Annotated in this window: 31 protein-coding genes and 9 pseudogenes; 6 read left to right on the forward strand and 34 right to left on the reverse strand. The window is 60.6% G+C overall.

What is annotated here, in order from left to right; translation table 11 throughout:
• Window positions 1-77: 77 nt before the first annotated feature.
• From WN73_RS15030 to ybgC, 5 genes and pseudogenes are all read right to left on the reverse strand, one after another.
• A complete protein-coding gene (locus WN73_RS15030) occupies window positions 78-926 on the reverse strand; it encodes a pantoate--beta-alanine ligase (protein ID WP_245570250.1) in 849 nt (282 codons plus the stop codon).
• A 100-nt stretch (window positions 927-1,026) separates the two neighbouring features.
• Window positions 1,027-2,130, reverse strand: coding sequence for a class I SAM-dependent methyltransferase (locus tag WN73_RS15035; RefSeq protein ID WP_097669846.1), 1,104 nt, complete (start codon window positions 2,128-2,130; stop codon window positions 1,027-1,029).
• Between the two features lie 29 nt (window positions 2,131-2,159).
• Window positions 2,160-3,647: a pentapeptide repeat-containing protein gene (locus WN73_RS15040; RefSeq protein ID WP_097669847.1), complete on the reverse strand. Its 1,488-nt coding sequence runs from the start codon at window positions 3,645-3,647 to the stop codon at window positions 2,160-2,162.
• Between the two features lie 418 nt (window positions 3,648-4,065).
• A pseudogene (locus WN73_RS15045) lies at window positions 4,066-4,185 on the reverse strand (DUF1419 domain-containing protein); the annotation flags it as partial.
• A 308-nt stretch (window positions 4,186-4,493) separates the two neighbouring features.
• Window positions 4,494-4,937 (reverse strand): tol-pal system-associated acyl-CoA thioesterase, encoded by a 444-nt coding sequence (gene ybgC / locus WN73_RS15050; RefSeq protein ID WP_097669849.1) that lies wholly within the window; start codon window positions 4,935-4,937, stop codon window positions 4,494-4,496.
• A gap of 572 nt (window positions 4,938-5,509) precedes the next feature.
• Between ybgC and WN73_RS15055 the strand changes: the two genes are divergently transcribed.
• Window positions 5,510-5,713 carry a hypothetical protein gene (locus WN73_RS15055; RefSeq protein ID WP_097669850.1) on the forward strand — a complete coding sequence of 68 codons (204 nt, stop codon included), beginning with the start codon at window positions 5,510-5,512 and terminating at the stop codon, window positions 5,711-5,713.
• Here WN73_RS15055 and WN73_RS15060 read toward each other — a convergent pair.
• From WN73_RS15060 to WN73_RS15075, 4 genes are all read right to left on the reverse strand, one after another.
• The gene (locus WN73_RS15060; RefSeq protein ID WP_271553524.1) at window positions 5,702-6,007 is read right to left on the reverse strand and encodes a hypothetical protein; all 306 of its coding nucleotides are present in this window, start codon (window positions 6,005-6,007) and stop codon (window positions 5,702-5,704) included. The genes WN73_RS15055 and WN73_RS15060 overlap by 12 nt on opposite strands.
• Window positions 6,008-6,111: 104 nt before the next feature.
• Window positions 6,112-7,329 carry a helix-turn-helix domain-containing protein gene (locus tag WN73_RS15065; RefSeq protein ID WP_097669851.1) on the reverse strand — a complete coding sequence of 406 codons (1,218 nt, stop codon included), beginning with the start codon at window positions 7,327-7,329 and terminating at the stop codon, window positions 6,112-6,114.
• A complete protein-coding gene (locus tag WN73_RS15070) occupies window positions 7,329-7,724 on the reverse strand; it encodes a hypothetical protein (protein WP_143279416.1) in 396 nt (131 codons plus the stop codon). Before WN73_RS15070 ends, WN73_RS15065 begins: the two co-directional genes overlap by 1 nt.
• 2 nt (window positions 7,725-7,726) lie before the next feature.
• Window positions 7,727-8,020, reverse strand: coding sequence for a hypothetical protein (locus WN73_RS15075; RefSeq protein WP_143279417.1), 294 nt, complete (start codon window positions 8,018-8,020; stop codon window positions 7,727-7,729).
• Window positions 8,021-8,380: 360 nt separating this feature from the next.
• On the opposite strand from WN73_RS15075, the pseudogene WN73_RS15080 reads away from it, so the two are divergent.
• A pseudogene (locus WN73_RS15080) lies at window positions 8,381-8,570 on the forward strand (type II toxin-antitoxin system HicA family toxin).
• 44 nt (window positions 8,571-8,614) lie between these two features.
• Window positions 8,615-9,007, forward strand: coding sequence for a type II toxin-antitoxin system HicB family antitoxin (locus WN73_RS15085; protein WP_097669854.1), 393 nt, complete (start codon window positions 8,615-8,617; stop codon window positions 9,005-9,007).
• A 542-nt stretch (window positions 9,008-9,549) separates the two neighbouring features.
• Here the strand turns inward: WN73_RS15085 and WN73_RS15090 are convergent.
• From WN73_RS15090 to WN73_RS15110, 5 genes and pseudogenes are all read right to left on the reverse strand, one after another.
• Window positions 9,550-10,652, reverse strand: a protein-coding gene (locus WN73_RS15090; protein WP_097669699.1) for an IS3 family transposase whose coding sequence is annotated in 2 segments (ribosomal slippage) — window positions 9,550-10,391 and window positions 10,391-10,652 — 1,104 coding nt in all. Because the reading frame shifts where the segments join, the coding sequence is not laid out codon by codon here.
• Window positions 10,653-10,725: 73 nt separating this feature from the next.
• A pseudogene (locus WN73_RS15095) lies at window positions 10,726-10,890 on the reverse strand (IS3 family transposase); the annotation flags it as partial.
• A gap of 278 nt (window positions 10,891-11,168) precedes the next feature.
• Window positions 11,169-12,473, reverse strand: a complete 1,305-nt coding sequence (locus WN73_RS15100) for an AAA family ATPase (protein WP_271553527.1) — start codon at window positions 12,471-12,473, stop codon at window positions 11,169-11,171.
• Between the two features lie 231 nt (window positions 12,474-12,704).
• Window positions 12,705-12,986: a DUF6894 family protein gene (locus tag WN73_RS15105; RefSeq protein ID WP_271553529.1), complete on the reverse strand. Its 282-nt coding sequence runs from the start codon at window positions 12,984-12,986 to the stop codon at window positions 12,705-12,707.
• A 1,385-nt stretch (window positions 12,987-14,371) separates the two neighbouring features.
• Window positions 14,372-16,366, reverse strand: coding sequence for a methyl-accepting chemotaxis protein (locus tag WN73_RS15110; RefSeq protein WP_097669431.1), 1,995 nt, complete (start codon window positions 16,364-16,366; stop codon window positions 14,372-14,374).
• A 1,038-nt stretch (window positions 16,367-17,404) separates the two neighbouring features.
• On the opposite strand from WN73_RS15110, the pseudogene WN73_RS15115 reads away from it, so the two are divergent.
• Window positions 17,405-17,476 (forward strand): annotated as a pseudogene (locus tag WN73_RS15115) (helix-turn-helix domain-containing protein); the annotation flags it as partial.
• A 69-nt stretch (window positions 17,477-17,545) separates the two neighbouring features.
• Here WN73_RS15115 and WN73_RS15120 read toward each other — a convergent pair.
• From WN73_RS15120 to bioB, 6 genes and pseudogenes are all read right to left on the reverse strand, one after another.
• Window positions 17,546-18,160, reverse strand: a complete 615-nt coding sequence (locus WN73_RS15120) for a hypothetical protein (protein WP_179880035.1) — start codon at window positions 18,158-18,160, stop codon at window positions 17,546-17,548.
• Window positions 18,161-19,365: 1,205 nt separating this feature from the next.
• Window positions 19,366-20,623 (reverse strand): annotated as a pseudogene (locus tag WN73_RS15125) (adenosylmethionine--8-amino-7-oxononanoate transaminase).
• Complete coding sequence (gene bioD, locus WN73_RS15130; RefSeq protein ID WP_271553531.1) at window positions 20,623-21,258, reverse strand: dethiobiotin synthase; 636 nt, start codon at window positions 21,256-21,258, stop codon at window positions 20,623-20,625. The pseudogene WN73_RS15125 and the gene bioD overlap by 1 nt, the downstream one beginning before the upstream one ends.
• The gene (locus WN73_RS15135; protein WP_161533319.1) at window positions 21,255-22,409 is read right to left on the reverse strand and encodes an 8-amino-7-oxononanoate synthase; all 1,155 of its coding nucleotides are present in this window, start codon (window positions 22,407-22,409) and stop codon (window positions 21,255-21,257) included. The genes bioD and WN73_RS15135 overlap by 4 nt, the downstream gene beginning before the upstream one ends.
• 62 nt (window positions 22,410-22,471) lie before the next feature.
• Window positions 22,472-22,690, reverse strand: coding sequence for an aspartate 1-decarboxylase (locus WN73_RS44655; protein WP_442870099.1), 219 nt, complete (start codon window positions 22,688-22,690; stop codon window positions 22,472-22,474).
• A 194-nt stretch (window positions 22,691-22,884) separates the two neighbouring features.
• Window positions 22,885-23,868, reverse strand: a complete 984-nt coding sequence (gene bioB, locus WN73_RS15145; RefSeq protein ID WP_271553532.1) for a biotin synthase BioB — start codon at window positions 23,866-23,868, stop codon at window positions 22,885-22,887.
• 267 nt (window positions 23,869-24,135) lie between these two features.
• On the opposite strand from bioB, the gene WN73_RS15150 reads away from it, so the two are divergent.
• The gene (locus WN73_RS15150; RefSeq protein ID WP_097669437.1) at window positions 24,136-24,609 is read left to right on the forward strand and encodes a Mu transposase C-terminal domain-containing protein; all 474 of its coding nucleotides are present in this window, start codon (window positions 24,136-24,138) and stop codon (window positions 24,607-24,609) included.
• A gap of 631 nt (window positions 24,610-25,240) precedes the next feature.
• Here the strand turns inward: WN73_RS15150 and WN73_RS15155 are convergent.
• The 9 genes and pseudogenes from WN73_RS15155 to WN73_RS15195 all read right to left on the reverse strand — a co-directional run.
• A pseudogene (locus tag WN73_RS15155) lies at window positions 25,241-25,727 on the reverse strand (type 2 isopentenyl-diphosphate Delta-isomerase); the annotation flags it as partial.
• Window positions 25,728-25,812: 85 nt separating this feature from the next.
• A complete protein-coding gene (locus tag WN73_RS15160; protein ID WP_271553533.1) occupies window positions 25,813-26,715 on the reverse strand; it encodes a terpene synthase family protein in 903 nt (300 codons plus the stop codon).
• Window positions 26,712-28,262 carry a hypothetical protein gene (locus WN73_RS15165; protein ID WP_161533315.1) on the reverse strand — a complete coding sequence of 517 codons (1,551 nt, stop codon included), beginning with the start codon at window positions 28,260-28,262 and terminating at the stop codon, window positions 26,712-26,714. The genes WN73_RS15160 and WN73_RS15165 overlap by 4 nt, the downstream gene beginning before the upstream one ends.
• Before the next feature lie 309 nt (window positions 28,263-28,571).
• Entirely contained in the window at window positions 28,572-29,570 is a 999-nt protein-coding gene (locus WN73_RS15170; RefSeq protein WP_271553546.1) for a polyprenyl synthetase family protein, read from the reverse strand.
• A 154-nt stretch (window positions 29,571-29,724) separates the two neighbouring features.
• Entirely contained in the window at window positions 29,725-31,068 is a 1,344-nt protein-coding gene (locus tag WN73_RS15175) for a cytochrome P450 (protein ID WP_271553535.1), read from the reverse strand.
• Window positions 31,068-31,913 carry an SDR family oxidoreductase gene (locus WN73_RS15180; protein WP_097669442.1) on the reverse strand — a complete coding sequence of 282 codons (846 nt, stop codon included), beginning with the start codon at window positions 31,911-31,913 and terminating at the stop codon, window positions 31,068-31,070. The genes WN73_RS15175 and WN73_RS15180 overlap by 1 nt, the downstream gene beginning before the upstream one ends.
• A complete protein-coding gene (locus WN73_RS15185; protein WP_097669443.1) occupies window positions 31,900-32,208 on the reverse strand; it encodes a ferredoxin in 309 nt (102 codons plus the stop codon). The genes WN73_RS15180 and WN73_RS15185 overlap by 14 nt, the downstream gene beginning before the upstream one ends.
• Before the next feature lies 1 nt (window position 32,209).
• Window positions 32,210-33,499: a cytochrome P450 gene (locus WN73_RS15190; protein WP_271553538.1), complete on the reverse strand. Its 1,290-nt coding sequence runs from the start codon at window positions 33,497-33,499 to the stop codon at window positions 32,210-32,212.
• Window positions 33,500-33,593: 94 nt separating this feature from the next.
• Window positions 33,594-34,796, reverse strand: coding sequence for a cytochrome P450 (locus WN73_RS15195; protein WP_161533312.1), 1,203 nt, complete (start codon window positions 34,794-34,796; stop codon window positions 33,594-33,596).
• A gap of 536 nt (window positions 34,797-35,332) precedes the next feature.
• Between WN73_RS15195 and WN73_RS15200 the strand changes: the two are divergent.
• Window positions 35,333-35,428 (forward strand): annotated as a pseudogene (locus WN73_RS15200) (phospholipase effector Tle1 domain-containing protein); the annotation flags it as partial.
• A gap of 369 nt (window positions 35,429-35,797) precedes the next feature.
• Here WN73_RS15200 and WN73_RS15205 read toward each other — a convergent pair.
• From WN73_RS15205 to WN73_RS15220, 5 genes and pseudogenes are all read right to left on the reverse strand, one after another.
• Window positions 35,798-36,302 (reverse strand): annotated as a pseudogene (locus WN73_RS15205) (transposase); the annotation flags it as partial.
• Between the two features lie 631 nt (window positions 36,303-36,933).
• A complete protein-coding gene (locus WN73_RS44660; protein ID WP_442870100.1) occupies window positions 36,934-37,284 on the reverse strand; it encodes a hypothetical protein in 351 nt (116 codons plus the stop codon).
• A 264-nt stretch (window positions 37,285-37,548) separates the two neighbouring features.
• Window positions 37,549-37,746: pseudogene (locus tag WN73_RS15210) on the reverse strand (integrase core domain-containing protein); the annotation flags it as partial.
• Window positions 37,747-38,214: 468 nt separating this feature from the next.
• Window positions 38,215-39,525, reverse strand: coding sequence for an HlyD family type I secretion periplasmic adaptor subunit (locus tag WN73_RS15215; RefSeq protein ID WP_271553541.1), 1,311 nt, complete (start codon window positions 39,523-39,525; stop codon window positions 38,215-38,217).
• On the reverse strand, window positions 39,522-41,264 hold the full coding sequence (locus tag WN73_RS15220) for a type I secretion system permease/ATPase (protein ID WP_271553542.1): 1,743 nt from the start codon (window positions 41,262-41,264) through the stop codon (window positions 39,522-39,524). Before WN73_RS15220 ends, WN73_RS15215 begins: the two co-directional genes overlap by 4 nt.
• Window positions 41,265-41,455 lie beyond the last annotated feature (191 nt).

Raw genomic sequence — 41,455 nt, forward strand, 5'->3', positions numbered from 1 at the left:
CCGCCGCAACCGGAAAACAGACTCCCAATCAAGTGCTTGGAGGCTTGTTCACGGACAACTGCATAGTCGTCAAACTCTCATCGTTCGGGCAGATCGACCCAGACGTCTGGAGGACCATCCAAGAGTGTTGCGCGATCTGGAACAAAGATGTTGTCAAAGACCCTGAGGCCATGAGCCCGCACCGCTCCGATAATTATGAAGGGGAGCTCAATCTTGTCTTGATCTTCAAAGCTGTCAGCGCCAACAATTCGAAGAAACTCCAGTTCAAACTGCCGGAGGGTGATCAGTGACTTTGCCGATTCTATCAGATCTTTGACGCAAGACGATCCTTGGGCGATCTCTTTCCTCAGATGGTTTAGCGCCGTGTAGAGGCACGACAGCTCATCAAGCTCAGAATGGTTGAAGCGTCGCAACCTCGATGAAATTGGCACTCCATTTTTGGATCTCACCGTCGGCACGAGTCGTACTTCGCAATCAAGAAGCAGGTCTGCGACGGCTCGCCTGACGAGTAGCGCCTGCCCGATATCCTTCAAACCAAAATAGCTGCGAGTTGGTCGCGTATAACAGATCCAACGGATGCATCCAGTGACCGCTTCTTTTAAGAACCCGTGAGGGCCGTCCAAACGAATTTGATAATCGCCTTGAGACACAAATGTTCGATATCCTGACGGAAACATCTCGGTGTCATTTGACGAAATCACGGCAGACGCACCAGCACGTAGTGCAAACGCAATATCTTCCTCTAAGTTGAAATCATAGTTGACGCCCGGCTTAAACTGGATCTTGTTCGGGTAGACAGTTACAATCGCCACGTCGTTCTCGATTGCGGCCCTCCTAATTAGTTCTGCGTGCCCCGCATGCAATGCGCCCATGGTTGGCACTGCGCCAATGCTTTTTCCTCGTCTCACCAAGTCCGTGATGAACATCTTGCCATCTGGCAGAGAAGATAGATGCATATTGCTTGCTCGCTCTGTTAACGCACAGGTCGCTTGACAATGACAACTGTGCATTGTTGCCCACGATCTGCTAGAATCGTTCTTGATGTGGAGCTCGATTGTCCTTCAACGTCCGACCGATTGTAGCGGAGTCACTCGGTATAAGCTGAAAGAAGTTGAAACGAGGACCCGCGTTAGGTCGGCAAAATACTTTCGAGCAGGACAGTTCAGATTGTCCGATTACGTCAAGCCAGCTTTCGCGATCGTGCGGAAACCCCTGGGCTGTAAAGATATGCACAAGATAAAGATCGGCATCATTCTTCACTAGATCGTAGCGGAGCTCCGGTTCCCCCAAGATGAAGGCCTTAAGTCCCTTTGCAAACAGCTTATTGTATTCGTTCAGAATTGAGATAACGGCATCCCGACCATCGCGGAAATGTTCGTGTAACACGCCAACTGCCGTCAGGACATCTGCTGAGGTGCATTCAGCAGGCCAACTATCGATGTCAAATGCGTCGCCTACAAGGAACTGAATTCGATCGGCCACTTTCAAGTCCGCTGCCGCCTCCTGCGCGCGCTTAATCGCAGGCGCAGAGATATCCAAGCCAATGCCCTTCAGCCGAGGAGAGCGAAGGCACGCGTCTATCAGGAATTGGCCAGCACCGCAGCCAACATCTAGAATCGTTGTGGCATCGATTTCGGTCAAGGCTCTGAGGACGGTGTCGGTATGGTACTCACCGAACAGTGTGGCACAATGCTCTCCTAGGGCGCCGCCATCTCGCAGCACGTCGAGCCCATACGTTGCCTTTCGTGTGATGAGAGCATCTAGCCGAGATACCACTGGGCCGTACGCTTCTACGTAGAAGCCAATCTGCGCGAGACTAACGTTCGAGAACAGTTCCTTTCCTCTGCTTGTGAGCTTATAGCCTTTATTGGACGCGACCAGTAGACCATGTATCGCGAAATATTGGAGGAGGTGCGAAAGCAGATGCGGATCACCTAACTGGCAGCCTGGGTCAATAGTTATCTCGATCGACTGGTGCTCAACGAGATATGACGTAAGACCGACGCGACGGGCAGCATCGACAGCATAACACAGGTTGAAGGCGGAAATTAGCGACAACGCGCCTGACCGTTCAGTCGCAGCCCATGACGCATCTTGCTGTTCTTCTTTCAGTTCAATCAACTGCGACATCGTTTTTCTCTCGGTTGGTCTTAGTCGGATCAAGTCGATCCCTTTCGGCCACGTCTCATCAACGATGAGAACTCAGCCAAATACTCTGAGGGTCCATTCTGCTGCTTTTCAGCTCTCTTCAATGCACCATCGAGCCCGGGACATCGGTCTGCAAAAAAGGGGGGCTCAAATGTCGTGACTTTTGCGCCCGAAAAGTCGGTCTTTACGAAGCTTGCCTGGAACGGTGACATCCCACTCAAGTTCGCATTGATGAGAGACGATTGATTCATCCGCACGTATGCGGCACGCGTCGCCTCCAGGTTGCTGTCGCTCATTCCTGCCGCTATATACGACTGGACGAGATTGGCCCCCTCGAGATTAACATGATTCAACGCCATTGATTGCGGGGGATCACCGGTAATCATCGATCGGTAGAGATAAGCCTGTGAAAAGTCTGAATTTGCCATGTCGCAGTCGCGTATAAATGCGCAGCGGGCACGAAATCCGTTGAACTTTGCGGATCGCAATGTACTCTCGGCGATGCAAATCGCTTCCGCTGACACACGAGACAGGTCGGCTTTATCAAGCTGACAAGAGCGAATAGACGCGCCGTTCAACACCGCGCCTACGAGGTTAGCGCTGTCTAAGTTGACGGATAGAAGTCGGGCCTCCGTTAAGTCTGCCTGTTCGAGCTCCGCCTTTGACAGATTTGAAAGGCTGAACTCAGCAAACGGAGCGCTTAGTCCTTTTGCAAGAATATGTCCGGCTACTTTGGAGAACCTCAGATAAGGAAGATGGGCGCTCTCTAGAACGAGGTCATTGACTGACGTGGGGCGCATAATCGATAGGCACTCTCCCCTTGACTGGAAGAAAGAGCATCCAGCCAGATGCGCTTTCGTCAACGTCACCTGGTTCAACTTAGCAAATCGAAAAGAAGCATGAGGGAGGAAGCATTCATTGATGCTCGTTCCTTGCAGTTCGGCGCCATCGAAGACAGCATGATCCGCATCGCACTGGTAGAAGAGAACGCCACTCAATAATGCGTTGTCGAAACGCGCTCTTCTCATGCTGCAGCCGTGAAAGAGGCTTCCAGTTGCATCGATAACATTGCACAAGCTTGCACCGTCGAAATTGCACACTTGCGCGGCAATTGCATGCATATACGCAAAGTCGAGATTGACGCTACGGAAGCTCGTCTTCTCTAGGCCTGGGCAGATAAGATTGGACTCGGACAGATCGGCTCCATCCAACTTCGCACCGTGGAGTTGCGCGCGGTTCAGAATACATCGTCGCAACGAGACTCCTGATAGATCGAGACCATTCAAGTTTTCGGAGGATAGCTGTAAGCCGACCCCTGTCTTCTTGATCGCCTCCTCGGTTCTCGTCTTAATCGCCGCTAATGCGGACGACCGATCGCTGGCTCGGCAGCAGTAGCGGAGAAAGTCACCGTCTGAAGAGGAGTTAGCTCTTGGAAAGAGCGCAGCCGCAGCTTCTTCCCGCACGCTGACGTCGCGATTGCCTTCGATAGCTTGCGACATTGTCGACCTTTCTATGCGTCCTGATTAAGAGCGGACTTTCTTAGCTCTTATTGATCGACGGCTTCTGATGAGGTCTTGAACTTGTTCGTTAGCACGACAACGAGCCGGTCAAATGGTGCGGAAGAGCGAAGCAGAAGCAGTCTTTGGCCACTCCACTTCAAGCAGCGGTTATCCGTGATCTGATCGCTTTGGCCGACTTGACGAGGCTACCCTCTACACAACATGCAATTTGTCTCAGTGAGGCCACGGAGCGCATGTGAGTCCCCGACCGAGTTCTTAATAGCAATGACCGTGCCAACTGCCTCGCTCCTGTTGAACGTCCTGAACAGTCTGGAAAAGATCGAAATGGGGCCACTGAGACAATTTTTTTTTGCAAATGACAGGATCTGTGTCGCTGTCAGAAAGTGAACAATAGGCGCAGAACGCTATCGTCGTTCTCGGAGCGGTTCGGCCGCTGCGCGTGGCGATCGAACATGCGGAACATCTGCCGACGGTCGGCGATGCCCTGATAGACCTTGCGGATCGGTGAGAGGGTCATGAGCGGGCTCCTTTCAGCCTCGTCGGGCTGGAAGCGCGGCTCATCCTTCCGATTTCGCCATCGTCTTCAGCCCTTCCTGACCCCTCCCCCGCGGCCGCCTCTCCGATCGGCCCCGGACATATCTTCGTGCGTGATCCATGACGGATCGAGTAATTCGCCCTTGACGTAGACGAGGCCGGTCGATGCGTCGGCCTGTCCGATGCGGTAAGCGGCTTCGGCGAACTCTGACTTGACGATGTCGCAACAGAAGACCAACGCATTGATTTCATTGGGTCGCTGGAGCGTCAAAGCGTGAACGAAAGGCGGGTTTATCTGTGCTCTTCCATAGCAAGCCTCAGAGCCTTCGGGATGCGCTGCGCTTTTCCGCCTGAGATAAACGCGACCCGTACGCGCGCCGAGACCAAAAGATCGTCCCCGCGCCTGCACTCCTGTAGCAAGCCAATTGAGGCGCCTCTCACCTCTTGCGGGACCGTGACAATGTCAAGGAGGTCGTCCAACACCGCCGGTTTTAGAAAATCGATTGTCATCGAACGGACAACGAAGGCGAAGCCCGGCGCATCGTTCCGCGTTTCCTCGAGCAGCGCTTGCTGATTGGTGCCGAGCAAGCGCAAGTAATTCGTTCTGCCACGTTCCATGAATCGCAAAAAATTCGCGTGATAAACAATCTGGCCGGAGTCGGTATCTTCAAAGTAGACGCGGACCTGCATGTAATGCCGTCCGTCGCGAATTTCGCCGTCAAGAGAGACTGTCACAGCGCGGTTCCTCTTATTGCGCGTACAGGGACCTATTGTCTTGCACAGAGGCGGTTTTCTGAGCAAGCGCCAAAATCCTGAGCTTGGCTCCTGCTGCCGGAAGCTGAGCCAACCGATGCGGCAGGCGCCGCGCTGCTGCCACCGACTTCGGACGAATATGTCGGAGATCTATCGTCAACGCGTAACCGCCGATCAAATAGTTGACGGTATAGAAGGGAATTCGACGCTGCATCTGCATCAGATGTAGCAGATCGATTTCTGGGACCCAGTCGTCTGGCTTAGACTGAAGAACATGACAGCATGCCTCAAAAAATTGTTCGCCGGTCGGGCACGGGTGAAGGTTGAATTCGAATCCGGGACCGCCAAACGGAAGGATCTCGAACGGGCGTCTTTCGGTTTGATCTTTCTCATAGCGCGACTTCCAAGCATCCAGGTCATCCAGCGCGATCGAAAAACTTCAGGCGCCTGGCGTTCATCGGACCATTCAATGACCCAGACATCCGCGACTGCCCAGAAACCCGGAGCACGAACCGAGTCGACGTGATCCTCGACAATGCTCCATCAGCGGGCTGGTGCCGATCCTCATCGCATCGAAGGACGAGAAGCTTTCGCGGATTGCCGAGAAGATGATCGGCTGCCAGCCGGCCATGCCAAGCGTCGTCACGGCACATTTCAATTACGGTATCGCGCGGCACTTATCGAAAAATCCGGCTACAGTGCCGTCCGGAAAATATGAAGCCGTGCCGACAGCCAGATGGATGCTGTCATGCTGCTGAAGCATGATCACGGAGCTTGCCGAGCTTTCCCAGTTGATGCGCTTCAATCAGGACTGCGCAGATGTCGGGAAGAATAGTCGCCTCGTACCCATCGGCAGGATTTCCGCCATGGGGCGGAATGAAGCGAATTGGATTATTTGCGCGCGCGATTAACCCTCTTATATCTCCCCCCTTTTCTGCCAAACTGGCCATCAATTCGGTGATTTTGCGCTCGCCGCCTTTTCCCGCCGCCTGCCGACAGACCGCCCCCCCCATAAAGGCCGCGCTGCGCCAGCACGCGTGTACCGTCTGCAAGCACGTAACAGGGGATTTCGATGTCGCTTAGCCGAAGCAGCAAGAGTTCTCTCGGTCCCGCGGGTCCGGTGACCTTCGATAATTGGTGCTCATCGGATGCGAGATTAGGAACGCTTTGTGGCGTGCGGAAACTCTATTACCTCGCCGCTTTCGACGTCGACTGCCTTCAAAGCCTGTCGCTTCGCCACCGCGAGACTGTGCACCTCTGCCGCAGGTCGAAAGAAGCCAGGCTCCAAGGCCGCGATCTGCTCGATCTCCTTCTCAGGCAAATTCAACGCAGCTTTAATTGCGGCCTTGCTCGTGCCGAGCTCAACGACAACCCGCATTCCACGGCGGATCATTCTCGGCCGCTCGATCGGCATCTCAGACGGACTGTCAAACGGCTCCTGCAATGGGCCACGCCAGCCTCGGCGCGTCAAATTACGATAGAGGACGCTCTTTTCCTGTTCATCGATCATGCCCAGGTCGAACGCTCGATAGATCATAGCGGCGATTGACAGCCCCCATCGCTTTTTAAGCGCGCAAAAGTAGTCCAGCGTCGGACGTGTCACCTCAAAACGAAATGCTTCTCTCGGAAACAGAAACGCACCCGCAAAACGATGAGCCTGCTGCTCAATCTGCTTGTTTAGCAACGGATCCCGCAGCTGCTGCGGCGTCACGAGGCGGTGCAGCGCGATATGACCGAGTTCGTGAGCCACGTCATATCGAGCTCGAGCGGCACTGATACGCAGCGTGTTGATGCCTACGAACGGACGTCCCAGCGCCTCCGAATGAAAGCAGAAACCATCTTGCTTTTCCGAAGTGATTTCGAGATTCACGACCGGGATGCCGGCGTTCTCCAGCGCCAAACACGCGTCCGGGATCGGCAAGTCGCGGAGCTTCCAATGCTTTCTCACCGCTTCGGCGGTCGCCTCGATCAATGCGGGCGTTAGAGCTCGAAAGTCCGGCAGCTTCAGATCCGGCAAATTAAGTACAGGGAAGTTCACATCCCGCTCAAGATAGGAAAATAGCTCGCACATCCAAACCATACGCTGCTCGGTCATGTCGCGCGCGTATTTCGTCTCCGCCGATCGCGAACGCCAATGGACTATTTGCGGCAGCTCTGGCCACTCTGGCTGGAGAAAGAACTCGAGAGGGAAATTCAAGTGCTTCGCGATCGCGACAGCCCTATCGTATTGAGGCTTGTCGATGTCATCCTCATAACGCGAGATCGCGGTGCCAGTAATACCCAGCATATCGCCGAGCGCATTCATATAGAGGCCTCGAGCGAGTCTCGCCTCACGAAGGCGCTTCCCTCTAAATGCTTGCATGCCAACGGGCATCAACCGAATTCCGCTCTATCGTTACGCCGCTTCGGCGTGACCACTACCTGATCTTCCTGGGTCGCCTGAATGTCTCGGTCGTCGGCATTTGGCAAGTCTCGTCCAAACATTGCGATCGCCTGAAGGTCCAATCGCCTGATCCAGTGGGAATACGCCGCGTCCGGAATTGCGAGCATCGCTCTGCCGAGCGATTTGTGTTCTCGGATGAACCTTGGACCTGCAGCTCCATGAAGCAGAACTGCGAGCACGCAGCCGGACCAATCACGGATGCGGTCGGGTTGATCTCCAAGATCAAGTTCGAGCTGTCGAACGAAGCCGTGCACATCCGATAGTTCGACCTTGTAATCAGCAACGGCCGGGTGATCATCGAGTGTCTGGATCGGTTCCTGGATCAAAATTACGCGCCAGCTTTCGCGAGAAGCTTATACTGACCGTTGCAAGCGAGCCGGCGGTATTCGAACGGAATTCCGTGTTGCTGACACGCCCGCGCTATCGCGCGCTTCGCGCAATCAGCTCTACGCCGGTTGAATTCCTCTTCTCGCGAATGATCGAACTGCGTGGGATCGGCCGCGAGTTCTTCATACAACCCATCATATTGCCAGCCCAACTCAACGGCGATCTTCTCGACAAAGTCAGGATCGAGGTCGCGCAGGACAGTGCTCAGCGCCCTCTCGTAAAACGGCTGGTTCAATGCCTGCCCCTTTCCAAGATCGACCACTGAAGTATAACGTCGTTTTGTCTGAAAAAATCAAGCTTAACATTCATTCCGTTTATTTTTATAAATAAATCAATCAGTTAGCGATGTCCGACCGCTTGAGTTGCCTAGGCTCTTGCCGCCCCTAGGTATTCCAAATGCGCGAATCGCCCTGCCGCACCGTTGACGAAGGCCCCGATCGCCCCCGCAGCCTGAGCCAATTGCGGAATTCAGCACCGCGTGGACCTTCAGCACTTGGCGCTAGTCCTTCTCGTACGGATCACGGAACGGAACGTTTGGGGTTAGTGTGTATTTATGTGTTGACTGGTCGTCGGACTTGTGTGTACAAATACACACATGAAATCGGCGGACATCCATCAACGCCCTTAAGGCCGATGGTTGGGAACAGGTCGCCCAGAAGGGCAGCCACACTCAGTTCAAGCACCCAACTAAGACGGGCCGCGTCACGGTCCCGCACCCCAAAAGGGATGTTCCGATCGGAACGCTCAAGAGCATCGAGAAGCAAGCCGATTTGAAGTTGAAATGACAGCATAGAGAGGGCCATCGGCCCACCCAAGGAGGGGAGCTTTCATGCGACACTACATTGCCCTGATCCATAAGGACGCGGACAGTGATTACGGCGTTTCTTTTCCTGATCTTCCCGGTGTGATCACCGCTGGTACGGATCTGGACGATGCGCGCGCTATGGCCGCTGAAGCCTTGGCCCTTCATCTGCAGGGACTGGCGGCGGACGGCGAAGCCGTACCGGAGCCCTCCTCTCTCGAGGAGATTATGGCCAACGCCGAGAACAGAGATGGCGTTGCCGTGCTCATTCCAGCACCTGCGGACGAGGTGAAGAGTGTGCGCGTGAACGTAACTCTTCCCGCCGACGTTCTAAGCGAGATCGACCACTATGCCGAACAGCACGGCTTCACTCGATCCGGTTTTCTTGCGCAAGCCGCGAAGAAAGCGATCGCTGCCTGACTAAAGCTGCATCCGGTCAGTTGAAGCTGCACCCATGAGTCGGCGCGGAACGTCTGGACTCATTTTCGAATAGACCAAAATGTCTCGCCGGATTCTGTAGCCTCCTTTAGGATCGCGTCGCCCAGTTCGGCTTGCCTTCACATATCCACGTCCAGCGGAGAGCAGAGCCCTTTCAGCTATCAGATAGCGCGTTTCAATGCCGTCACCCTTGCGGCGCAAGAGCGAATACAGCGATTTGACAGAATGGATGGACACCGCAGCAACGCCGCCCGGAGCCTAGCGTGCTTCGGAATAGAGCTTGAGAAGCGCTGCGTCTCAAAATATAGCAAAGCCCCATTGGTCTTCCGATTCGCTTGCTAAGTCTCGCAAACGGTACGTTTCGAACCCTCGGCGGAATTGCGCCGCACGAGGCATCCGCCACCTCAATTTCGTGATTGCCTGACCTGCCACTGAGTTTTCATCCGGTGGCGGTTAGAGTCTCGGGGTTTTGTGTAGCGAGACCGAACTTTGGACCAGCCAGAACTAGAGTTTTGCGCCTCTCATCACGTTGGCGGGCTGGTGGCGCCGGCGTGATTCTGCAGCAAAATCGGCGGCCGATTGCCGATCGCCCCGTGGGGCCGTTCCTCGTTATAGTATCTGCGCCAAGTCTCCACTTTTTCCTGGGCGTCTGCAAGGGACAGGAACCAATGGGCGTTGAGGCATTCGGCCCGGAAGCGGCCGTTGAACGCCTCGATAAAGGCGTTGTCGGTTGGCTTGCCCGGCCTTGAGAAGTCCAGCGTAACACCGCGCTGATAGGCCCACAGATCGAGCTCGCGCGACACGAACTCGCTGCCTTGATCGACACGGATCGTCGCCGGGAGCCCCACTTCATTGCAAAGCCTTTCCAGAACATCCACGACATCGGTGCCGCGGAAGGTGAGCCGCGGCGCCAACGCCGGCGAGAAGCGGGAGAAGATGTCGATGATCGTGAGGACCCGGAGCTTGCCGCCGGTGGCCAACTGGTCATGGACAAAGTCCATCGCCCAGATCTCGTTGGCCCGCGTTGCTGGCCTGCGGTCATCGCGCAGCTTGGCCTTGACCCGGCGCTTGGGCGATTTGTTACGCAATTGCAGACCCAATTCGCGATAGACGCGGCGCGTCTTGTTCTGGCCGTGGCGCCATCCTTCGCGGCGCAGCAGGACGTGGACGCGGCGATAGCCATAGCGAACGCGAACATGGCAGATCTCCTTGATCCGAGCTTCGAGGGCCGCCTGGCCGGAGCGACGGGATTTGTAGTGGTAGGTCGAGCGGTCGAACTCGAGGGCCGCACAGGCCTTACGGATCGACACCTGCCACTCACCACAAACCTCATCGACGAGCTTGCGCTTCCGACCAGGCTTCACAACTTTCGGCGGATCACGTCCTGCAGCATCTCCTTGTCGAGCGACAGATCTGCCACCAGCTTCTTCAGCTTGGCATTCTCGTCCTCAAGCTGCTTCAACCGGCGCATCTCGGTCGGCAGCAATCCGTCGTACTTCTTCTTCCAGTTGAAATAGGTTGCCTGACTGATCCCGGCCTTGCGGCAGATGTCCGCAACCGGGACCCCGTCGTTGCCTTGCTTCAGGATAAACGCCTTCTGGGCGTCCGAAAATTTCGAGGCCTTCATGTCATCCGCTCCTCCCAGCCGAGGGGATTTACGCAGCGCAGACTCTAGCCAAAAATGGTCCAGTTTGTCGGCCTCAGATCATTTGTACGCCAAGTGGCGCGGGTGGAGCAACGGACGATCGGCGGAGCTGGTCGGGGTTGCGCAGCCGGTCGTCCGTTGCGGTGAGGTGGGCGGCATAGGCCGCGGGGGTCAGGTATTTCAGCGACGAGTGAGGCCGCTGGAGATTGTAGTCGGCAACCCTATGAACTCCGTACCAATGGTGCTTGCGCGAGAAAATCAGTCAAGATGTCACGGACTAGCCGCCAACTTTCCGACGTGACGTCTCGCATTCCCCGAACAATTCGGGCCTTGAACGCGGCCTCTGACATTTTCAGTTCTGCGGCCTTATGCAAGTCGGACAGAAGTTGCTTTCCGTCACAAAGCTCATGCCACTTTGCTTCCCAAACATCTTGCAGTTCTTTCCGGCGCCTTTCGGCTCCGAGGGTAAACCGAGCGGACCAATCCTGCAGACTTTCATCAGGAATGGAGGCTCGTGCCCTCATAAAGCAGGCTTTCACCGACTGAAGTCCCAAGGCGGGCGAGCGCATCAGAGTACTCGTCAATAGCCCGCTTTCCTACCTTAGTAAGGTCTGTCGATGATTTGAGGTGCAAAAGAGTGCATTCCTCGTCAGCGAAGGCGCCTGAGAGAATTTCGGGCGAATGTGTGCACATTACAAACTGGATGTCGCGGGGCTTGGAGTAGCGCGTCATCACGAAACTAAGTAGCTCACGACTGACGGCCGGGTTGAGATAAAGCTCTGGCTCATCGAAGAGCGCGATCCCCCCTTCCGCAACTGATCGCGCCACAATAAGAAAAGTAAGCGCAATATTCTTCTCGCCACTACTCAAGCTGTCGAGCTCAATGAGACGCTTCGTGGCGATGTCCTCTGTCATGACAGACAGGAGCCCGTGTTCATTAATCCCAATAGACTTAATACGTCGTCCTTTCAGAAGACCCGTGAAGATGGTTTCGAAATCGTCGTGAATAGTCGTGTTGCCCTGCTGCTGCGCGACGAGCGATCCAACGATTAGGTGCTTCAAACGCTGATACTTAAGCTGGGGCTGAGAATTGTGGGACTCAAGCTGCTGTTGCGCATCTGGAGCCCCGAGTTGAAGATTGACCTCGCCCATTGGCAGCGCACGATCAGCCGGAAAATAAGAAAAAATTGCAGTGTCGGGCGGTAGCCGTTGATCCAAGTAGGAAATCAGAATGCTCGCGAGCGGATCGCTTGCGGAAATTTGACCCGACTTGGGGTCAAGCTGAAATCCGAGCAGGACCGTTCTATCGGTCTCCAGCTTGCCAAAGTACTTGGTGAGTTCGGCTTGAGCTACCCTCCGCGCCTCTTGCCCTTGCGGTGATTGCATAAAGGCGATCAACGTCGCAGGATTTGCGAACTGTTGGCCAACCTGCGACGACACAATACCCTGCACAAGGTCCGCAATCGACGCCTTGAGGATAGTGATTTCTTTGTCGGTCAGTGAGAACGTGCTGCGCACCTCAAGGGGTTTGGTGGCGTCCCTCAGCAAGCTCTCCGCAAACAAACGCTGCGGGAAATGCGGAGAGGAGGCGCCAAGCGACACGAGTACTTGTTGTGTCTCTTGATTTGTCCTTGGCGCGAGCAATGCCTTTGTCAAACGTATTGCTTGAAGAATTGTCGACTTTCCCACGGCATTCGGGCCAACGATTACGTCTATGCGAGGGCTCAACTCGCAATCGATGTCTTCTAAGGCGCGCAGATTTCGGATGGCGACGTGACGGACATACATGATCGGCCTTTGCATCGTTAGGACAACTCTTGGTTTGCCCCGGCGCTACGTTGCTCGCGCTCATCAGGGCCTATCGGCGCACTTCTGCTTGATGAGATCGACGCCAAGCTAAGATTCGTGCCTCGGATTACAGCCTGTTGGCTCTTCTCGTTCACATAGCCCCCAATCAGCTGATGTCCACTGTAGGTCTCTGTTGTATAAGGTTGGCCTGCTGCCCCAGGACGGCCGAAGCGCCCGATTTCTCTATCAATCAGCGTCCACTATTGCGTTTCCATCCCCAGCGAAGGCCTTCGAGGCGCGCGATGGCTTCATCGCGAAGCTAAAGCTCGCCTGCAAGATAGGGCCATGATCATCGCGAACTTCAACTGCCATGCGATGATGCGGCCTGTTCCTGACCCATTCGCGGGCCATCTCCGAGAGCGCAGTAGTCGCCTCTTCGCGCGCAGCCTCGACATGGGGTAGCTCTACGCCCTCATCGTCTCGGATGAACTGGCTGCCATCGCGGATATCGAAATAGTATCTTCTCATGGCCAAATCAAAAGCTTCTTCGACTTCAGACGATCTTGCTCCCGCCCTCTACGTGCTGCTTCATGGCCCCTACCTCAACTCGATCTCGCGAGGGGTGCTCTCGTTGTTCGAGGCAGTCCGCACACTTCTTGGAGCGCAGCACCGTCCGCTGCGAGTCGTACCTGATCAGGCACCACTTTCCGCCACAGACGGCGCCACTTGTCGCTTCTGGGCGAGACAAGCGTTGGTCGATAGGACACAACTCTGCCGCTTCCCTGGTTACAGGTTGAGGAAGTACCAGCTCTAAACCAAAACAAATGCGAGCAAGCTAGAGCAGAGAAGCACGATGCCGGCAGCGGTCAGGGTCAAGAGGCTCCCCGAAACAAGATCACAATTGCGCATGAAACGTCCTCGATTGCGCCAGAGACGATGCAGCCGCCGCTGCCTTGCTCCATTCGTACGATCGGCATTTTCGTTCAAATTCGATGCATAATTCCGTCCCTTGTCGCAAGAGAGTGCATGTTTTCGTCGCCGCCACCGCCGTGCTCGCCGTTTTGCGGCAAGACGAAAGGGATATCGATTGTGGGATTTGGTGAACGGACCCGTGGGTCTCATTGCGCTGCAGGTTCGCCGCGCCCCCTTCGCGCTCGTCGTCAAAGCATCGGATGTGAGCCGTTTCATAATTGCGATTCAGCTTTGAATAATCTTGTCGAATGCGCGGGATTTGTTGGCGGCTCGCGGTCAGCACCATACTGGGTTGGAGCCGCGCCCGACTGCACCCATGCCGCCGGTCAACGTGCCCTAGTTCAAGGATCTTTGACCGAGCAGCAATTTACTTGAGGCATTTCATCAATCCCGAGGAAAGCATAGTGACACCGCTTAGACTTATACTCCCGATCTGCACGGCAGCCTTCGTTGCCAACACGTCGTCCGCCCTGGCCTGGGGTCAACTAGGTCATTCAGTCATTGCAGAATTGGCGCAGCGGCATTTGACACCGCTGCCAACTGTCAAAGCCGGCGCGGATATCACAAAGGCGATGTTCCCACCACCTATAGCTGCTATCGAGCGAGCGCGGCCTCGTAAACGGCTGGGCTAGGATCGCGTGGAACGCCTTCGCCTATCGAAGGCGGGACGTCGGGACTGATGCTTCTGCCGGCGCAGGCCCTCAACACCAAAGCGACTTGTTTAGCACAGATTTCGGGAGCTCTGGAGCTGTTGCCTCCATCCCTTGCTGCGGTTCTGCAGGAGTCAGGGGCGCCTCCATGAGGCTGAGTACGGCTCGACCCTTTTTCGTGATGAGCCACCCACCGTCAACGCGCTCGATCAGTTGCTGAGAAAAGATGTCCAGGTTCGGAACACGAGCGCCCAACCTTTTGGTGCGCTCAGCCCAGTCCCGACCGCTCAGTTAGGCCGCTTGAACCCTCCCTAGGAAATCATCGAGCTCGCGCTTCAGCCGGGTACTTTCCTGCGATAGCAGCTCGGCAGACCTCAGTACGTGCATTGACGCCCCTTCAGTTTCTTTCGCGCGATGCGTGACTTCACCCGCGCTCGCCGCCACTTGAGTGGTCCTGGTCGCGGCTTCCTGCAGATTGAACGCCATACTCTTACTCGTAGTCTTCTGCTCACCGATGAAAGAGACGACAGTCATAGCAATGTCCGAGATGCGCGCGATGATTGCGCCCGTTTCAGAAATCGCGGCAACTGCTTCAGTCGTCGCTGACTGAATGCCCCCAATTTGTTCGCCAATCTCTACGGTCGCTTGCGCAGTTTGAGTAGCGAGAGTTTTCACCTCCTGGGCAACAACTGCGAACCCTTTGCCGCGGTCGCCGGCGCGCGCGGCTTCGATGGTCGCGTTCAGCGCGAGCAGATTTGTTTGCCGCGCGATCGCCGCGATCAGCTGAACAACGCTGCCGATCCGCTCCGTCGCGGCCGCCAAACTAACCATGCGTTGATCGCTGAGTTCCGTCTTGCGAACGGCTTCGAGCGCCATATCGGCCGCCTCCTCGACCCGTTGGCCGAGATCAGCGATCGTTGTCGCCATTTCGTTTGTCGAGGTTGCCACGTGCTGAACATTAGCCGACGCTTCTTCCGATGAGGAGGCGACTTCGAGCGAGAGTTCCCGGCTGTGATCAGCCGAACTGGTAAGGCTTCGTGCCGACGCTTCAAGTTGCGTCGAGGCAGCCGAGACTGTGTCAATCACCTGTCCCACGGTAGCCTCGAATTCGCCGGCGAGCCGCGCGATATCTGCCCTGCGCTGAACGGCAGCAGTCTGGTCTTGTTCCGCCCTGGCGTCGAGCTCTGCTTGGGCTCTCTCGTGCGCCCTCAGCTTGAACATTTCTACCGCTTCGGCCATTTCGCCAAGCTCATCTTTTCGGCCCAGCGCTGGTAGAACCACGTCGAACCTCCCTTCGCCAAGCTGGCGCATGGCCGAAGTCATTGCCGCGACTGTTTTAGCAATGCGCCTGCCAAACAGTAACGCGAGCAGGCCTACGAGCATTGTCGCAAACCCGATGACCCAGAGCAGATTTCGCCGAATTTCTTCCGCTCGGGTTTCGGCAGCCTCCGAATGCGCGTCCGCGGCAGCCATGATCTTCACGACTACCGGGCGAATGCGGTCGTAGATCTGACCGAGATCATCCACTTCGTCGTTCAGCGTCTCGCGCGTGACCATGAGCGATACAAAACTTGCCTTGTACGCACGGATGAGTTCGAGGACCTGAGATTTTGCTTCTGGAGCCAGGGTCGCTTGACCAAGCTCACTTTCGAAGTCTGCCTCACGCTGAGTCAGCTGATCACCGAATTTGTCTTCGCCCCGCAAGATGAAGTCCTTCTCGTGGCGACGCATCATGAGCATCAAGATCATAAGACGCGGCTGCTTCACCTGATCAAGTCGTTGCTCAACAGCGTGGACGGCATTACGCAATTTTCCTTGAAACCCGTCATCCTCATTGAAGCCGAGGTTGCGTTGCGCCGAGACAACGTTTTGAAAGCGTGTCGCATAGATATTGATGATCGGCCGGAGAGCGCCCGCCTGCCTCAACGGGCTCTCATCTGGCAAGGCCGTCACTAATGCTTCGACGCGACTTAGGTCTGCGAGCTGACGCTCGTGTTGATCGGCATGCTTTTTTATCAACACTTCGGTTGGCTTGCGAAGGAATTCGCTCGTGATCAGGCCTGACTCCAAAAAACTTTGTGACAAGGACATGACATGCGATTTCACTTCATCACTCGCGTTAGACTCGTGCTGAACAACGCTCGCGTAGTGGAGAGCGGTCGCGCAGATTGAACCTGTAACCAAGACACCGCAAACTCCGAGCAGGGCCATTTGCTCACGCAACCCGATTCGAATGCCGCGGCGGGTCGACGACTTACCACAAATGCTAAAAACAACGTTGCTCATTGCGTGCCTCGATTGATCCTACGTTGACGCCGTACTGCTGACGAACGCCGACCCAAAAGGAGCGGGTTGATGTTGAGTGAGATCGAAGCTGGCGCGCTTCACTCTGACGATGACAAGGCACTACCTAATCAGGATTGATTTCGAAATCCTGAACTGGCGCGTGAAAGACAGCGTATCCGCGCCAATTCTCGTTGCTGTTGCCTCGGATCAACTAGGACCAAGATCTGTAGTGCACTGTGATGCGCTCGGATCGAACGATAACTCTAATAGCTGCGTTTGAAGTGATTGTTGCGCACAAATCATGCACCCCACATGGAACCTCGCCGCCATTCAGCGCGCTGAAGCGGGTATATCAGAATTCAGCTTGCGCGGTTGCGCGACTGCGCTGGCTTGGAGTTCTAGATGAGTTCTACTCATCTAGATGCTCCCTTCAGCCGCCCTTTTGGGCGTTTCCTCGCTGACTTGGCCGTGCGAAATGCTCGCACGGCCATTTTTCACGAGCTTCGAATGTGAATGATACCGCCTAACAGCCGCGGCATTTGGCGTACGATGCAATGTGCATCGGTGATTTGAAGCTCATTGGACATTGTGAGTTTGCCGCCGATCTCGGCTGCTAGGCGGACCTCGTGGCGGTCGCAGAGGCTGTTGCGATGAGTTGGCTCATGCCTTCTGGACAAGATCGATGCACGGCACACCATTTATGTCCGCGTCACTAGATATTGAAGGCAATCTGTCGCCCAATTTTTTGGACGCTATGTGCTGCCCCCAAACGTCGGGTGTCTGAGGCACCGTGCGCAGACGTGTGATTGCCTTCAGCCAAACCGCGGAGCTTGGGTATCGCGCCCAGCACTCACTCTTGCCGTCTCACCCGTGTGTCGCGCGCCATGGAAAACTGCCCCCCCCAGCGTCACGAGGAATTGCCCCCTCCTCGGATAGCTGAGGAGAGAGTGAATGAAGCGGGAACGAATCACTGAAGGCTCGCCGTGGAATGATCCACGGGGGCAGGTGATGAAGACGCCGGATGACGTGGCGGAGATGATGCGCCTGAGGGCGTGCGGGTGGGGTGCGAAGCGGATTGCGCGGCAGCTGGGCTGCAGCCATCACACGGTGAAGGACTACGTGGCGGCGGGCGGGGTGAAGCCGTTCAAGTCGCCTGAGCGGCCGAAGCGTCTCGACGGCCTAGAGGGTTGGCTGCGCGAGAGGCTCATTCGGCATCGCGGCGATGCCGACGTGGTGCGCCAGGACCTGTTGGCCGAGAAAGGTGTGGCCGTCAGGCTGTGGCTCGGTCGCCGGCGCTGTCACCACCTCGACTTTCGTGCCCTTCAGCCAATCCGGCACATGCCTCGGTCCGGCAATCCACGACGCCGGGATGGTCCCCGCGAGCGCGATCAGGAGGGGCCGCCAGCACGGCGACATCTCGCTGTGGCCTTGGATTTCCAGAGCACCAATTACTGCCGGCGCATGCCCAATCCGTCGCAGAGCCATCTCGACCAGATCGCGCGGACGCTTCATCGATGCTGGCAAGCGCCGGACGACGGCCTGCTCAAGCGACGCCAATGCGCCGGTTCGCGGATGGCCGACGTCCGACAGATCAATTCCAGCGCGCCAGGCCTTGTCGAACGTGGCGGTGACGGCCGACGCCATTCCCGGCAGCCCCTTAATAGGCTCGAGCTCGCCCATCTCGACGTCCGGAAGCGTGGCGCTGACGGCTTCCTTGAGGACGTTGAGATCGACCGGCTGAAGAAGGCCGCCAGCAAGCCTCGCGGCAAGCTGGCCCATGGTCACGACCTGCACGCCGGCTTCGTTGCGGCGTGCGGCATGTACCCGAACCATGTGACCGGCGAGGATCGTATGAACGACCACCGTTCTGCGCACTTGCATCTGCTGACGAAAAGCCCCCGCCTTTGGTGCGCCTCGGGTTGACCGCCTTCTTTTGGCGCATCCCCATCCTTAAAAACGCGGAACCGTCTCACGGGCGGACCCGCTCGGCAACCTTAGCCGCCCGATAGGCGCCTGATTTCCACGACTTTCAAGGATTAGGCAGCACGATCGGGACAACTGTGTCGCTCGAAATCCGAGAAAGTCGGTCGATTTTACTATGGCTGCGGCTTGTTGCCGAGCTTTCTCCCATTTGATTCGTTCCTGCCACTCTTGAAACTGCCCCGCTTGGTTCGATGATTGTTGCAGAACTATTCTCCCGACACCTATCTGCCGAGAGCACGGTCGGCTGCAGCCAGTCGGATACCACGCATCAAGCTGTTCGCAACCAGCGAAGCCACTTGTGGTCGGTCTCCCGCCGCGCCTTGAAGCGGTCGACACATTTCCTGGAGCAAAGCGCCGTTTGCCAGCAGTAGTAGCGGATAAGCCCAAACCTTCCGCCACATACAGCGCAGCACCTAGCTGAACCGTGCTGGGAAGCATGATAGTCGTTGCGCATTGTCGCCTCCTGTCGGCGTTATGTGGATATCTTCATGCATTGTCCATTCCGCAGCACCGCGCTCGCACACGTCAAAGTGCGGCGTCGCCAATTCCGATTCTCGCGGCATGTACGGACTGCCAGGCGCCAGACTGTGACTCTGATGTACGCCTTCTTCGCGAAGCGCCGCACTCTATTCAAGCGCGCCCCCGCAGAGAATTTCTTACTGTAGGAGAGAATTTGATCTTGATTGATGCAATCAGCAGCACCTAAACGATTAAATCCTGCGTCTTTTGCCTATCTTTGACGATCTTCAACTGGCCAGGCGACGTCGATCGTTAGCGGCCCCGCCCGGTCTCGTGCAGCCGAATTGTCACCACGCTACGCGCGGAAACGTCCGGCGATCTCGTCATCGCGAGGAAGGAACGTCTCAGCCGATCCGGCCTTGTAAGGGGAGCACCTTTAGGTCGTGCTGGCCAACAGGTATGGGAGCGCGATTAGGGCGCGTGCGGTTGCGCGGTATGTCAGGTATTGTCTCAGATCTTTCGGGGAGCTGCCGGTGCGCGCCACCCAAATCGCCTCCTCAAGCGAGCGCATCGGCCGCATCACCAATCGCGGCATAGATTTCATCAAGATCGGCTGCCGTAACGCATTAGGGCGGCATCACATAGATCGTATTGCCGAGCGGGCGCAGTAACAGATTTCGGTCCCTGAAAAATGCCTGAAGCTTCGGACCGATGGCCGCGAGATAATCGTTTGTTTTGAGATCGAGCGCTGTGATGGTTCCGGTCCGGCGGACGTTTGCAAAACGCGGATCGGCGCGGAATGGCTGGATTGCCTGTTCTTGCATGGTGGCGACCGAGGCCAGGCGCTGGTAAGTTTCCTGATCCTGCCAGAGATCGAGATTGGCCTTTGCCGCGGCGCAGGCCACCGGATTGGCCGTATATGAACTCGAATGAAAGAAGGTCCGCGTACGATCTTTCGAATAGTATGCGTCGAAAATCTCCGCACGGCAGAGCGTCACCGCGAGCGGAAGCGCCCCTCCCGTGAGGCCTTTCGAATAGCGGGCGATATCGGGCGTGACCTCGGCCTGCTCGCAGGCAAACAGTGTTCCGGTGCGGCCCTAGCCTGTCATGACCTCGTCGGCAATGAACAGGACGTCTGAGGCCTCGCAGATTTGCTTCATCTTCTTGAGCATCCAGGCCGGGTACATCAGCATCCCGCCCGCGCCCAATATCAGAGGCTCCACAATGAAGGCGGCGGGCCTTTCGTTTCGACATGCACGCTCGAGCTCATCGAGCGTTGCCTGCTCACGGTCTCTCGCGGGAAACGGGATTGAGATAACTTCGAACAGCAGCGGCCCATACGCCGCGTTGAAGACGCCACGGGCGCCAACCGACATCGCCCCTATCGTATCACCGTGGTAGGAATGTTGCATCATGACGATGCGCGTTCGCTGCTCGCCGATATTGCGCCAGTAGCCGAGCGCCATCTTCAGAGCGACTTCCACGCTGGTCGAGCCCCTGTCAGAGAAGAAGACATGGTCAAGTCCATGGGGCGCAAGTTTCAGGAGCTGCCCCGCAACCTTTTCGGCCGAATCGTGGGTGTAGCCAGCGAAGATGACCTGATTTACCTTGCCTGCCTGTCCTGGATAGCGCGCTGACAATCCGGGGATGGCAATGCCCGTGGGTCACGACCCACCAGGACGAGATTGCATCCAGGATACGGCGACCGTCCGAGGTATGGAGATAAGCACCACTACCACGTACGACCTCGATCATCTCGTCTTGAAGCGCATGTTGCGTGAACGGATGCCAGATCGCCGATCTCTTCTTTGGCATCACAGGTTCAGGAAATTATTGCGGACAAACGCATCTTTGAAGACGGCGTGGAGCGTTTCTGGCGTGAGAGGGGAGAGCCAGGGCAATCGCCCCAACCAGCGCACTCGCCCGATGTCACAGATTGCGCTTTCAGTCTCAGGATTTCGTTCACCGATGAATGCAACCCCAAGAATACTGATGTGGCGCTTCCGCAGGGCCTCTACCGATAGCAGCGAATGATTAATGGTACCCAGTGCCGTCCTCGCGCATAGCACCACAGGAAGCTGCCATCGCTCGAAGACCTCAATGAGAAGTGCGCCTCGCGTCAGGGGCACCATCAGCCCGCCGACCCCCTCGATCACGAGCGGCCGCTCGCCGGTGTCCGGCAGATGAAGCGAATCCACATCAATACGCTTTTCGTCGAGTTCCGCGGAATGATGTGGCGAAGAGGGCGTTCGCAGACGGTAAAGCTCCGGGATCACCCGATCGCTTGATAGACCTCCCAGCCGTACGACGAGCTGGGTGTCGGTCTCACCTTCGAGGCCAGCCTGGATCGGTTTCCAGTAGTTTGCCCCGAGCAGATGAGCGAGGCCTGCGGAAAAGACCGTTTTTCCAATCCCGGTATCGGTACCGGTCACCACGATCCGCCGGCTCATCGAAGCCAGCCCTTCGTCTCCTCAGTGAGCGCATCTAGCATTGCACGCACGTCATCCTCCCCGACGTTGAGTGTCACTGAAATTCGCAAACGGGCCGTGCCCACCGGTACGGTTGGCGGCCGAATCCCGCGGATATCGAAGCCGCGAGCCTGCAATGCCGAGGCGAGCTGCATCGCGCGCGCATTGTCGCCAACAATATACGGCACGATCTGGGTGTCCGAAGGACTCCGAAGACCGCGCAAACCGATCTCCCGATGGGTAAACGCGACCAGGCTAGCCAAACGCTGCTGACGCTCGGGCTCTTCCTGCAGGATTGAAAGCGCCTCCCGCACAGCTACAGCCATCAATGGTGACGGTGCGGTGGCGAAGATGAACGGACGACAGCGATTGACCATGAAATCGCGCAGCGCACTGGCAGCCGTAACAATCGCGCCGACGGCCCCAAGCGCCTTGCCGCAAGTATGAACGGCCAACAGATTTCCGCGTCGCTCATAGGCCGCGGTGAGCCCGCGTCCCTGCTCGCCGTAGACGCCTGTTGCGTGAGCCTCGTCGACCATCAGGAACGCATCGTATCTGTCCGCAAGCGCGACCAGCTCTCCGAGGGGAGCAAAATCGCCATCCATGCTGTAGACACTTTCGACCACGATCCAGACGCGGCCCACTCCGCCGCTGGTTCGCCAGTCACGGATCGTGCTTTCGACCGACTGGGGATCATTGTGCTCGCTTATCCGAACGTCGGCCCGGCCGGCTCGCGCGCCTTCATGAATGCTTGCGTGCACGAGAGAATCGAGAACAAGCAGGTCGCCCCGCTGTGGCAGCGTTGTCAGGACGGCAAAATTTGCGACGTAACCGCTGCTGAAAAAAAGCGCTGCATCGGCGCTGAAGAATTGTGCCGCTTGTGCCTCGAGACGTTCGTGCTCCTCGCAATTGCCGCGCAGAAGCCTCGAACCGCCAGCTCCGATCGGCGTGCCGTCATGCAGGGCGGCCACGATAGCCTTCTTCATGCGCGGCGCGCTCGCGAGCGCCAGATAATCGTTTGAAGTGAAATCTATTCCCACGCGCGGCTTGAGGCCGCGCAGCCGGTGGTCATCCTTCAGTGCATGCAAGGCTGCGACATAGTTGCGAAATCTGGTCGCGTGCTTTGAATCCATTCGTCATTCTCAAGTAGCGATCCATCTCGCAAGAGGTTCTTGCGGCGCGATGGTCTGGGGCTTCAGCAACGGTCTTTTTGGCTGTTAACTTCGCAAGATGCGATTTTCCCGGTCGACCAGGACAACGCGTGTTTTGAGAGTTTAGCTTCCACCTGGTCGAAGCAGCATAAGCTTTTGTCTTCGGGCGTTGCGAGCCGCGCGGCCGCACCGTTCAAGTTTATTGTGCCAGATCCAGGAGGGGCTTCAACAAAAGAGGTGGCGAAGCGCGCTCCAGTTTTCATATCGTAGATCTCGACGCGCTCATTGATTAGAAACCCTGCGCATCGAGCAGCGCACGACCAATCCAAATCGAGGCTTCACCGAGCACATCAGTCTCCATCACCGACGCGCGATGAATTTTGCCGTTCATCACCGTAACTTGCATTCCCCACCTAAGCCGGGTTCTGCGGAGAGCGCGCTCGCAGCTCCGCTCCACTCAGGCAAGCCCGGATGTGATGCCGAGCCGCTCCAGCAAATTCTTGTCGCGGTCTCGCACCGGGTTTTTGGTCGTCAACAGCACATCGCCGATGAAGATCGAATTTGCGCCGGCCAGAAAGCAAAGTGCTTGCAGTTCGTCCGTCATATACTGCCGTCCGGCCGACAACCGCACCACGCTCTTCGGCATCATGATCCGGGCCGTCGCGACCAGGCGCACCAGCGCGATCGGGTCCGGGCGCTCGGCGGTTTCATTGACCGGCACGCCTTGGACCTCGTTCCAGAGATTGATCGGCACACTTTCCGGATGTCGGGGGAGATTGGCGAGAAGCACGAGCATGCCGAGGCGATCCTCGACGCGCTCGCCCATACCAACAATTCCACCGCAACAGACCTTGATGCCGGCCTCGCGCACATGCGCAAGCGTCTCGATGCGATCCTGCAAGGTCCGCGTTGTGATGATTTTTCCGTAGAATTCGGGCGAGGAGTCGATGTTGTGATTGTAGAAATCGAGCCCGGCATCAGCGAGCTGCGCGGCCAGCTTCGGCGTGAGCATGCCGAGCGTGACGCACGTCTCCATGCCAATCCCCTTAACTGCCGTGATCATGCTGCATATCTGATCAAGATCCCGGTCTTTCGGGCTGCGCCAGGCGGCAGCCATGCAGAAGCGAGCCGCGCCGGCATGCTTGGCGCGCTGTGCGGTGGCGACCACATCGGCTTGATTCATCAGACGAGTGGCCTTGAGGCCAGTGTCGTAATGCGCGCTTTGCGAGCAGTAGCCGCAGTCTTCCGGGCACCAACCGGTTTTGATGCTGAGCAGGCTTGCGGTTTCGACGCGGTTTGGATCGAAGTTGTCGCGATGAATGCTCTGCGCCTGAAACGTCAGGTCGGCAAATGGCAAGCGATAAAGCGCCTCGGCGCCCACACGATTCCAGTCGCTACGAGCTGACGCCCTGCTCCCGCCCACCTCTACACCAGCAGCCATAAGACTTCCACGCCCACGAGCCGATTGACAACTATCGTCCAACGAGGGCCCCGAGTGGCTTGTGGTGTCCGCCACCGCCCAGCTGGCGCTCACCAAAAAATGTATGGCTCCTTCGACATCCAAAATCCGCGAAAACTGGCGCCTGACTGAAGAAATCCTGCAATATTTGGACACCTCATACAACTAGGCGCGGCTCGCGTAAACCGCCGAGGTCGAACGCGACAGCCGTTGCAGCAGGCTCGATCCCAAGCTAGGTATGCGACCTCCTTGCGTCATTGCACCGCTGACGCGCTTGTCACGCTAGAAGACCTCAACGAGCTGATCCACGAGTTCATCGACGTCTATCACTACCGTCCGCACGATGGCATCAACGCCATCCCCGCACGCGCCTGGAAGGAAGGCCTCGCGATCCAGCGCCGCAACTGGATCAAGGACGTCGCCGCGCTCGACCACGTCCTCGGTCGCGTCGAGACGGCGACCATTTCCGGCAACGGTATCAAGTTCAAGAACATGCGCTGGCACGACGAGACCGTTACTTCGGCTCTCCTGAACGATCTCGTCCGCCTCGAAGCGAAGCGGTCGCAGGATCCACGCACCTTCGGTCAGGCGCGCGCGCGTGTGATCGTGAAGTGGAATCCGGCCGACGCCTCCAGCATCAGCGTCTGGAATCGCGGCAAGCCGCCCCTCCCGTTTGAGCGCTTGAACTCTTTCCACCACTTCTGTTATGCGGGCCGACTCTAGCTCGTATGGGCGCCCCATTCTCTCCCTGATATTACCGTAGATCGACGCAGTCTTTGCTACGTGCGGCCCGGCTCCGACGATCGTTTCTGCAAACTCACACTCCGGATGAATCGCCGCAAAGAGCCCGCAGGCTTGCCGCAGACGGAGCAGGTCCCCATCGCTCGCCCCTCTCTCGCTCGACTTATCGGCGCATCAAAGTTTACTTGCGGCGGTTGTACGGTGATTCGTCGGACTGAGCGATATGCCCTCAGCCGAGGCTTTGCCATAGATGGACGCATCCGTACGACCGAGCTTGAATCCAATGACTCGGGTGGGCGTGTTGCCCTTCGCCATTTGTCTCAGCTGTTGGACATCCTTTGGGGTCCAAGACTTGCCGCTATTGCGAGTGGATTGGCCATGCGTCGCCCCTTCAGTGGCGCGGCGTGCGGTGCCGAAATGCCCGTTGTTGGGGTTGTAATTCCCGCTAGTACCGTAGTTGTCTCGCTGGGTGCCATTAGGATTAGCCACCGTATAGGGCTGCATGTAAGTCCATTGCTCCGCGTGTAGCCTGACACCGCGTGATTATTTGAGTTCGAGCCGGTTCCCAAGTATTGAGCTTAAGCCACGCTGGCTGCGCCCGCAAACACTCCACTTCCTGCAGCGGATTGAGATGGACGATGAGTCCGTCGGCCTCCAGCGCATCCACCGCCCGGCGCGCCAGGTCCAGGCCGTCGGCCTCGCGCAGTTGCGCGGCGCCGATATTGGCCAGCAAGGGAATGTCTGGGGCCAGGCGGCGCAGCGCGCGCGTCAGCCCCTGGGAGTTGCGGGATTGCAGGCTCACGCGCTGCGAACCGACGCACATGGCGATCCCCAAGGCTTGCGCTGCCTCGCTCAGATGCCGGTTGATGGCCTCGGCGGGTGGCATGCCGCCGGTCATGGAGATGATCGGCAGCGGCGCGCATGGTTTTGCCCAGCAGCGAGGCGCGCAGGCCGATATGTGTCAGGTCCAACTCGGGCAATGCGCAGTGTTCGAACCGGATGTACTCCCAGTCGGCGGCGACCGTGGCCGGCGCCGTTCGCCGATCCAGCACGAGGTCCCGATGGTCGTCCTTGCGTCGGCTCAGGGCGGTGTCGCTCATGCTCGCTCCATCCGTCGCATCGGGCGACGGCGTTGCGTCGGATCGGACCGACGGCAGCGCGCGCACGCCGCCACCTCCCGCGCGTTCAGGCCGGCGCACGCTGGCCTCCTCCCGCAGCGTCGCTGCGGTAGCGGCTGGTCGAGGTCTGGTAGTACTGCGCGCGGATTGCCGCCATGGCCTCGATCAATGGTCCCCACGGCGCGGGAAAACGTTCTTCCGCCATCACCCGGTGCAGCATGCGCGTATGGCCGGCCAGCTCGTCGTTGAGGAACTCCACCACAGGCATAGCCGGATAGCGCTGCAGCAGCAGGATCGCCGCGTTGTCGGCCTCACCGGCCGACCTGTCCTTGTCGCGTCCATGCAGATCGTTCTGCAGGCGCCCTATCGCGGAGATGAGCCGCAGGACCTGGCGAAACGCCGGACGCGCGCGCAAGGTCGCCATGTCCAGCCCCCACAGCAACGACAGGCAACAGAATACGTTCGTGTAGGCGATCGAATCGATGCCGTTGTGCAGGTACTCGGCGTAGGACCAGCGTTCCGCCCCTGCCGCCTGCGCGTGTCCGGCGCGCAGCGCCGCGCAGTAGCACCGGGTATCGTCGAGAAGCTGAGCATAGTCGCGACGATCGTAGGCGAGCGCGGCCAGCGAAGCGCGCAGCACAGCGCAGCCCTCGAATCCGGGGAGCGCGCACGGCACGCCCTGCCCCAGCGCCTGCTCCACCGCGGCGAGCTGCTCCGGCGCGATCAGGCCAAGGTCGTTGCAATCGTCGAGCCAGAACAGCAGCGCCAGTTCGCGATAGAACGCCACGATCAGCGTTTCGTCCTGCGGATCGCGGCCGGTGCGGGCGCTGATGTCGCGCAGGCTCGGGTGGATGCGCTGCAGGATGTACTGGCCGCCTCTGACCGCTTCCACGGCATGCTCGTCGGCGAACCCGGTCAGGGAACGCCCCCACTGCAGCACCTGCTGCAGCGCGCGTTCGGTCTGGATCATGGCGCCGCTCCTGCTCCCTCGGCCAGGACGCGCCGCCCCCAACGAAGCGCTAGCCACAACCCGGCGAGTTCGGCCACGCGCACGACCCGGGTGGGGCAATACAGTTCCTTGCCGATCCACAGCGGCGTCTGCGGCAATGCATGCGCCGCATGGCGGGCGAGCATCCACTCCAGCGCACGCGCCACCGCCTGCGCGATGCGCCGGCGCCCTGTCGGCTCTTCGCTCCCGTCCATCACGTGCAACGCGAACAGCGCATAGGCGGTTTCCTCGAATGTGGACGCGCGACCGGCGCCCCAGCCGCCGTCGTCGCGCTGCGCCTGCAGCAGCGCCGCCAGCGCGCGCTCGTCGCGCCACTGGGGCTTGCCTTGCGCCAGCGCAGCGACCGCATGCGCGGTGGGATACAGCCACGAAACGTGCCATTTTTCGTTGTCCCATAGACCGTGCGGGTTGCGATTGCCCTCGACGTAGGCGCTGGTGCCGGCGGCGGGCTTTCCCAACAGTCGCAATGCATGCAGGGCATGGATGTTGGTCGACACCGAGGCATTGCGCTCGCCGGGGAAGGTGACGAACAGCTCGCCGATTTCGAAATGGCGCAACGCATCGACCGCCGGGTCGCGGCCTGCAAGGTGCAGGACGCACAACGCAACGGCGGTGTCGTCCGCATCGGCCGCAAAGTGCAAGGCCGGGCCCAGACCGCGCGCTCCCAGGCGGGCGTCGAGCTGCGCGACGATCACGCGCACCGCCTCGGCGAGCGCGGGATGCGCGAACAGCCCGGCCAGATGCAACGTGTACAGCGACCAACATGGCTCGAACACATTGATCGGCCAGACGTTGGGAACGACACCTTCGATGCCGCTGCGCGTCGCCCGCGATGCCGCCTGCAGATACGCATCGGCGCGCGCGACCTGCGGCGTGCTCCCCTGTGTCACGGCGTGCGCACGCCACGCGGCGGTGGCCGCCGGACTGATGCCGATGCTGCCGTGGTTATCCGGGCATGCGGTGGTCGAGGACGTCCCCCAGGCTTCCCAGGAGTGCAGCAACGGATGGCCGCTCGGCAACGTCGGCACCGCCCCCAGCTTGACCAGGCACGCTTGCCACAACGGCAACAGCGCCGGGTGGCGCGGAAACGCCACGCCGCCCACCAAGGATGCGGCCTCGCCGCAAAACTTCGGCAGGATTAGCTCCGCGCCGATCGGCGCGTCTTCCGGCACCGCATGCGCGTAGGGATCGGACTGGCGCTGGAGGAATCGGGTTGCAGCCTGGACTGCGTCGGCAGCGCCGGGAAGAGGATCGGCACGCTGCAATGCCAGCAACGCCGCCCACGTGGGCGCATGGCGGAACAGCGGGAAGTCCGCGCTTCCCCATCCGCCATCGGCCTGTTGCTGCGCGATGAGCCACGCATATGCGTCCTGTCGACCGGTGACGTTGCCGTGGAATTGAAGAGCCCGCGCCGTGTCGTAGACGGACGGACCGACGCTGCCGCCATCGCTCATCTGGCTCAGCAGGTGGCGCAATTCGGAAAGGATCTGTTCGGACAGCGCGTTCACGCGGGATGTTCCTTCTGCAGACGGTTGACGCGAACCAGGATCGGGCAGACGCCGCGCACGTCGCCGCAGGCCCCGTCGCGGCTCGGCGCATGGGAAAGGCCGGACGGCCGCCCTGCTCCGGCGCGGCGACGCGCCCCGATGCTAGCGCCGGTCCGCCGCATAGGCTTGCGCGCAGCGCGCCGCGTGCGCCGCGGCCGTGCTGGGCAACCGCTGCGATCGGTGCCGCGGACTCGGACACAATGCATCATGCACCGCTGCCGCCGGCCGATCGCAGCGGCACAGGGGCGAGCCGCATGCGGATGGGCGCGCTCATGCGCATGGCGCGTGCTTGAACAGATATGCGTTGGCCCGCTGCAGGATCTGCGCCAACCGTTCCGCACGCGACCCCAGCGGGGCGATGGCCTCCCCGGCGTCGCGCAACAGATCCAACACGAACTGGTGCGCTGCCTGCAGCCCCATGATCGACGCGCAGGTCGGCTTCTGCGCCGCCGCGTCCTTGCCGGGGGTCTTGCCCAGGGTCGCGGTATCCGCCGACGCGTCGAGAATGTCGTCGACCACCTGCAACGCCAGGCCGAAACAGGCGCTGTAGCGATCGAGCGCAGAGTACAGCGCAGCGTTCGCAGCATCCTCCGCGATGGCGCATAGCGCGCCCATGCGAACGGATGCGCGCACTAGCGCTCCGCTCTTCATCCGGTGCATCGCTACGATCCTGTCCAGTTCGACGTGCTTTCCAACCAGCGACAAATCCATGGCCTGCCCGCTTGCGGCACCACCCTCGGCGGACACCGCCTGCGCCAGTTCGCGCACGAGCGCGATACGGGTGTCGCCCGGCGCATCCAGGCTCGCCAGGGTCAGAAAGGCGTGCGCCTGCAGCGCATCGCCGACCAGGATCGCAGTGGCTTCGCCGAACTTGACGTGCACGGTCGGAAGGCCGCGGCGAAGCACGTCGTCGTCCATCGCGGGCAGGTCATCGTGGACCAGGGTACAGGCGTGCATCATCTCGATGGCGGCGCCGACGTCGTCGAGCATGTGCGCCGGCGTGTCGGCCAATGCGCCGGCAGCCAGACAGAGCAAGGCGCGGGTACGCTTCCCGCCATGCAAGGTGGCGTAGCGCATCGCCGCCATCAGCTCGGTCTCACCGTCGTCTTCGGCGCAGAGAAGACGCGCCAGCGCCTGTTCGACCCGCTTTGCGCCGTCCTGCATCCAGATCTCCGGCAGCAGCGGGCCGGATGCGCTGCGCGCCTGCGCGCCCAATACGCCCAGCACGGAAACGCCAGTTCGGTCGTGTAGCGTGGAACCGGGCTGCATGTTGTTCATGTCCTTGTATCTGACAGGAGACGGCCACGGCGGGCGGCGAGCCGCCGCGGTGTTGCCGGCGTCGGACCGAGCGCGCGCGCCGAGTGCAGAAACGCCGCGCGTCGCCGACGCGGCTGCCTCGCCACACGGAGCATGCGATGCCAGCTCATGAGAATCTGATGCGGGTTGTCATGGACGGATGTGCGGTTGGGTAATAGCGCCGGCCTTTTTCGGCGCTGCTCAGCAACCGCGGCCGCACCCCGGCCTTGTGCATGGTCAGCGCCAAGGCGATCCCGAACTGCACCAGTTCCAGCCATGCCAGGTGGTAGCCGATACAGACGTGTGGGCCGGTACCGAACTGCAGCATGTCCACCGGCCGGATCGGCTCCGCGCGTTGCAGCCACCGCGCCAGGCGGAACTGATCAGGCGCCTCGTGCAGCAGCGCCGAGGTCGAGAAATGCAGCAGCGGGATGCACAGATGGGTGCCCGCGGGAATGCGCCGTTGGCCGAGTTGCAATTCGTGCAGCGCGCGCCGCAGCAGGAGCGTGGTCGGCGGGTGCACGCGCAGCGTCTCGCGGAACAGCGCCTCGGCGACCGGACACTGCGCCAGGTCCGCGGGGCGTGCCGGCACCGTGCCCACGCGTTGCGCCTCCTCGACCAGGGCGTCCCATAGCCCAGGCTGCCGCGCAAGCTCGATCACCATCCAGGCCATCGTCGAGGCGGTGGTTTCGTGACCGCCAAGCAGCAGCAAGCGGATATTGGCGACTAGGACGTTATCGGAGAGCGTATCGTCGCTGCGATCGAAGGCGCTCACCATGTCGTTGATCAACCCGGTGCGCGCGGCCTGCGCGCGCGCTTCGCGGACGAATTGGCGCAACTGCGCGTCGATCCAGTCGCGGGCGGCGCGGCCGCGCCGCAAGGGCAGTCCGGGCAGGTCGATCCGGGGCGCGACGATCAACTGCAGCAGTTGCCGGTACTTGCGATGCCATCCCGGCAGGTCTTGCGCGGGGATTCCCATGAGGCTGAAGATGAGCTTGAGCGTCAGGTCGCCGGTTTCGCGCAGGATGGTTACGTCGCCGCGGTCGCGCCACGCCTGCACCCGGGCCCGGATGACAGGCGCGAACAGATCGCCGATGCCGGCCTCGGTCAGCCCCTTGGGGAGGAACGCCGCCTTGATCGCATCGCGCGCCTGCCGGTGCGCGCGGCCGTCCTGGGCGACCAACGTTCCACCAAGCAACTCGGGCGCGATCTCTTCGATCAGCGCCGAGGACACGTCCTTGTGCCGGAGCAATGCGAACGCATCCGGATCCATGCACGTCATCTGGTGTCCGACAGGGCCGAAATCCAGCCAGAAGTAGCTGCCCAGCGTCCGTTCCGCGCGCCGCAGCAGGCGCGGCAGGTCGCAGACGATGGCGGGAAGATGCCCGACAAGGGGGAAAGCGCCGGGCACGACCGGGATATCGCACCGAAGCCGGTGCCGGCGGTCCAGTGGGTTGAGCAGCATGTCCATCAGCCGCGCGGCGCCGCGGCCGCTTCGGCGGTGTCGCCGGCAGGCCGCGCGGCGCGGCTGTTGCCACCGTCGGCGTACGTCGGCACATGCGCCAGCATGCCGCCGTCGATGCACACGACCTGGCCGGTGATGAACGCAGCATCGTCGGAGAGCAGGAACGCCACCAGCGCGGCCACGTCCTCGGGGCGGCCGACGCGCGGCAGGAGCTGGTGCCGGCGCAGATGCCGTTGCATGCACTCGTCCAGCTTGGCGACGAGACGCTCGGTCATGATGAGACCCGGCGCAACCGCGTTGCAGCGGATCTGCGCATGACCGTACTGGGTGGCGAGCGAGACCGACAGCATATTCATCGCCGCCTTCGACGCGGCGTAGGACGTGTGCGCGGTGTCACCGCTAAGCCCCTGGCACGACGACATGTTGACGATCGCGCCACCGCCGCGGGCGATCATCCTTGAGATGGCCTGCCGGCAGCAGAGCAGCGTGCCACGCAGATTGGTCGCCATGGTCTGATCCCAGACCGTCAGGTCCAGGTCGAGGATCGCGCGGTCGCGCGGGGTCAGATGCATGGCGCTCGCGTTGTTCACCAGCAGGTCGACCCCACCGAATTGCCGCTCCGCCGTCTCGAACAGCGCTGCCACCGCCTGCGCATTGGCGATGTCGATGGGCAGGGCCAGCGCGTCGCCCGCTTCGGCCGCGATCTGCGCGGCGCAGGCCCTGGCCGCCGAGCCATCAATGTCGGCCACCACCACTCTGCCGCCCTCGCGCGCAATGGCGCGGGCGCATGCCTTGCCGATGCCGGCGCCGGCGCCGGTCACCACGGCCACCTTGCCTTCAAACCGTCCCATCGTGTCCTCCTGGATTGCGTTGGTCTTTCGCGGCATGCCGCTCGGCCTCCGCCGGAGAAGGCGCAGGGTCGGCGCTGGCGCGCTCGTCATCGCCAGCGTCGCTTTCGATGACCCGAATGGCGGCGACCGGGCACTGGCTGGCCGCGAGCCGCACGGCCGCGTGAAGCGCCTGCGGGACCTTCGCGACGCACACTTCGGCCACGCTGTCCGGTTCGCGCTGCCGAAAGGTGCCCGGCAGCGTCAGCACGCATTGCCCGGTGGTTCCGCACAGATCCTGGTCGACCACGACGCGCATCTCAGCCCCCCTGCGCATGCAGCCGCACCGATAGCGCGCGGAACGTCCTAAGGAACGCGGACGGCTCCCGGGTCGGCTGCTCGGCCAACGCCAGCGTGGGGAAGCGAGCCTGGATCCGCGGCAGGCTCTCGGCCAACTGCACCCGGGCCAGTTGCGCACCGAGGCAGAAGTGAATGCCGTGACCGAAGCTCAGCATGATCTTCCCGTCGGTCGACATGCCAGGACTGGTGCCGCAGAACCGCGCGGGATCGAAGCGGTCGGGATCGGCGAAGGCGTCCGGGTCGCGATTGCCGGCCGCGACCAGCACGCGCACGTCCGCGTTCTTCGGGATCACCGCGCCGCCCAGTTCGATGTCGCGCTGGGCGATACGTGGAATGGAGCTGAACATAACGGGCGCGTCGCAGCGCAGGACTTCTTCTACGAATGCCTTTACCCCCACGCCGTCTCCCTGCAGCCAGTGCCGCTGTTCGGGATACGCCAGCATCGCCAGGACCGCATGGTCGATGGCCGCAGCAGTGGTGGTGAAGCCGCCCAGCAGCATGCCCCACAGCATGCCGATCAACTCCGCATCCGACAGCCTGTCGGCATCGTCGTCATGCGCGCCGACCAGCATCGACACGATGTCGTGGCGGGGATCGGAGCGCTTGCGCGGTATGAGGTCGCCGAAGTAGGCTAGCACCCTGGCGCTGGCCGCGTCCGCCGAGGCGAGCTGGGGATCGCTGGCGTGCGGGCGCAGGCCTTCCAGAATGGCGCCGATGCCGGCGGCGAGCCCGAACATGTCGTTCGGGGGCATGCCGAACAATTCGGCGGAGACCAACATGGGCAAGGCCAGCGCGAATTCCCGATGCAGGTCCACCGCCTCCCCGCGCTCCAGCGCGGGCGCCATGCCGTCCAGGCGCGCTGCGACGATGCGCGCGATGCTCGGCCGCAGGTTGTCGATCTGGCCTATGGTGAAATCGCGCGAGATCAGCCGGCGCAGACGCGTATGCGTCGGTGGATCCTTCATCGCTAGCGTGGACGCCAGCAGATTGAGCGACAGGCTGGTCGCCGCACGCGGGAAATAGCGCGCCAGTTCGCCCGGCGCCGGTGCCCGAAGCGCATCGCCCGTGGCCTTGAGCGCCCAGTAGATGTCGGCGTGGCGGCTCAACAGAAAGAGGCCCGATGCCGCGCGATGCACCGGATCGTGCTCGCGCAACCACCGCATGAACGGATACGGGTCGTGGAGGCACGCTGGCGACGCCAGTTCGGCGAAGGCGTCCCGGCATGCTGCCGTGGTTTCTTGCACGTCCATCTAGGTTACCTGTTGGCTGACTGATCTGCCCGGCGCGCGCCAGGCGCGCCGGCAAATTGCGGAGAAGATCGCGATCCCTGGCGGCGTCCGCGCATCACCAGAGCACCGGGAACTCCTCGAACCCGCCAGTGATGATCTCCTTGCGCAACTTCAGTTCTTCCGGCGCCACGGCCAGGCGCAGCGCGGGAAAGCGCTGGAAGATCGAACCGAACACCACCTTGAGTTCCAGCCTGGCGAGCGCCACGCCGATGCAGTGGTGCGGCCCGTAGGAGAACGCCAGGTGCGGCTTACCGTCACGTCCGATGTCGAAGATTTCCGGGTCGTCGAAATGGCGCGGATCGAACGACGTCGCCGGCAGGCCGACCAGCACCTTGCTCTCCGCGGGAATATGCACGCCCGCGATGGTCACGTCGGTCCTCGGATAGCGCATGATGCCGTCCCAGCCCGCACCTGGCGGGTACATGCGCAGGATTTCCTCCACCGCCTTGTCCACCAGGGATGGATCGCCGACCAGGCGTTCGCGCTGTTGCGGATGGCGGAACATGGCCAGCAGGCCGAATTCGATCTGCGCGACGGTGCTCTCGTGCCCAGCCACCAGCATGCCCGCCGCCAGTCCGATCGCCTCTTCCTCGCTCGCCTTGCCCTGGTCGACCGCCGCGAGCAGATCCGTCAGCACGTTGTCGCCCGGATCCTGGCGCTTGTCCCGCATCTTGCCGCGAATGTAGACACGCAGTTCTTGCCAGGCCAGGCGCGACGCGCGACGCGGGCCGCTTTCATGCTGGTGCGTCATCACCTCGTCGGACAGCCCTGCGAAAAAGGCGTGATCCTCGTAGTGCACGCCCATCAGCGCGCTGATGACCATGGCCGGAAGTGGAAAAGAGAGATGGCGCCGCAGGTCGGCAGGCTGGGGCTGGGCCGCCAGCGCCTCGAACAAGTGCGCGGCGATCGCCTCGACCTGCTGCGCGAGCAGCCTCACCCTGTGATCGCTGAAGGCCGGCGCCACGATCGCGCGTAACCGAGCATGCTCGCCCCCCTCGTGCGAGACCAGCCAACCCGGCGAACCCAGAATCACCGAATCCGGGGTGAAGGCCGCCGGCGGCATTCCCGCGGGCCGGAACGCCGCGTCGGACAGCACCGCCTTGGCCTCGTCGTAGCCCGTCACCCACCAGCCGTCGTGCCCGGACGGGAAACGCACGCGGTGGATCGGACCGTTGGCGCGTAGCGCCAACATCTCGGGCGAGGGCTCGATGTGATCGACGCGCCACTTCGGTAGCGTCGGCAAGGGTTGTTCGGACATGGTGACACTTCACTCTCTAGGCGATGGAAGGGCGAAAGGTGATCGGCAGCCGCTGCGGGCAGCGAATGACGTAAGACTCATGTAGACGACGTCCTCCGCGGCGATGGTCAGCGCCAGATCTCCAGCCGCACGAACAGCGCGGGGAAGGCGCATCGCAATCCAGGCGCGCCGGTGAACCGCCCAGGCAGATGCGGCCCCTGGCCGAACGACAGGTGCGGGTTATGCCGCCGGGTGACATCGAACCTGTCGGCATCGCCATAGATCGACTGACCGCAGCGATGGGTGAAAGAAGTTCGACCGTACCCGCCACTGAAGTGTCCGCTAATATAGTGCCCGTCCAGTGGTGATGATGCGGTGAACAGAGCAAATCGTGTGCCGAAGTGGATTCACAGGCTCAGCAGGCACTTCGTAGCGGCGCGTAGTGGCAGGTTTCTGGCATTAAGTCTCAATGCCGACATTCGGCGCAGCAGGTGCCCGACAAAGGCCTACTCTCGCGCAGAATGGGCGGGGCAGCCCTTGCGCGATATTTGAAGCATCCGGATTGGCTGCAGCAGGTGTGGTTCGCCGGAAACCACTCCGATGTCGGCGGTAGCTATCTGGAAAACGAAGGCCGCCTCCCCGACATTTCGCTCTAGGTTGGATGGCGCATGGGCCGAGAACTTTCCCGACAGCAAGCGGAGGCAAGTGGGCCGAAGGGTTACGTCAAGTGCAGAGCTAGTCCTTCATCCGGCGGTGCTCAGCGCTTCGCCGCGAAGCGGGGCGGGCAGCATTACTAAAAGCGGAGTGCCTATAGTTCCGCTATCCTCGCCTTCAGCCGCTCGTATGGGCTCGAGCGAGCAATTGAAAGCTGATCACGTATCACTGCACACGCGAACGCACCTCGCTCTGGAATACGACCGTCCGGGTCGGGGCCAATGGCAAAAATCCGCGTCCGCGAGCAACCAATCAATAACGTCTCAATCGTCCGCGACGGACAGAAACGAGTGCCGCGTCGACATTAGCTTTGATGACAGATCGCGCTTCTGCCACACGGTGTGCTCGTCGAGCCAGCCATCCTTCAGCCGGCCGATGGCGGATGCCGCCCGGCAACATCCTTGCCGGGCAGCGCAGCTAGCGTCTCCGAGAAGGAGCCAGTCGAGATACCCTAAAGGTTCGGCAGCAGCGTCTCGATCGACTTCGAACGGCGCATGTAGGGTGGCAGGATCTACGGAGAGAACCGGAGGCAGTCGCGATCCGTGGCGTCCGCCCCGCGATCGAGCACACGTGGCGACGGACAGCGACCGGACCGATACCGGTCATCACCTCGCGTTTCGGCAGGAGACCGTGGCGGACGACGCGCTGATGACCGTCCGCGGTCTTCAAATCGGCATGCTTGCCGAGAAAGTCCTCAGCCTCAGCCTCGGCCTCGACCGCCTGGGCGAGACGAGCACGTGCCCCGCTACGCAACACTTCTATGAGTTGATCGGCGACGTTTGCAATCAGCTTGAGGATGTTAGCTTTTGACACGGCATATCGCTCCTTCATCCGAACGCATCGCGTGGGACCGCGTGGCGAGCTAATCTGAGTGAAAGGCTTCATGGCGGTTCACTACTGTGCTCATAGCCGACGCGCCAAGGGACGCTTTGCCACTGGGACAAGTTTCTCGGGATCCCCATCTTCGCCGGATCTCCAGCCCAAGGCCAACGGCATCTCCCGTTCGCTAATTCTTCTGCTGCTATGACTGGCGAGGTGTATTGGCCTAAAACCTGGCCATCAAACAGGAGAGCGCATCCTCCCGGCACAATAATGATCTCCGCTAGCCCATAGCATGTTTCGTAACTCCACTTCATAGCCAGCTACCGGAGCTATCCCCTTTGATGTCCGTGGCAACGCGAGCGCGACTCGGAGCCTTCACTCAAGAGAATTAACGCTGTCCCTGCCGCGCCCGCGCTGCCCGGAAGTTAGCAGCCACGTGACTCGGCGCTTCGTCGGTCCCGAAAGCGCTGTCCCTAACACGCGCCACTAACTTCGGTGGCCAGCCTACCTTGCTCTAACACCGCTAACCACCTCGCCTTCCCGAGAGTGTCGTCAAGCTACACGGGTGGGAATGTATCGCCAAGAGCGCTCGTGGGCGCCTACCAGGAGAGGTGGCTCGCCTTCAGGGAGGCAACCGTTGCCCCTCAACCTCTGGTTCAGTCCACCGCTTCCAAAGGGTTTCAAGTCGGCCGATGCCACCACTGGCAAACGTCAAGGAATAACCGACCCGCGTATACCGAAATAGTGACACCGCCTCCTGCTCCCGCGTGACACCATGCACAATGGGGAATCGAACGATATCGGCTCGAATTGGTCCGCTTTGCATCGGACGGAGAGAGTCCGCCAACGATAGCTCAATTCGTTCGGCTCGAGATACGAGCGTCCCAGCTACTTTCCTGTCAGGCGTCTCGGGCAGAAACCACGTCCCATCCGTTTCGAACGTTTGGCTCATGTCGCGGTTGCGGTTGGGCATAGTCACCTCGGGCGTGACGATATGGCGCCCCTACTCGTTGTCGCGCTTCGTCGGCACTCCCCAAGATAGCCCATGATTCGGATACCGGGAGCTATACGAAACGGAATCCCTATGATTCCGAGATGCATGTAAAGCTAATTTGCGAGCTGTGTAGCGGCGCCCGAGGCTTGATCAGATGCAGCTAGGAATCGCTGAAGCTCGCACTTGATACACCGAGCAAATTTGCAGCGCTTCCTGCCCTTTTGGTAGGTGGAGTTGACCCCGTCAGACCGGACACTCGGCTGGTTTGATGGATGCAATGTATTCCCGCGGCAAGCGGTAGCCCAGCTGGGAATGGGGGTGTTCTGAGTTGTAAAAGGCGATGTATCGGCCGATCGAGGCGCGGGCGTCGGACACGGTGTCGTAGGCGCGCAGATAGACCTCTTCGTATTTGACGCTGCGCCACAGCCGCTCGACGAACAGCCATACACCTCCCTTCCTGAGCGTGCGGCGCAACCAACTCAACAGCGCGTTATCGCTTCGGCGGCCCTCTCTGAAGTGCCGAAGCGCAAGGCAAGTGAGCGGGCGGCGGACCGGGTTCACCCAAATTTCCGAGGGGCAACCCGCCAGCGGGTCAGCAGCCCTCGGCTCGCATGAGGCGCAAGCCGGTGGCTGGTCGACTAAGCTTTTTGGCTGGAATATGGGATCCGCTTACGTTGGTGCGAGCCAGCAATGCATAAGATCGCCGTGAGCTTGCTGCCGATCAAGGTCTGCGGGAGGCTCGTCGCTTAACGAATTTGATTCCGGAGGTCGCCATACAAACGATCTTCACTTCGCTCAAGGACGTGGTCAAAACTGGCCCATTTCCGTGCTATCATTATCTCCCGCCCACAAGGGAGGAGGCGAAGTGAAGTTCGCGGAGACGACGTGAATGATTTCAACGTGAAGGACTCACTTCTCGCGGAACGCGCGCATCAGCTGGTCGCTAAGCGGCTTCATCAGATAGGTCAGCACGGTGCGGTCGCCGGTCTGGACGAAAGCTTCCACCGGCATGCCCGGAATGATCTTGATGTCGCTGCCGAGGCGCGCGACCTCCTCCGGCGGCATCGAGACGCGGATGGTGTAGAAGCTCTGCCCGGTGCGCTGATCGGTGGTGACGTCGGCGGAGACGCGGGTCACGACGCCGTTCAGTTCCGGCGTGGTGCGCTGGTTCAGGGCCGAGAGCCGCAGCAGCGTCTTCTGGCCGACCTGCAGCTTGTCGATGTCCTGTGGATTGACCTTGGCCTCGACCGACAGGTCGTCGGCCTTCGGCACGATCATCATGATGGCGTCGCCGGCGGTGATGACGCCGCCGACGGTGTGCACCGTCGATTGCAGCACCACGCCGTCCTGCGGCGCGCGGATGTCGATGCGGCGAAGCTGGTCTTCGGCGGTGACCTTGCGCTCGACGAACTCGCCGATCTTGTCATTGGTCTCGCGCAGGTCCTTCGAGACTTCGGCGAGCATGTCTTTGTCGACCTGGATGATCTGCAGCTCGGTCTCGGTGATCTTGCCCTTGGCCTGCGCGCGCGAGGCGATGTATTGCGCGCGCTCGCCAGTGAGCCGCGCGGCATCGCGTTCGAGCGTGGTCAGCCGGTTGATCTGCACCAGATGCTGCTCGTAGAGCCGACGGACGCCGACCAGCTCCTGCTGCACCAGTTCGATCTCCTTGTCCTTAGCCGTCTCCTGCGCCTGGAGCCCGGCGATCTCCTCGTTGAGCTGGGTGACGCGCTCACGCAGCTGCGCTTTCTGGCCGGTGCGGCCGTTGACGCGGACCTCGAACAGCTTGGTCTCGCTCGCCATCACGTAGCGGGCATCAGGGTCGTCGGCGCGCTCGGTGAGCTGCGGCGGAAAGGCGATGTTGAGCCGGTTCTGCTGCTCGGCCTCAAGCCGGGCCGCGCGCGCGTAAAGTCCGCTCAGCGCCTTGACGACGATCGCAAGGCTCGCCTTCACCACGGTCTCGTCGAGCCGCACCACGATGTCGCCGGCAGCGACCACGTCGCCGTCGCGCACCCGCACCTCGCCGACCACGCCGCCGGTCGGATGCTGCACCTTCTTCAGGTTGGAATCGACAACCACCGAGCCCGGCGCGACCAGGGCGCCCGAGATCGGCACCGTCGAAGCCCAGCCGCCGACGCCGCCGGCGAGCACGAGGACCACGACGAGGCCGCCGATCAGGTGCTTCCTGATCGACTGGTGCGCCTTCCGCGGCTGCTCTTTCATGACTTCGCTGCTCCCGCGTCGGAGACGATCTTGATCGGCGGCGGCGGGACACGCTGCAGCATCTGCCCGAGCACGGCTTCCTTCGGACCGAAGGTCTGCATGCGGCCGTCCTTCAGCACCAGGAGTTGGTCGACGCCCTCGATGCCGATCGACCGGTGTGCGACCACGATCACAACCGCGCCGCGCCCGCGCGCCGCGCACACCGCACGCGTCAAGGCCTCGTCGCCCTCGCTGTCGAGATTGGAGTTCGGCTCGTCCAGCACGATCAGGAACGGGTTGCCGTAGAGTGCCCGCGCCAGCGCCACGCGCTGGGCCTGGCCCGCCGAGAGCGCGGTGCCCTGCTCGCCGACCTGGGTGCCATAGCCCTCGCGCAACTTGATGATCATCTCGTGCACGCCGGCCTCTTTCGCCGCGGCGATGATGGCATCGGACTTGGCCTCTGGGTCGAAGCGGCAGATGTTCTGCGCAACGGTGCCGCCGAACAGCTCGACATCCTGCGGCAGGTAGCCGACGTAGCGACCGAGCACATCCGACGACCACTGGTCGAGCGCCGCGCCGTCCAGCCGCACCTTGCCGCGGACCGGCGTCCAGACGCCGACCAGCGCGCGGATCAGCGACGACTTGCCGGAGCCGCTCGGGCCGATCACGCCGACGCCGCTGCCGCCCTCGCACACAAAGGTGATGTCCTGCATGATCACGCGCTGATCGCCCGGCGCGACCATGGTCACGCCTTCGACCGACAGCTTCTTCGTCGGCGCCTGCAACAGGGGCTTCGCGTCGGGTGCCGGCATCTGCTGCAGCAGGCGGTTGAGGCGCTGCCAGCTCTGTCGCGCGGCGACCAAGCCCTTCCAGTGCGCGATCGCAAGGTCGACCGGCGCCAGCGCCCGCGCGCTCAGGATCGAGCCGGCGATGATGATGCCGGCGGTCGCCTCCTGGTGGATCACGAGATAGGCGCCGACCGCGAGCACGGCGGACTGCAGCATCATGCGCAGCACCTTGGCCACAGCACCGAGGCCGCCGGTGACGTCGCTGGCGCGCTGATTTCCGGCGAGATACTCCTCGTTGGCCTCGTTCCAGCGCTTGTTCATCCGCCCGGCCATGCCCATCGCGACCAGCACCTCGGCGTTGCGCCGGCTGGAGATCGCAAGACCGTTGCGCCGCGCGGCGAGCGTCATCGCCTCCTTCGCCGGCATGCGCGACATATATTCGGTGATCAGGGTCAGCGTGACCAGGATGATGGCGCCGATCAGCGCGGTCACGCCCAGCAGCCAATGGAACAGGAAGCAGATCGCCATGTAGAACGGCAGCCAGGGCAAATCGAAGAACGCGCCCGGCCCCATGCTGCCGAGGTACGAGCGCACATTGTCGAGATCGCGCAGCGACTGCAGGCCCTCGTCGCGGTTCCCCACCATAAGCGGCAGGCGAACGACGGCGTCGAACACCCGCGCATTGAGCGCTTCGTCGAGCGAGGTTCCGATGCGGCCGAGGATCCGCCCGCGCAACAGATCGAGCACACCCTGAGCGATGTAGAGACTGCCGGCGATAACGACGAGGCCGACCAGGGTCGGAACGCTGCGGCTGGGCAGCACCCGGTCATAGACCTCCAGCATGAACACCGAGCCGGTCAGGTACAGCAGGTTGATCATGCAACTCATGAGACCGACGCCGATGAAGGCACTTCGGCAAGCGCGCAGCGCTTCACCGAGTTCGGAACGCCGGACGGCGGGAGCGGCTGCCATTAAATCCAACATCTAAAAAGGGTTACGTGAAAGCCACGCGGCACCGCGTTTCGGTGATGGCGGCGGACTCTGAAAGAGTCATAAACTGAAGAGATGTGGTCGCCCTGCCGCGCGTTCGAAAGCAGTCCCCGTGGATCTGCACTTGCTCGATTGGACTACCCGTCATTCTTCCCGGCCCTTCCCAAATGCTT

Source organism: Bradyrhizobium sp. CCBAU 45394 (assembly GCF_028128655.1).
GTDB lineage: Bacteria > Pseudomonadota > Alphaproteobacteria > Rhizobiales > Xanthobacteraceae > Bradyrhizobium > Bradyrhizobium diazoefficiens.

What these genes read in the sequence shown, in the direction of transcription:
- WN73_RS15030 (WP_245570250.1), bottom strand. Translation starts at nt 926, where the DNA reads ATGTTCATCACGGACTTGGTGAGACGAGGAAAAAGCATTGGCGCAGTG.
- WN73_RS15035 (WP_097669846.1), bottom strand. Translation starts at nt 2,130, where the DNA reads ATGTCGCAGTTGATTGAACTGAAAGAAGAACAGCAAGATGCGTCATGG.
- WN73_RS15040 (WP_097669847.1), bottom strand. Translation starts at nt 3,647, where the DNA reads ATGTCGCAAGCTATCGAAGGCAATCGCGACGTCAGCGTGCGGGAAGAA.
- WN73_RS15065 (WP_097669851.1), bottom strand. Translation starts at nt 7,329, where the DNA reads ATGCCCGTTGGCATGCAAGCATTTAGAGGGAAGCGCCTTCGTGAGGCG.
- WN73_RS15085 (WP_097669854.1), top strand. Translation starts at nt 8,615, where the DNA reads ATGCGACACTACATTGCCCTGATCCATAAGGACGCGGACAGTGATTAC.
- WN73_RS15100 (WP_271553527.1), bottom strand. Translation starts at nt 12,473, where the DNA reads ATGCAAAGGCCGATCATGTATGTCCGTCACGTCGCCATCCGAAATCTG.
- WN73_RS15105 (WP_271553529.1), bottom strand. Translation starts at nt 12,986, where the DNA reads ATGAGAAGATACTATTTCGATATCCGCGATGGCAGCCAGTTCATCCGA.
- WN73_RS15110 (WP_097669431.1), bottom strand. Translation starts at nt 16,366, where the DNA reads ATGAGCAACGTTGTTTTTAGCATTTGTGGTAAGTCGTCGACCCGCCGC.
- bioD (WP_271553531.1), bottom strand. Translation starts at nt 21,258, where the DNA reads ATGAGCCGGCGGATCGTGGTGACCGGTACCGATACCGGGATTGGAAAA.
- WN73_RS15135 (WP_161533319.1), bottom strand. Translation starts at nt 22,409, where the DNA reads ATGGATTCAAAGCACGCGACCAGATTTCGCAACTATGTCGCAGCCTTG.
- WN73_RS44655 (WP_442870099.1), bottom strand. Translation starts at nt 22,690, where the DNA reads ATGAAAACTGGAGCGCGCTTCGCCACCTCTTTTGTTGAAGCCCCTCCT.
- bioB (WP_271553532.1), bottom strand. Translation starts at nt 23,868, where the DNA reads ATGGCTGCTGGTGTAGAGGTGGGCGGGAGCAGGGCGTCAGCTCGTAGC.
- WN73_RS15160 (WP_271553533.1), bottom strand. Translation starts at nt 26,715, where the DNA reads ATGATCCAGACCGAACGCGCGCTGCAGCAGGTGCTGCAGTGGGGGCGT.
- WN73_RS15170 (WP_271553546.1), bottom strand. Translation starts at nt 29,570, where the DNA reads ATGCAGCCCGGTTCCACGCTACACGACCGAACTGGCGTTTCCGTGCTG.
- WN73_RS15175 (WP_271553535.1), bottom strand. Translation starts at nt 31,068, where the DNA reads ATGGACATGCTGCTCAACCCACTGGACCGCCGGCACCGGCTTCGGTGC.
- WN73_RS15180 (WP_097669442.1), bottom strand. Translation starts at nt 31,913, where the DNA reads ATGGGACGGTTTGAAGGCAAGGTGGCCGTGGTGACCGGCGCCGGCGCC.
- WN73_RS15185 (WP_097669443.1), bottom strand. Translation starts at nt 32,208, where the DNA reads ATGCGCGTCGTGGTCGACCAGGATCTGTGCGGAACCACCGGGCAATGC.
- WN73_RS15190 (WP_271553538.1), bottom strand. Translation starts at nt 33,499, where the DNA reads ATGGACGTGCAAGAAACCACGGCAGCATGCCGGGACGCCTTCGCCGAA.
- WN73_RS15195 (WP_161533312.1), bottom strand. Translation starts at nt 34,796, where the DNA reads ATGTCCGAACAACCCTTGCCGACGCTACCGAAGTGGCGCGTCGATCAC.
- WN73_RS44660 (WP_442870100.1), bottom strand. Translation starts at nt 37,284, where the DNA reads ATGCCCAACCGCAACCGCGACATGAGCCAAACGTTCGAAACGGATGGG.
- WN73_RS15215 (WP_271553541.1), bottom strand. Translation starts at nt 39,525, where the DNA reads ATGAAAGAGCAGCCGCGGAAGGCGCACCAGTCGATCAGGAAGCACCTG.
- WN73_RS15220 (WP_271553542.1), bottom strand. Translation starts at nt 41,264, where the DNA reads ATGGCAGCCGCTCCCGCCGTCCGGCGTTCCGAACTCGGTGAAGCGCTG.